The sequence below is a fragment of the Robertmurraya sp. FSL R5-0851 genome (assembly GCF_038002965.1).
GTDB classification, from domain to species: domain Bacteria; phylum Bacillota; class Bacilli; order Bacillales; family Cytobacillaceae; genus Robertmurraya_A; species Robertmurraya_A beringensis.
Genome location: NZ_JBBOOE010000001.1, coordinates 1,495,403 through 1,553,073, shown reverse-complemented (window position 1 = coordinate 1,553,073; position 57,671 = coordinate 1,495,403). Strand labels below are relative to the sequence as shown.

Annotated in this window: 56 protein-coding genes and 1 other annotated feature (2 of these 57 running past the window's edge); of the genes, 3 read left to right on the top strand and 53 right to left on the bottom strand. The window is 39.4% G+C overall.

Features of this window, described 5'->3' with window-relative positions; genetic code table 11:
* The 9 genes from fabG to MKX65_RS08030 form a co-directional block, all read right to left on the bottom strand.
* Positions 1-173: the start of a 3-oxoacyl-[acyl-carrier-protein] reductase gene (gene fabG, locus MKX65_RS08070; protein ID WP_160545624.1), read on the bottom strand. Its footprint begins 571 nt before the window's first position; only the first 173 of its 744 coding nucleotides appear in the window; the start codon lies at positions 171-173; the stop codon falls past the left edge of the window.
* The gene (gene fabD / locus MKX65_RS08065) at positions 170-1,117 is read right to left on the bottom strand and encodes an ACP S-malonyltransferase (RefSeq protein WP_340903176.1); all 948 of its coding nucleotides are present in this window, start codon (positions 1,115-1,117) and stop codon (positions 170-172) included. The genes fabG and fabD overlap by 4 nt, the downstream gene beginning before the upstream one ends.
* A 2-nt stretch (positions 1,118-1,119) precedes the next feature.
* A complete protein-coding gene (gene plsX / locus MKX65_RS08060; RefSeq protein ID WP_340903175.1) occupies positions 1,120-2,121 on the bottom strand; it encodes a phosphate acyltransferase PlsX in 1,002 nt (333 codons plus the stop codon).
* An 18-nt stretch (positions 2,122-2,139) separates the two neighbouring features.
* A complete protein-coding gene (gene fapR, locus MKX65_RS08055; RefSeq protein WP_340903174.1) occupies positions 2,140-2,703 on the bottom strand; it encodes a transcription factor FapR in 564 nt (187 codons plus the stop codon).
* Positions 2,704-2,826: 123 nt separating this feature from the next.
* The gene (recG, locus tag MKX65_RS08050) at positions 2,827-4,884 is read right to left on the bottom strand and encodes an ATP-dependent DNA helicase RecG (protein ID WP_340903173.1); all 2,058 of its coding nucleotides are present in this window, start codon (positions 4,882-4,884) and stop codon (positions 2,827-2,829) included.
* Positions 4,865-5,761 (bottom strand): L-serine ammonia-lyase, iron-sulfur-dependent, subunit alpha, encoded by an 897-nt coding sequence (gene sdaAA / locus MKX65_RS08045; RefSeq protein ID WP_340903172.1) that lies wholly within the window; start codon positions 5,759-5,761, stop codon positions 4,865-4,867. Before sdaAA ends, recG begins: the two co-directional genes overlap by 20 nt.
* A 63-nt stretch (positions 5,762-5,824) precedes the next feature.
* Complete coding sequence (gene sdaAB / locus MKX65_RS08040) at positions 5,825-6,487, bottom strand: L-serine ammonia-lyase, iron-sulfur-dependent subunit beta (protein ID WP_160545630.1); 663 nt, start codon at positions 6,485-6,487, stop codon at positions 5,825-5,827.
* 170 nt (positions 6,488-6,657) lie between these two features.
* A complete protein-coding gene (locus MKX65_RS08035) occupies positions 6,658-8,334 on the bottom strand; it encodes a DAK2 domain-containing protein (RefSeq protein ID WP_340903170.1) in 1,677 nt (558 codons plus the stop codon).
* 82 nt (positions 8,335-8,416) lie between these two features.
* A complete protein-coding gene (locus MKX65_RS08030) occupies positions 8,417-8,779 on the bottom strand; it encodes an Asp23/Gls24 family envelope stress response protein (RefSeq protein WP_119707502.1) in 363 nt (120 codons plus the stop codon).
* Between the two features lie 317 nt (positions 8,780-9,096).
* Between MKX65_RS08030 and rpmB the strand changes: the two genes are divergently transcribed.
* Positions 9,097-9,285 carry a 50S ribosomal protein L28 gene (gene rpmB, locus MKX65_RS08025; RefSeq protein WP_066053137.1) on the top strand — a complete coding sequence of 63 codons (189 nt, stop codon included), beginning with the start codon at positions 9,097-9,099 and terminating at the stop codon, positions 9,283-9,285.
* Between the two features lie 186 nt (positions 9,286-9,471).
* Here the strand turns inward: rpmB and spoVM are convergent, their stop codons facing one another.
* The 17 genes from spoVM to MKX65_RS07940 form a co-directional block, all read right to left on the bottom strand.
* Positions 9,472-9,552, bottom strand: a complete 81-nt coding sequence (gene spoVM, locus MKX65_RS08020; RefSeq protein WP_019381739.1) for a stage V sporulation protein SpoVM — start codon at positions 9,550-9,552, stop codon at positions 9,472-9,474.
* A 93-nt stretch (positions 9,553-9,645) separates the two neighbouring features.
* Positions 9,646-10,284 carry a thiamine diphosphokinase gene (locus MKX65_RS08015; protein ID WP_160545631.1) on the bottom strand — a complete coding sequence of 213 codons (639 nt, stop codon included), beginning with the start codon at positions 10,282-10,284 and terminating at the stop codon, positions 9,646-9,648.
* Between the two features lie 57 nt (positions 10,285-10,341).
* On the bottom strand, positions 10,342-10,986 hold the full coding sequence (gene rpe, locus MKX65_RS08010) for a ribulose-phosphate 3-epimerase (RefSeq protein WP_160545632.1): 645 nt from the start codon (positions 10,984-10,986) through the stop codon (positions 10,342-10,344).
* Between the two features lie 2 nt (positions 10,987-10,988).
* Positions 10,989-11,873, bottom strand: coding sequence for a ribosome small subunit-dependent GTPase A (rsgA, locus tag MKX65_RS08005; protein ID WP_340903169.1), 885 nt, complete (start codon positions 11,871-11,873; stop codon positions 10,989-10,991).
* Between the two features lie 48 nt (positions 11,874-11,921).
* Positions 11,922-13,886, bottom strand: a complete 1,965-nt coding sequence (gene pknB, locus MKX65_RS08000; RefSeq protein WP_340903168.1) for a Stk1 family PASTA domain-containing Ser/Thr kinase — start codon at positions 13,884-13,886, stop codon at positions 11,922-11,924.
* The gene (locus tag MKX65_RS07995) at positions 13,880-14,641 is read right to left on the bottom strand and encodes a Stp1/IreP family PP2C-type Ser/Thr phosphatase (protein WP_340903167.1); all 762 of its coding nucleotides are present in this window, start codon (positions 14,639-14,641) and stop codon (positions 13,880-13,882) included. The genes pknB and MKX65_RS07995 overlap by 7 nt, the downstream gene beginning before the upstream one ends.
* Positions 14,642-14,647: 6 nt before the next feature.
* The gene (gene rlmN, locus MKX65_RS07990; protein WP_160545635.1) at positions 14,648-15,733 is read right to left on the bottom strand and encodes a 23S rRNA (adenine(2503)-C(2))-methyltransferase RlmN; all 1,086 of its coding nucleotides are present in this window, start codon (positions 15,731-15,733) and stop codon (positions 14,648-14,650) included.
* Between the two features lie 4 nt (positions 15,734-15,737).
* The gene (gene rsmB / locus MKX65_RS07985) at positions 15,738-17,084 is read right to left on the bottom strand and encodes a 16S rRNA (cytosine(967)-C(5))-methyltransferase RsmB (RefSeq protein WP_160545636.1); all 1,347 of its coding nucleotides are present in this window, start codon (positions 17,082-17,084) and stop codon (positions 15,738-15,740) included.
* Positions 17,081-18,031, bottom strand: a complete 951-nt coding sequence (gene fmt / locus MKX65_RS07980) for a methionyl-tRNA formyltransferase (protein WP_340903165.1) — start codon at positions 18,029-18,031, stop codon at positions 17,081-17,083. Before fmt ends, rsmB begins: the two co-directional genes overlap by 4 nt.
* Positions 18,028-18,513: a peptide deformylase gene (gene def, locus MKX65_RS07975; RefSeq protein WP_160545638.1), complete on the bottom strand. Its 486-nt coding sequence runs from the start codon at positions 18,511-18,513 to the stop codon at positions 18,028-18,030. The genes fmt and def overlap by 4 nt, the downstream gene beginning before the upstream one ends.
* 66 nt (positions 18,514-18,579) lie before the next feature.
* Positions 18,580-20,982, bottom strand: a complete 2,403-nt coding sequence (gene priA / locus MKX65_RS07970; RefSeq protein WP_160545639.1) for a primosomal protein N' — start codon at positions 20,980-20,982, stop codon at positions 18,580-18,582.
* Entirely contained in the window at positions 20,979-22,187 is a 1,209-nt protein-coding gene (coaBC, locus tag MKX65_RS07965; protein WP_340903164.1) for a bifunctional phosphopantothenoylcysteine decarboxylase/phosphopantothenate--cysteine ligase CoaBC, read from the bottom strand. The genes priA and coaBC overlap by 4 nt, the downstream gene beginning before the upstream one ends.
* Positions 22,188-22,296: 109 nt before the next feature.
* Entirely contained in the window at positions 22,297-22,509 is a 213-nt protein-coding gene (gene rpoZ / locus MKX65_RS07960) for a DNA-directed RNA polymerase subunit omega (RefSeq protein ID WP_119707491.1), read from the bottom strand.
* Positions 22,510-22,513: 4 nt separating this feature from the next.
* Positions 22,514-23,128 carry a guanylate kinase gene (gmk, locus tag MKX65_RS07955; RefSeq protein ID WP_160545641.1) on the bottom strand — a complete coding sequence of 205 codons (615 nt, stop codon included), beginning with the start codon at positions 23,126-23,128 and terminating at the stop codon, positions 22,514-22,516.
* A gap of 10 nt (positions 23,129-23,138) precedes the next feature.
* The gene (gene remA / locus MKX65_RS07950; RefSeq protein WP_066053091.1) at positions 23,139-23,402 is read right to left on the bottom strand and encodes an extracellular matrix/biofilm regulator RemA; all 264 of its coding nucleotides are present in this window, start codon (positions 23,400-23,402) and stop codon (positions 23,139-23,141) included.
* A gap of 59 nt (positions 23,403-23,461) precedes the next feature.
* Positions 23,462-24,346 (bottom strand): YicC/YloC family endoribonuclease, encoded by an 885-nt coding sequence (locus MKX65_RS07945; RefSeq protein WP_340903161.1) that lies wholly within the window; start codon positions 24,344-24,346, stop codon positions 23,462-23,464.
* Positions 24,347-24,415: 69 nt separating this feature from the next.
* On the bottom strand, positions 24,416-27,094 hold the full coding sequence (locus MKX65_RS07940; protein WP_160545643.1) for a calcium-translocating P-type ATPase, SERCA-type: 2,679 nt from the start codon (positions 27,092-27,094) through the stop codon (positions 24,416-24,418).
* A gap of 154 nt (positions 27,095-27,248) precedes the next feature.
* Here MKX65_RS07940 and MKX65_RS07935 point away from each other — a divergent pair, with 154 nt between their 5' ends.
* The gene (locus tag MKX65_RS07935; RefSeq protein ID WP_340903158.1) at positions 27,249-28,958 is read left to right on the top strand and encodes an Rqc2 family fibronectin-binding protein; all 1,710 of its coding nucleotides are present in this window, start codon (positions 27,249-27,251) and stop codon (positions 28,956-28,958) included.
* Between the two features lie 92 nt (positions 28,959-29,050).
* Here the strand turns inward: MKX65_RS07935 and pyrE are convergent, their stop codons facing one another.
* Both pyrE and pyrF read right to left on the bottom strand, forming a co-directional pair.
* Positions 29,051-29,686, bottom strand: coding sequence for an orotate phosphoribosyltransferase (gene pyrE / locus MKX65_RS07930; protein ID WP_340903156.1), 636 nt, complete (start codon positions 29,684-29,686; stop codon positions 29,051-29,053).
* The gene (gene pyrF / locus MKX65_RS07925) at positions 29,667-30,398 is read right to left on the bottom strand and encodes an orotidine-5'-phosphate decarboxylase (protein WP_340903153.1); all 732 of its coding nucleotides are present in this window, start codon (positions 30,396-30,398) and stop codon (positions 29,667-29,669) included. Before pyrF ends, pyrE begins: the two co-directional genes overlap by 20 nt.
* Positions 30,399-30,561: 163 nt before the next feature.
* On the opposite strand from pyrF, the gene MKX65_RS07920 reads away from it, so the two are divergent.
* Entirely contained in the window at positions 30,562-32,001 is a 1,440-nt protein-coding gene (locus MKX65_RS07920; RefSeq protein WP_340903151.1) for a DDE-type integrase/transposase/recombinase, read from the top strand.
* A gap of 251 nt (positions 32,002-32,252) precedes the next feature.
* On the opposite strand, the gene MKX65_RS07915 is transcribed toward MKX65_RS07920, so the two are convergent.
* The 25 genes from MKX65_RS07915 to MKX65_RS07795 form a co-directional block, all read right to left on the bottom strand.
* Positions 32,253-33,155 (bottom strand): dihydroorotate dehydrogenase, encoded by a 903-nt coding sequence (locus tag MKX65_RS07915; RefSeq protein ID WP_340903150.1) that lies wholly within the window; start codon positions 33,153-33,155, stop codon positions 32,253-32,255.
* Entirely contained in the window at positions 33,152-33,931 is a 780-nt protein-coding gene (locus tag MKX65_RS07910) for a dihydroorotate dehydrogenase electron transfer subunit (RefSeq protein WP_340903148.1), read from the bottom strand. The genes MKX65_RS07915 and MKX65_RS07910 overlap by 4 nt, the downstream gene beginning before the upstream one ends.
* On the bottom strand, positions 33,928-37,143 hold the full coding sequence (carB, locus tag MKX65_RS07905; protein WP_340903147.1) for a carbamoyl-phosphate synthase large subunit: 3,216 nt from the start codon (positions 37,141-37,143) through the stop codon (positions 33,928-33,930). Before carB ends, MKX65_RS07910 begins: the two co-directional genes overlap by 4 nt.
* Complete coding sequence (locus MKX65_RS07900) at positions 37,122-38,225, bottom strand: carbamoyl phosphate synthase small subunit (protein WP_160545727.1); 1,104 nt, start codon at positions 38,223-38,225, stop codon at positions 37,122-37,124. The genes carB and MKX65_RS07900 overlap by 22 nt, the downstream gene beginning before the upstream one ends.
* Positions 38,222-39,508 (bottom strand): dihydroorotase, encoded by a 1,287-nt coding sequence (locus tag MKX65_RS07895; protein ID WP_340903145.1) that lies wholly within the window; start codon positions 39,506-39,508, stop codon positions 38,222-38,224. Before MKX65_RS07895 ends, MKX65_RS07900 begins: the two co-directional genes overlap by 4 nt.
* Positions 39,471-40,403: an aspartate carbamoyltransferase catalytic subunit gene (locus MKX65_RS07890; protein WP_340906182.1), complete on the bottom strand. Its 933-nt coding sequence runs from the start codon at positions 40,401-40,403 to the stop codon at positions 39,471-39,473. Before MKX65_RS07890 ends, MKX65_RS07895 begins: the two co-directional genes overlap by 38 nt.
* A gap of 156 nt (positions 40,404-40,559) precedes the next feature.
* The gene (locus MKX65_RS07885) at positions 40,560-41,861 is read right to left on the bottom strand and encodes a solute carrier family 23 protein (protein ID WP_340903143.1); all 1,302 of its coding nucleotides are present in this window, start codon (positions 41,859-41,861) and stop codon (positions 40,560-40,562) included.
* A gap of 142 nt (positions 41,862-42,003) precedes the next feature.
* Entirely contained in the window at positions 42,004-42,546 is a 543-nt protein-coding gene (pyrR, locus tag MKX65_RS07880; protein WP_160545653.1) for a bifunctional pyr operon transcriptional regulator/uracil phosphoribosyltransferase PyrR, read from the bottom strand.
* 179 nt (positions 42,547-42,725) lie between these two features.
* Positions 42,726-43,637: an RluA family pseudouridine synthase gene (locus MKX65_RS07875; protein WP_160545654.1), complete on the bottom strand. Its 912-nt coding sequence runs from the start codon at positions 43,635-43,637 to the stop codon at positions 42,726-42,728.
* Complete coding sequence (gene lspA / locus MKX65_RS07870) at positions 43,612-44,115, bottom strand: signal peptidase II (RefSeq protein WP_160545655.1); 504 nt, start codon at positions 44,113-44,115, stop codon at positions 43,612-43,614. The genes MKX65_RS07875 and lspA overlap by 26 nt, the downstream gene beginning before the upstream one ends.
* A gap of 67 nt (positions 44,116-44,182) precedes the next feature.
* Positions 44,183-44,467 (bottom strand): hypothetical protein, encoded by a 285-nt coding sequence (locus MKX65_RS07865; protein WP_160545656.1) that lies wholly within the window; start codon positions 44,465-44,467, stop codon positions 44,183-44,185.
* Positions 44,468-44,641: 174 nt separating this feature from the next.
* The gene (gene ileS, locus MKX65_RS07860) at positions 44,642-47,413 is read right to left on the bottom strand and encodes an isoleucine--tRNA ligase (RefSeq protein WP_340906179.1); all 2,772 of its coding nucleotides are present in this window, start codon (positions 47,411-47,413) and stop codon (positions 44,642-44,644) included.
* 87 nt (positions 47,414-47,500) lie between these two features.
* Positions 47,501-47,737: a binding site (T-box leader), on the bottom strand.
* Between the two features lie 46 nt (positions 47,738-47,783).
* Positions 47,784-48,305 (bottom strand): DivIVA domain-containing protein, encoded by a 522-nt coding sequence (locus MKX65_RS07855; RefSeq protein WP_160545657.1) that lies wholly within the window; start codon positions 48,303-48,305, stop codon positions 47,784-47,786.
* Between the two features lie 92 nt (positions 48,306-48,397).
* Complete coding sequence (locus tag MKX65_RS07850; RefSeq protein ID WP_160545658.1) at positions 48,398-49,171, bottom strand: YlmH family RNA-binding protein; 774 nt, start codon at positions 49,169-49,171, stop codon at positions 48,398-48,400.
* Between the two features lie 69 nt (positions 49,172-49,240).
* Positions 49,241-49,504, bottom strand: a complete 264-nt coding sequence (locus MKX65_RS07845; protein ID WP_160545659.1) for a YggT family protein — start codon at positions 49,502-49,504, stop codon at positions 49,241-49,243.
* Between the two features lie 7 nt (positions 49,505-49,511).
* Entirely contained in the window at positions 49,512-49,961 is a 450-nt protein-coding gene (locus tag MKX65_RS07840; protein ID WP_160545660.1) for a cell division protein SepF, read from the bottom strand.
* Positions 49,962-49,978: 17 nt separating this feature from the next.
* Complete coding sequence (locus tag MKX65_RS07835; RefSeq protein WP_340903136.1) at positions 49,979-50,653, bottom strand: YggS family pyridoxal phosphate-dependent enzyme; 675 nt, start codon at positions 50,651-50,653, stop codon at positions 49,979-49,981.
* Positions 50,650-51,480, bottom strand: a complete 831-nt coding sequence (gene pgeF, locus MKX65_RS07830; protein WP_340903134.1) for a peptidoglycan editing factor PgeF — start codon at positions 51,478-51,480, stop codon at positions 50,650-50,652. The genes MKX65_RS07835 and pgeF overlap by 4 nt, the downstream gene beginning before the upstream one ends.
* Before the next feature lie 75 nt (positions 51,481-51,555).
* The gene (locus MKX65_RS07825) at positions 51,556-51,828 is read right to left on the bottom strand and encodes a YlmC/YmxH family sporulation protein (RefSeq protein WP_119707466.1); all 273 of its coding nucleotides are present in this window, start codon (positions 51,826-51,828) and stop codon (positions 51,556-51,558) included.
* 100 nt (positions 51,829-51,928) lie between these two features.
* Positions 51,929-52,708: an RNA polymerase sporulation sigma factor SigG gene (sigG, locus tag MKX65_RS07820; protein WP_340903129.1), complete on the bottom strand. Its 780-nt coding sequence runs from the start codon at positions 52,706-52,708 to the stop codon at positions 51,929-51,931.
* Between the two features lie 175 nt (positions 52,709-52,883).
* A complete protein-coding gene (gene sigE / locus MKX65_RS07815) occupies positions 52,884-53,603 on the bottom strand; it encodes an RNA polymerase sporulation sigma factor SigE (protein ID WP_160545664.1) in 720 nt (239 codons plus the stop codon).
* A 44-nt stretch (positions 53,604-53,647) separates the two neighbouring features.
* Positions 53,648-54,586: a sigma-E processing peptidase SpoIIGA gene (spoIIGA, locus tag MKX65_RS07810; RefSeq protein ID WP_340903127.1), complete on the bottom strand. Its 939-nt coding sequence runs from the start codon at positions 54,584-54,586 to the stop codon at positions 53,648-53,650.
* Between the two features lie 241 nt (positions 54,587-54,827).
* On the bottom strand, positions 54,828-55,973 hold the full coding sequence (ftsZ, locus tag MKX65_RS07805; RefSeq protein WP_160545666.1) for a cell division protein FtsZ: 1,146 nt from the start codon (positions 55,971-55,973) through the stop codon (positions 54,828-54,830).
* A 49-nt stretch (positions 55,974-56,022) separates the two neighbouring features.
* Positions 56,023-57,306, bottom strand: coding sequence for a cell division protein FtsA (ftsA, locus tag MKX65_RS07800; RefSeq protein WP_340903125.1), 1,284 nt, complete (start codon positions 57,304-57,306; stop codon positions 56,023-56,025).
* Between the two features lie 130 nt (positions 57,307-57,436).
* A protein-coding gene (locus tag MKX65_RS07795; RefSeq protein ID WP_160545668.1) for a small basic family protein crosses the window boundary here: on the bottom strand, positions 57,437-57,671 show its 3' portion. It continues 116 nt past the right edge of the window; 235 of the gene's 351 nt are visible here — the last part of the coding sequence; the start codon falls outside the window, past its right edge; its stop codon occupies positions 57,437-57,439.

Genomic DNA, 57,671 nt, shown 5'->3' with positions numbered 1-57,671 from the left:
AATGCTTCTCTTCCAAGACTTTGAATTTCTTGAACCACTTCATTTGCACGAGCTTCACTTCCAGCGTAGTTAACCGCTACATTGGCTCCCGCTTTTGCTAGTTCAATAGCAATGTCTCTTCCTATTCCACGTGAAGCACCTGTAACAAGTGCCACTTTCCCTAAAAGTTTCATACGGTTCTCTCCTTTAATGCATGAATTGTTGCTAGTAGTGTTTCTTCGTCTGAAATGGAATAAGTTTGAACGGAACGATCCACTTTCTTTACTAAACCAGATAATACTTTTCCAGGACCGATTTCAACAAAAGTATCTACACCAAGTTCAATCATATGTTTCACGCTATCTTCCCATAATACAGGAGAGTATAGCTGCTCAAGCAACCGCTCCTTAATTTCCTCAGCACCTGTCATTTCTTGTGCGTTCACATTGGCGATAACAGGAACAGCCGCTTCACTAATTGAAATTTCATCCAACACTTCTCCCAAACGACCAGATGCTGGCTTCATTAACTGTGAATGAAATGGTCCACTAACTTCAAGTGGAAGAACTCGTTTTGCTCCTGCTTCCTTTGCAAGCTGGGAAGCAAGTTCCACTCCTTTTCTTGAGCCTGAAATGACAATTTGGCCAGGACAATTCATATTCGCAAGGCCTACTACGTCTCCTTCAGCCGCTGCTTTTTCTACCGCTTCTGCCAAAGTATCGCGTTCTAGGCCTAATACTGCAGCCATCGCTCCTTCTCGATTAGGAACAGCTTCTTCCATAAACTCACCACGTCTACGAACCGCATACACTCCATCCTCAAAACCAATCGCTCCAGCAGCTACCAAAGCTGTGTATTCACCTAAGCTGTGACCAGCCATATAGTCTGCTTTTATCTCAGCTTTCTTGAATTGCTCAAACAGCGCAATCGATGTAGTTAAGAGCGCAGGTTGAGTGTTCGTAGTTTTCGTTAGCTCCTCTTGTGGGCCTTCAAAAATAAGATTGGATAGAGAAAATCCTAATTTTTTGTCCGCTTGTTCAAAAACAGATTGAACTTCCACATTTGTCTCTGCAAAGGCTTTTCCCATTCCAACTGTTTGTGATCCTTGTCCAGGAAAGATAATCGCTAATTTACCCATAGTTACTCCTCTCTTGCTTCTGTGTATTTTAATATCGCGTCTTTAATCGTAGGCGCAACCTTCTTTTCGACCATGTCCCTCGTTTGTCTAATTGCATTGTAAACGGAGTTTGCATCAGATGATCCATGAGCTTTAATAACGGGTGCCTTTAGTCCGAACAATCCCGCACCACCATACTCTGAATAATCCATCTTTGCTTTTAATTGCATAAGGTCTGGCTTTAAAACAGCCGCTGCTAGCTTCGTCTTCAAAGAGCTATACAGCGTTGTCTTTAGCATTTTAAATACAGATAAAGCCGTTCCTTCAATCGTCTTTAATACCATATTGCCAGTGAATCCATCGGTGACCACAACATCTGCCACCCCATCAAGCAAATCCCTTGCTTCCACGTTTCCAATAAAGTTAACAGGCGCTTCTTTTAGAAGATCAAAAGCAAGCTTGGATAGCTCATTTCCTTTTTTCTCTTCTGTTCCAATATTCAAAAGCCCCACTCTTGGATTCTTTACCCCTCTTACGTTTTCAGCATAGATGGAACCCATGATGGCATTTTGCAATAAGTGTTCAGGCTTTGAGTCAACATTTGCACCAACATCAAGCAAAAGAAACCCTTCCCCACCAATCGTCGGTAGGGTTGGTGCTAAGGCTGGTCTTTCAATCCCTTCAATACGACCTACTACGAACAAACCAGTCGCCATTAATGCCCCTGTATTACCTGCAGAAATACATCCATCAGCCTCTCCGTCAGCAACCAACTTTGCAGCTAGAACCATGGATGAATCTTTCTTTCGTCTTACCGCTTTGACAGGCTCATCCGTGCCTAAAATGACCTCTTCCGTATGTAAAATCGATATTCTTTCGTGAGTTGTGAGATGCTCCTTAATTTTCGCTTCATCACCAACTAAACATATATGTAAATCATCAAAAGCTTGAACGGCCTTCATCGCTCCTAGAACGATCTCTTTTGGAGCATGGTCGCCTCCCATTGCATCAAGGGCCAATTTCATTGTTATTCATTCCTTATATCATTTTTTATACCGGTACATTTCAAATTCACCAGTAAATACTAGTTCATTATTCACAAAACTTTTTACTTCCACAAGAGTTCTACCTTTTTCTTCATCAATTCGTAACACTTTTGCTTTTGCAATAACTCGTTCATTTTCCTTAACTGATCTGGTAAATTGAATATTTGCCTTTGCCGTTAAAGCCAATTCATCATTGATCACTGCAACCGCTAATGAATTAGCCTGAGCAAAAACGTGGTGACCCCTTGCGATTTGGTTTCTCTTAAACACATGTTCATGCTTGACATCAAAAATAGAAATAGCCGTTTGGTCAAGCTCAATATCAATAATTTCACCAATCACTTCATCGATTGGTAAAGAACGTACTTCATCGTCGAACCGCTTTTCAGCGACATTCTTTATTCTTTCCCGTAGCTCAGGAATCGATAACTCTAACCGGTCTAACCGGATGGTTTGTACGCTAACCGTAAATTGGTAAGCAAGCTCCTCATCGGTAATAAACGGGTTTTCTTTTATTGTTTCTATTAAAAGTCGTTGACGTTCTTTTTTACTTTTTTTCATATGTAAACCACCGTCCGAAGTATTAAGACTAGGTACTAATAGTAGTATATAAAACTAAAAAGCAGATTGCAACAAACTTTTTTGGGCAATCTACTTTTTGATCAAGGTACTTCCGCTTTTTTATCAATCTAGTTTTTCATTTTCTAAGACACCAGAATCTGCAAGCTTTGAACGCAACTTCGCATATTCATCACCGTTCCAAAATTCTTCAGATTCTATTAGGACCATTGCGTCGTTTCGAGCGGTTTCTAACGCCCGGTAATCATGAACCATATCAGCTACCTTAAACTCAGGAAGGCCACTTTGCTTTCGACCAAAGAAATCTCCAGGTCCTCGAAGCTCAAGATCTTTCTCACTGACTACGAAGCCATCATTTGTTTCGGTCATTATTTTCATTCGCTCTTTCCCAACCTCTGTTTTTGGATCGGCCAGAAGTACACAATAGGATTGTTCGCTTCCTCTTCCCACTCGTCCCCGTAGCTGATGAAGCTGTGCCAAACCAAATCTTTCTGCATCATAGATGACCATCATCGTCGCATTTGGAACATTTACTCCCACTTCTACAACCGTAGTAGAAACAAGTACTTGATTTTCATTTGAACTAAATGCCTTCATCACTTCATCTTTCTCATCAGAGCTAAGTCTTCCATGCATCAAACCAACTTGATACCGATTGTGAAAATATGTTTGTAAGGCTACATGAACATCAATTGCATTTTGTACATCAAGCTTGTCCGACTCCTCAATGAGTGGACAAATCACATATGCCTGTCGTCCTTTTGCAAGCTCTTTTTCCATAAAGGAAAGAACACGATCAAGCATATCTGCCTTTGCCCAATACGTTTCAATCGCTTTACGGCCAGCAGGCATTTCATCAATGATTGACACATCCATTTCCCCGAAAACTGTAATCGCGAGTGTACGAGGAATGGGAGTCGCTGTCATAAAGAGCACATCCGGGTTCTCTCCTTTTTCACGTAAAACCCTTCTTTGCTCCACACCGAATCGATGCTGTTCATCAGTAATAACAAGGCCAAGTTTGGAAAATACAACTTCATCTTGAATTAATGCGTGTGTCCCAATTAATATATGAATTTCACCGTTTTTTAATCGTTCTAACACTTCACGACGCCTTTTTCCCTTTACCGAACTTGTTAACAGCTCGACTGATAATCCAACAGGCTCAAGTAGTCCCTTTAACGATTCCGCATGTTGTTCTGCTAAAATTTCTGTTGGTACCATTAAAGCTCCTTGATATCCGGCTGTATAACTAGAAAAGAGAGCAATAGCAGCAACAACTGTTTTTCCAGAACCTACATCTCCTTGCAGCAAACGATTCATCCGGTATGGAGATTTCAGATCCTTCAATACCTCGTTTACCACTCGCTTCTGCGCATTAGTAAGCGGGAATGGTAGATGATCAATGAATTCCTTAACCTTAACTAAGTCATAGTTTTGAGCAAGTCCCTTAGAATTCTCCCTTTCAAACTTTCGTAACGCTTGCATCTTTAACTGAAAATGTAAAAATTCTTCATACACAAATCTTCGACGAGCTTTCTTAACATCTTCTTCGTTTAGAGGATTGTGCATGGAAAGCAAGGATTCCTTCCGATTTCCCAACTTATATTTGCTTATCATTTTTTCTGGAAGGGTCTCTGTAATATCCTTTCCATACTGGGAGAATGCTAGATTAATAAATCTCCTAAGACCTTTAACCGTCACATCTCCTTTCACACTATAAACGGGAACAAACTTTTTTTCTGATTCATTTGAACCCATTTTTGCTTGAGAGGCTGTAATCATTTGACGATGCTGATCCCATTTTCCGGTGACGGTAACCATTTCATTTACTTGAAACTTATTTTTTAAATAAGCCTGATTAAAAAATACCACTTGAATTAAATATCTTTCTACTAACAAACGGATGGTTAGTCTTGACCGCTTTTTTCCATAATACATAAGAGAAGGCTCACTATGAACCTTCCCTTCTACGGTAATCCTCTCGTCATGTTTCACTTCTGTTAAGTCGCGAAGGCGATAATCTTCATAACGATATGGAAAATATTCAAGTAAATCTTCTATAGTCACTATTCTCATTTCAGCTAGAATTTGTGCTGTCTCAGCACCGATCCCTTTTACAGCTGTTACGGATTGCTTTAAATTACTGTTGTTGTTCTCCATGAACATGCGGTATTCCGAAAATTTTCGCTTCCAGTCTGCGACCTGTCGGAGTTGCCGCCAACCCTCCCTGCGCCGTTTCTTTAAGTGCGATAGGCATCGTTTGACCGATTTTATACATCGCATCAATTACTTCATCACATGGAATTCGACTAGTGATTCCTGCTAATGCCATATCCGCTGCCACCATTGCGTTTGCAGCTCCCATTGCGTTACGTTTTACACAAGGGACTTCTACTAAACCCGCAACGGGGTCACACACTAATCCTAACATATTTTTTAATGTGATCGCCATAGCTTCTGCACATTGAGCAGGAGTTCCACCAGCCATTTCTACAATAGCAGCCGCAGCCATTCCAGCTGCAGACCCAACCTCTGCTTGACAGCCTCCAGCAGCCCCAGAGATCGAAGCATTGTTGGCAACAACAAATCCAAATGCTCCCGATGTAAATAAAAAGGCTATCATCTGTTCTCTTGTAGGTTGCAGTTTATCTCTTACGGCAAATAAGGTTCCAGGAACCACACCAGCTGATCCTGCTGTAGGGGTTGCACAAATCGTCCCCATTGCCGCATTCACTTCGTTTGTAGCAACAGCCTTCGAGACGGCATCAAGGATCGTGTCTCCACATAATGACTTTCCTGACTGAATATATTTTTGAAGGAGCACGGCATCTCCACCAGTGAGACCCGAGTGGGATTTTACCCCATTTAGGCCACGTTCAACCGCTTGCTCCATCACGGTCAAATTCACATCCATCTGCTTCAGGATTTGTTTTCGTGTCCGACCGGTAACTTCCATTTCTTGCTCAATCATAATCTCTGATATTTTTTTATTTTGTGTATCAGCGAGCTCAACTAGCTCTGCGACATTGCGAAACATGATGTACACTCTCCCTGTATTCTAGTAATCTATTTTTGTAAGCGCTACCATAAAAACCCTTTGCTATTCCACGATTTTGGCAACTTTTACCACATGATCAAGAGCTTCTAATTCTTTAATAACTGAGTCGTCAATATTCTGATCCACTTCAATCGTCATTAACGCAAGCATTCCTTTTTCTTTCCTTGAAACTTCCATATGTCCGATATTTAGTTCGTGTGAAGCTAGTATATTAGAAACACTAGCAATCGCACCAAAACGGTCATTATGAACGACTAAAATGGCCGGGTGATGACCTGATAACCTTAGCTCAAAACCATTTAACTCTGTGATTTCGATTTTGCCACCGCCAATGGAGATGCCTACTAACTCTAACTCTCCTTGATCGTCACCAATGACTACTTTAGCTGTATTCGGATGATCGGGAATCGCTTCTTCCTCAATAAATGTGATTTCCATTCCGTTTGATTGTGCAATAGTAATGGACCCAATAATTCGTTCATCAAATGTATCAAAGTCTAATAGTCCGCCAATAATCGCTACATCTGTTCCATGTCCCTTATATGTTTGGGCAAAAGAGCCGTAAAGGGAAATCTTTGCCCACTTTGGTTCACGCCCAAAAAGGCTTCTTGCTACTCTTCCAATTCGTGCAGCCCCTGCTGTATGTGAGCTGGAAGGACCAATCATTACAGGGCCTATAATATCAAAAACACTTTTGTACTTCATCACTTTTCCCCCTTGTGGAGAATATTCTATTTTACTTTTAACGGTTTCCCACATTGTATTATACAATATTGTATGAAAAAAACATTGTAGTTTCTTCTATTTCCACTATATACAAAGTGGATTTTTTCAAATGAAAGGAAGCACAGCTTTGAGCCATGCTTCCATAAATATTATTCAACTGAAAAAATGAATGCATATAACGGTTGTTTTCCATCATGAATCTCGATTTCAACATCGCCGTAATTTGCTTCTACAAACTCGACTATCGCATCTACATCCGTGTCTGTTGCATCTTCACCTTTTAAGATTGTCAAAATCTCCGAGTCTTCATCAAGAAGCTGATCTAGGAGTTTCGTTGCAGAGACCACTTTATCTTTATCCTTTACAACTATTTTCCCCTCGGCAATTCCCATGAAATCATCTTTTTCAATCTCAAGACTATCGATACTTGTGTCACGCACAGCATAAGTAATTTGACCTGTTTTAACATTTTGTAGAGCTTCCGTCATGCCCGCTTTATTGCCTTCTAGGTCTGCACCTGGGTTAAAGGCGAGTAAAGCAGACATTCCTTGTGGTACAGTTTTAGAAGGGATAACAATCGCATCTTCTTCAGTTACTTCTGCTGCTTGTTCAGCTGCCATGATGATGTTTTTGTTGTTCGGCAAAATAATTACTTTTTTTGCATTCACTTCTTTAATGGCCTTAACGATATCCTCCGTACTTGGATTCATCGTTTGTCCACCCTCTATAACTGCATGTGCACCGATACTCTTAAACAATTCTGCAATGCCTGAACCCATTGAAACGGTTACAATCCCGTACTCTAGCTTTTCCTTTGGCTTTGCAGGAGCACTTGCTTTCTCATTGGAATCGGACAACAAATTCGTATGCTGCTCACGCATATTTTCTATTTTAAGGTTCACTAAGCTTCCATAGGTTTGTGCATACGTTAGCACATTTCCTGGATACTCTGCATGAATATGTACTTTGACAAGCTGGTCATCAGATATTACCAATAGTGAATCACCGTGCTGACTTAAATCTTGACGGAAGGTTTGCTCGCTAAATGGTTTAGAGTGAAGTTTCTCTTCGTCCAACTTGACCATAAATTCTGTACAATAGCCAAACTCGATGTCTTCCGTGTTCATATGGCTTTGTACACTCTTGTGATGTTCTGCATTGACTAGGTCATCCATTGAGGATGCTAGTGTAGGACCTTCAGGTAATTTTTCTCCCTTTAGTACCGCTAGGAAGCCTTCATACACAAACACAAGTCCTTGACCGCCACTATCAACCACTCCTACTTCCTTTAAAACCGGTAGAAGATCAGGTGTACGCTTTAAGGATGCCTTTGCTTCTGCAACGACTGCCTCCATAATTGTAACGATATCATCTGATTTTTTCGCTGCTTCAATTGCTTGCTTCGCAGAGTCTTTTGCAACCGTTAAAATAGTTCCTTCGACAGGCTTCATCACCGCTTTATAAGCAGTAATCACTCCTGCATCAAGAGAAGCGGCAAATTCAAATGCATTGATGCTAGCTTTTGTTTCGATTGCTTTTGAAAAGCCTCGGAAAAGCTGAGATAAAATAACGCCTGAGTTTCCTCTTGCACCCATCAGCAATCCTTTGGAAAGCGCAATACCAACCTTTCCAATATGGTCTTGAACATTATTTCTAACTTCTTTTGCTCCAGAAGTCATTGATAAGTTCATATTTGTTCCAGTATCACCATCTGGAACGGGAAACACGTTCAGTGCATCCACATATTTTGCATTAGAGGACAAGTGATTCGCTCCTTGTAACACCATTTCAGCGAAACGTTTTCCATCTAAAGATTTAATTGACACAAGTCTTTCCTCCTCACTAATGTTCGTCACTACGAACGCACTGCCCAAGGAAGCCTAAGCTTCTTCGGGCAACGCATTTTACTTACGGGTTCGTGACGCGAACACCTTGAACGTAAATATTAACTGAGTCAACGGCAAGGCCAACTGTTTTGTCTAAGGTATATTTCACTTTTGATTGTACATTATGTGCAATCTCAGAAATTTTTGTACCATAGCTAACAATTATATACATATCAATATGTACTTCATCATTTTCCTGACGAACAATTACACCTCTAGTAAAATTCTCTCTTCTTAATATTTCCGTAAGGCCATCTTTTAGTTGATGTTTTGAAGCCATTCCTACTATACCGTAGCAATCAACAGCTGCTCCTCCAGCGATTGTTGCAATTACTTCATTTGAGATATCAATTTGTCCGAAATTTGTTTTCAGTTCGATGGACATAAATGCTTCCCCCTTTGGAATTTGCTCCTTAACTACAGTCATTTTACTATAAGGACATCAAATTTAAAAGTCATATTCCCCGCACTTATAATAGAGCCCTAAGATTTTATCTATGTCAAGGAAATTTTCTTGAAACCTTTTGTTACAACTGTTGCATTCCTAATGGTTGTATGATAAATTATTAAAGTATCTTTTAATGCTTGAAAAACGGACAATCCGCTATTTTCACATTAAATAAAACTTGAAAGCAATTTTACATTGCATTTTAAAGATGAACAAATAATGCTTCACCTTTGATAGTAAGGAGGGAAATGTATATGCCACGTAAATGTGTTGTAACTGGTAAAGGAACTCGTTCAGGTAACGCACGTTCTCATGCTATGAACGCTAACAAGCGTACTTGGGGTGCTAACCTTCAAAAGGTACGTATTCTTGTAGACGGAAAGCCAAAGCGTGTTTGGGTTTCTGCAAGAGCACTTAAATCAGGTAAAGTTGAACGCGTATAATGTGTAAAGAGTATCCATTTGGATGCTCTTTTTCATTTCCTTTTAAAACTAGCCTTCCCATTAAACTTTAGAAATAGACTTTTAATTATGAACAAAAAAATACACCGATGTGATTCCTTTACATCGGTGTACATTGGTTTTTTAAGGTTGTCTTTCTTGAAAACGTGTTACACATACCACCTTGGTTTAGCCCTTTTTAAACGTACCCAGCATCGCGCGGACAATGCCGCCTAAGAATTTCGGCAATTTAATCGTGTAAAATCTCATAATGTCCCTCCTCACCATCTCACGCATGAACAAGTTTCAGAACTCTCATTATCATATTCAAAATATAAAGATAAGTACTCAATATAAGGAAGTTTAATCGCGACTCCTTATCACCATTAATATGCCTTCCGAAAAAGATATAGTACCAATATCAGAAATTAGTTCATTGCTAATACATAGAGTGGAATGAATCGGAATATGTCGAAGCGTTAATGGATACTTAAAACCAATAAGGGTTAATCCCTTCACTTCGCCATGAAAAGGAATAAAAGAAATATATTTGTACTCATCATTTCTCTCTATTATATGTGTACCTGCTTGGATTAATGAAATGATATTTTGACGGTCAATGATCTCAATCGGGACTGTATTATGAAAAGCCATCGGTTTGAAAAGCAACTGAATATTAGCAAAAAAATGATCCAGCCTTCCACCCGTAGCCCCAAAGATTCGAATTTTTTCCGGCCTTTGCTTTATCGCCCATGATATCGCAAGTTCCATATCTGTTTCATCTTTTTCTGGTGGAAACGTTTGTAATTCATCCACATGTTTTTTTATAAACGCAAGTTCTTCTTCCATCACAGAATCAAAATCACCAAAGGCTTTATCCACAAAGATTCCTTCTTTTATTAGTGTTAGGACTCCTCGATCCACACCAACCCACTCTCCACTGAATGAGTGAAGAGAAGGGATATGCTCTAGTGGACCACCTGCTAATATATTGATCTCCATTTTTGATCCTCCTTGTAATCAAGGAAAGGCTAGCTTCTAAAAAGCTAGCCTACATTCTTATCCTCTTATTTTTTCAATCGCTTTTTTTCTATCTCTTTCGTTGTATATAGCCGATCCAGCTACAAGAACATTCGCACCAGCTTCTACACATTTCCTTGCCGTTTCTTCGTTCACTCCACCATCTACTTCGATTTCTACAGATAACCCTTTTTTATCAACAAGTTCTTTTACCTGTCTTATTTTCGGTAGCACTTGCTCAATAAATTTTTGCCCTCCAAAACCAGGATTAACCGTCATCAATAGAACCATATCAATATCATCAATCACATGCTCAATGGTTTGAACAGGTGTTGCAGGATTTAGAACAACCCCCGCTTTGACTCCAAATGATTTAATATAGTGGATAGTCCGATGTAGATGCTTACAAGCTTCTACATGAACAGTAAGATAATCGGCTCCTGCATTAGCAAATGCCTCAATATACTGATCCGGATTTTCGATCATTAAATGTACATCAAGCGGAAGTTTCGTGATTGGACGAATCGCTTCTACAATCAGAGGACCAATCGTAATATTGGGAACAAAATGACCATCCATGACATCAACATGGATATAATCTGCTCCCCCTCGTTCTACATCTTTAATTTCTTCTCCCAGTTTTGAAAAATCAGCTGATAGTATGGAGGGCGCAACTTTCACCATAATTAATACCTCGGCTTTCTCTCTTTAATTTCTTGTACAAAAAGCTCATAATGCTCATATCGATACTCAGGAAGCTCTCCGTTACTCACCGCTTCCTTTACCGCACATTTTGGTTCCTTTAAGTGAAGACAGCCCCGAAACTTACAGTCTTCACTTAACTTTTCAATATCAGGGAAGCAATAGTTTAAGTCCTCCACCTCAATATCCGTGAATTCCAGTGAACTGAAACCAGGAGTATCTGCAACTAACCCTTCCCCAATTTTTATTAATTCAACATGTCTTGTTGTATGTTTTCCTCGACCGAGATGTGAGGATATATCGTTTGTCTTAAGTTCTAAATCTGGTCTGATTGCATTTAATAGCGAAGATTTTCCAACCCCAGACTGACCGGCGAATACGGATATAACTCCTTTTAAATGAGGAAGCAGCTGCTCTAACCCACCCTCGGTTTCTGATGAGGTTAAAATCACTTCATAGCCCGCGTTCGTATATTGATTACGGTATGTTTCCATCATTGCTTTTTCATCGGAACTAGTTAAATCCATCTTTGTAATACAAATAATTGGCTTGATACGGTTAAATTCAACTAAAACTAAAAAGCGGTCGAGCAACGCGGTGCTAAAATCAGGCTCAACAGCCGAAAATACTAATATCGCTTGATCGACATTAGATATCGGGGGTCTTACCAGTTCATTTTTTCGATCCTTTACTTCTAAAATATAGCCCTCAGTTTCATTTTCTGCTTGGAAAACGACTTCATCGCCTACAAGAGGGGTCACTTTATTTAAGCGAAATACCCCTCTTCCTCTGCACTGAATCACTTGATTATCATCTGTGAGAACATAATAGAACCCACTAAGTGCTTTTATAATTTTGCCTTCTGGCATACATACACTCCTTTAACAGAATGTGAACGATTAGTTCCTAAACCTATTTTAATTTGTCGGGTATGGTACCGGTTGTTCATCGATAACATCACCATCCCTTTGCACTCTGTATGCGCCCTGTTGATTAGGAGCAATAATTAACTGTATAGTCCGAGTCTCAGTTTGTGTAATTTCAAAGGTTTGTACCGGTTCTGATATATTGTGATCCATATCCTCTATATAAATTTGGACAACTTGCGGAGTCCCTTCCACTAAAGGTTCATAAGGAATGGTAATTTCCTTTTGTACGGTTTTCGGAATCGCTTCTTTTCCTTTAGAAAGGACTACGGTTACTGTAGACCCTTTTCGTAAATCTGTACCTGCAGAAGGATTTTGGGAGACAACTAATCCTTCAGCCACCGTATCGCTATATTCGCCGTCACTTGCGATCTGAATATTTAATCCAGAGGAATGTGCGTACTCTTGAATTCCTTTTTCATTATAATCTGAAAGATCCTTGAGCTTTATTAGCTGCGGCCCCTTACTAACGGTAAATTCCAGTTCCGTTTCTGCAGGAATAATTTCTTCCCCGCTAGATGGATTCTGAGAGATGATTTGTCCCACAGGGGCTGAATCATCGTAAACTTCTGTTTTTGTAATGTCTTTAAAGCCCCTTGCTTCTAATAAATCAATTACATCATCATATTGACGTCCGGTATAATCTAGCAATGTCCATTTCTCTTTACCAATACTTAAATAAAGGTCCACTTCCTGCCCTTCTTTTACCGTTTTCCCTTCCTTAGGGTTTGTTTTTATGATGAGGCCTTCCTCTACCTCTTCATCTGTAACTTCAATTGTTTCACCAATTTTTAACCCTTGCTCCTGAAGGACTTCCATAGCTTCATCTAACTCTTTACCAGATACATCAGGAACAAGCACATCTTTTGGTCCTAATAATTTTGGTAAAACCGTTACAGTTAATACGGCAAGGATAACCAATATGAGAAAGATAGATACGAGTACAATAGGCCATTTTCTCTTCTTTTTCTTCTTTTTATCTCCGTCTTTGTCAGTAGTGTGTTGAAGAACAGGATGCTCTTTACTATGTACAAGTGTCTCATCAAATGTTTGGTATTGATCCGCGGTAATGACTGGAATTGCCTTGGTAGCATCATCATCGATCGGAAGAGCAAACTTCGGCTCATCGATTCGATCAGGATCAAGTGCGGTTACTAAATCCATCTCCATATCTTCTACACTATCATATCGATGAAAAGGATCCTTTGCCGTCGCCTTCAATACAATATTTTCCACACTTTGTGGAATTTTTGGATTCCATCTTCTTAATGAAGGTGTTTCCGATTGTAAATGTTTCAAAGCAATTGAAACGGCTGATTCACCTGAAAATGGAAGCCTTCCTGTTAACAACTCAAACATGACAATTCCAAGAGAATAGATATCCGATTTACGGTTTGCCATTCCACCTCTTGCTTGTTCTGGAGATAAATAATGGACGGAGCCAAGCACTGAATTGGTTTGCGTTATACTGGTTGCACTCATTGCCATAGCAATGCCAAAATCCGTAATTTTCACATTTCCTTCGCGATCAATTAATATATTATGTGGTTTAATATCTCTGTGAACAATATGATTTTGATGAGCATGAGAAATAGCGGAGGTTAACTGCTTCATAATATTAATGGCATCAGCTACGTGTAACGATAGCTGCTGTTGTATGTATTGTTTGAGAGTTTGGCCCTCCACATACTCCATAACAATATAATAGATAGAATCTTCTTCACCAACATCGTATATACTAACAATGTTCGGATGGGCCAAGCTAGTTGCTGATTGTGCTTCTCGGTGAAAACGTCGAATAAATTCCTCGTCATTTGAAAAATCAAGTCTTAGTACCTTAACAGCCACGTCTCGATCTAAGATCATATCATGAGCAAGATAAACATTGGCCATTCCGCCGCCACCTATCATCTCAAGCACTTTGTAGCGGCCGCTTAAACGCTTCCCAATTAGCATGTATCCCCACCCCAATCATCGCCAACGTCAAATTGTAAAATGACTAAGGTAATATTGTCCTCACCACCATGCTCGTTTGCAAGGTTGATGAGAGTGGTTGCCTTTTCCTCTAATTTTTCTTCATTTTTTAATATACTATCCATTTCATCGGTTGATACTTTATTAGATAAACCATCTGAGCATAAAAGGAGAACATCTCCTTCTTCAAACATGATGGTGCGAATATCCATTTTTATATCTGGCTCCGTTCCAAGTGCACGTAAAATGACATTTTTACGTGGATGATGTTCGGCATCCTCCCTTGAAATTTGCCCCGTTCGAACAAGCTCATTCACAAGTGTATGATCTTCTGTTAACTGCTGAAAACCTGTATCATTTAAAATATAACAACGACTATCTCCAATATTCAGCACAGTCGAAAATAATGGAGTAACAATGGCAGCAACAACTGTTGTTCCCATCCCTTCACACTCGGCGTGTTGCTGTGAATGCTGGAATACTACTTGATTGATAAGTGGAATACTGTTTCTTAACCAATCCTCTGCATGAGAGGCCGTTTCGATTCCACTTGAATCCTTCCACATCTCTTCTAAATGCTTGATCGCCATGGAACTGGCGACATCGCCTGCTCGATGTCCACCCATTCCATCTGCAACCACACATAGATGCTGCCCATCCCGGTTGATAAAGATTCCCCCACTGTCCTCATTATGCTGGCGAATCCGACCTCGGTCTGTTTTAAATACCGCTTTCACCTATTGTCACCTCGTCTCTTCTTTTCGTTCCTTTGCACGAAGCTGTCCACATGCTGCATCAATATCATGACCATGCTCTCTTCGAATCGTTACGTTTACTCCGTGATTTTTTAACGTTTTTTCAAATGCAAAAATTTGATCTTTAGGTGTACGAACGTAATCTCTTTCTGGCACATAGTTTACCGGAATTAAGTTCACATGACATTTGACACCCTTAATAAGCTTCGCTAGTTCTTCCGCATGTTCTACCTGATCATTTACTCCACCAAATAACCCGTATTCAAAGCTTACTCGTCTTCCTGTCTTCTCAATATAATATCGTACCGCATCCATTAAATCAGGGAGCTTATACGCACGGTTAATAGGCATTAAACGACTGCGAATCTCTGTATTTGGTGCATGAAGTGAAATGGCAAAGTTAATTTGCATATTTTCATCGGCAAACTGATAAATCTTCGGGATAATTCCACTTGTTGATACCGTAATATGTCTAGCTCCAATATTCAGTCCCTTATCATGATTGATAATCTTCAAAAATGAAAGCATATCATCGTAGTTATCAAAAGGTTCGCCTATTCCCATAATAACGACAGAGCTTACTCTTTCATCTGTTTCATCTAAGGCTTGCTGTACCTTTACTACTTGAGCGACGATTTCCCCTGCCTCTAGATTTCTTTTCAGTCCACCTAAAGTTGATGCACAGAACGTACATCCAATTCGACAGCCAACCTGTGTAGTTACACACACCGAATTCCCATATTCATGTCTCATCAAAACTGTTTCAATGGAGTAACCATCATGTAATTCAAATAAAAACTTAATCGTCCCGTCTGATGATTGTTGTTGAATAAGTGTATTTAATGTAGTTAGTGAATAATGCTTTTCTAACGTTTCACGTAAAGTTTTTGAAAGATTAGACATGTCTTCAAAACTTGTCACTCTCTTTTTGTATAACCAATCAAAGATTTGCTCGGCACGAAATGCCTTTTCATTATGTTCAACTAACCATGCTTTTAAATCGTGTAATTCTATAGAGTAAATGGATGGCTTTTGCACGGATGTTTGTTCTTTTTCAATAGTTGTCTGTTCCATTTCTTTACACCTTCTTCCTTAAACTTGCAATATAAAATCCATCTGAACCAAAATCTTGAGGGAAAATCTGTAGCTGAAAGTCCGACATAAGCGGCTGAATCGCCTTAGGCATTCTCTCAATAACCGACGGGTCACCTTCAAAGTCCGTATGCTTCTGTAAAAACGCTGTTACTACCTCTTCATTTTCAGAGCGGTCGATTGTACATGTACTGTACACCAACGTTCCACCTGGCTTTAACAGTGGAGTAACAGAATCTAATAGCTGCAACTGAATGCTCTGAAGACGATCTAAATCTTCTTCTTTTTTTGTGTATTTCATATCTGGCTTTCTTCTCATTACACCAAGACCAGAGCACGGGGCATCAAGCAAAATCCGATCGAACGTGCTACCTTCAAACGCCTCTTGTACCCTACGGCTATCCATAGCTTTCGTTTCGATATTTTTCAGTCCAAGTCGGGCAGCATTTTCATTAATCAACTTCACTTTATGCTCGTGAAGATCTAATGAAATAACTTGTCCTGTTTCTTCTAGCTTTTCAGCGATATGAGTCGACTTTCCACCAGGAGCTGCGCACGCATCTAAAATCGTTTCATTTTGTTCGATACCTAATGCATATGCTACAAGCATAGAGCTTTCATCCTGGATCGTAATCAAGCCTTCTTTAAAACTTTCCGAATGGGCAAGATTTCCTTTTAAGCATTTAATTGCTTCAGGAACAACCACACTTTCCTCAACTTGATAGCCTTCTTCTGAAAGCCTTTTGATGCAAGCTTCTCTGTCGATTTTATTTGTATTGATTCGTGCGGTTTGCATGGGTGCAGTTAAATTGATCTCACACATCTCTTTTGCTTTATTATACCCAAATTGCTCGGTCCATCTTCTAACAAGCCAAGTAGGATGACTCGTTTCTATGGACAAACGCTCGACTTCATCCTTAATGTCATTCATATCTCTTATGCCTTCACGTTGTATAGAGCGAAGAACTCCATTAACCATCCCAGATATCCCTTTATGACCTCTCTTTTTAGCAATTTCCACGGCCTCATGAATGGCTGCACGGTCAGGAATTTTATCTAAATAAAGCATTTGATATAACGTCATTCGCAGTAGCTGCTTCACCCAGTTTTCAAGCTTTTTAGGGTTTTTAATAAAAGGCTCTAAGTAATAATCAAGAGTCATTTTTCTTTGTAATGTTCCGTAGGTTAATTCCGTTAACAATCCAATGTCCTTCGTGGCAATTTGATTCTTTTTAATCACATTGTTTAAAAGTAGATTGCTATATGATTGATTTTTTTCGATTTGCTCTAGAATGGTTACAACACTTTCTCGAACATTTGATTTTTCTGTCATTCGTTAACTCCTATACGATCTCCAACCTTTAAAAACGAACCTGCCCCTCGTAAAAATTGATCAGCTGTCATTTTCTTTTTACCAGAAGGCTGGAGCTCAGTCACTTTAATCGCTGTATCATTTCCAGTAGCAACGACAAATCCATCTTCCTCAATTGCAATTATTTCTCCTGGAACTGCCTTTTTCACTGCCTTAACTTTCGTCGCCCACCAAAGTTTCATCACTGAGTCAGAAAGATGAGTGTAAGCGACTGGCCATGGGTTCATACCCCTAATATGGTTGTAAATATCTTCGCCTGGTTTAGACCAAACAATTTTCTCTTCCTCGCGCTTTATATTATAAGCAAATGTTGCTTCTTTTTCATTTTGGGGAATTGGATCTAATTCTCCCTTAATCAGTCTTGGCAATGTGTCTAACAATAACTTAGAACCTGCCTCACTTAGCTTATCATGCAAAGAACCAACCGTATCTATTTCTGCAATTTCAACTTCTACTTGCGTCAAAATATCCCCTGCATCCAGCTTTTCAGCCATATACATGATCGTAATTCCCGTTTTCTCTTTTCCTTGTATGATGGAGTAGTGAATGGGAGCCCCACCACGTAATTCTGGTAACAGAGAAGCATGAACATTTATGCATCCGAGTGGTGGCACTTCTAAGAGTTCCTTCGGTAAAATTTGACCGAACGCCGCCGTTACGACTAAGTCAGGCTTTAAGCTCAATACTTGATCCAAGTCCTCTCTTACACGAATCTTTTCAGGTTGAAGAACAGGAATACCATGTTTTTCCGCTTCCACTTTCACAGGAGGTGGAGTGAGTACTCTTTTTCTTCCAACTGGGCGATCCGGTTGTGTCACAACACCGATCACTTCATATCCAGCTTCTATCACACTTCTTAATATGGGAACAGAAAAATCAGGAGTACCCATAAACACTATTTTTGTCATTCGCTTTCGACTCCCTCTAACTCTTCTTCAGTCAAATATCTTGTCACTTTTGATGTAAATAGGATGCCATGAAGATGATCGATTTCATGAAGAATCGCACGTGCTAAAAAGTCTTCTGCTTCGATCACAAATGCTTTTCCTTTTCGGTTTCGGGCTTTCACTTTTACAAAATATGGTCTGGTTACTTCTCCGTAAACCCCTGGAAAACTAAGACAACCTTCCGGGCCTGTTTGTTCGCCGGACACTTCTAATATTTCAGGGTTAATTAGTTCAATCGTGCCTGATTCATCGTCTATATCAACGATGGCAATCTGTCTTGCTATGCCAATTTGAGGGGCTGCAAGACCTACCCCATCGAATTCAATCATCGTATCGTACATATCGTTTAGTAGCTTTTCTAGTTTTTTATCAAATACCGTTACTCTCTCACATTCTTGTTCAAGTACCTCTGCAGGATGAGTAACTAGCTTCTTTACCGTCAAAATACTTCCTCCGATTTTTTCATATTTATCACTATTCTCTACGAAAACAACCCGCTTCATAACCAGCTACATGAGAATATAAGGATTCACGTCTGTAGAAATGGTTAACCCGGTTGTTGCAGATTCATGCTGATATTGATCAAGTACCGTTTTAATGGCACGACCTAACTGTGGCTCACGTTTGTATTTTATCAAACATTGGTACCTATATCTATTTTTGATTCGAGGAATTGGTGAAGCGACAGGTCCTAGAACAATCGCTTCTGGAGAAAGACTATTCCGAATGTATCCGGTAATCTTCTCTGTCACCGACACTACCTTCATCAAATTCTCATGGCTTACTGTGATCAGGGATATATAGTAGAAAGGTGGATAATGATGAAGCTTTCTTATTTGCATTTCCCTTTCATAATACAGATCATAGTCCTGTTGAGAGGCAAACTGAATGCTGTAATGCTCTGGTGTATAGGTTTGTACAATGACTTCCCCTGATAGCTCATGTCTTCCAGCTCTTCCACTTACCTGTGTTAGCAGCTGAAAGGTTTTCTCAGATGAACGGAAATCAGGGATATGCAGCATCGTATCAGCTGAAAGAACTCCTACGAGCGTAATCTTAGGAAAATCTAATCCTTTTGCAATCATTTGCGTTCCTAACAGAATATCTGCTTTTCCTTCACCAAAATCAGTTAACAGCTTTTCATGCGCCCCTTTTTTTGAAGTTGTATCCACATCCATCCGGATCACTCTTGCCTCTGGCAACACTTTGCCTAGTTCTTCTTCAATCTTCTGAGTACCTGTTCCAAAATAACGAATATACTCTGATTGGCATTCCGGGCATTGTGTTGGAACATGCGACTCATAACCACAATAATGACACTTCATTCGCTCGCTGAATTTATGATAGGTTAATGAAATATCACAATCTGGACAGTTCACAACATATCCGCAGTCTCTACACATCACAAAGGAGGAATGTCCTCGCTTGTTTAAAAACAATACCGTTTGCTCCTGTTTATCGAGTCTATCTTTCAATTTTTCCATTAATGCTCTTGAAAACATGGATCGATTTCCTTCACGAAGCTCTTCTCTCATATCCACAACTTCAACATGAGGCATCGGTCCACTATTCATCCGGCTCGGCAAATTTAAAAGCTCAAACACACCTTTTTTTGCACGAGCAAATGATTCAAGTGCTGGAGTAGCACTTCCTAATACAACCGGGCAGCCATATTTTTTGGCACGTTGTATCGCCACATCTCTCGCATGATATCTTGGATTTTCCTCTTGCTTATAACTTGTTTCGTGCTCTTCATCAATGATGATAATTCCAAGGTTTTCAAAGGGAGCAAAAATGGCAGACCTTGCCCCTACCACCACTTTTACTTCTTTTCTCTGGATCTTTCGCCACTCATCGTATTTTTCTCCATTAGAAAGTCCGCTGTGCATGACAGCCACTTCATCTCCAAATCTCCCTTTAAACCGTTTCACCATTTGTGGAGTTAAGGAGATTTCTGGGACGAGTACGATTGCTTCCTTTCCCTTCTCTAACACTCGTTGAATTGATTGTAAATATACTTCCGTTTTACCACTACCTGTTACCCCATACAGTAAGAACACTTGATGGAGATTTTCTTCAATGGTTTGTAAAACGGGGGAAATGGCTCTTTTCTGCTCAGAAGTTAAGGGTAAAGCCTCTGTCCGTTCAAATACACGATTCTCGTACGGATCTCGGTACACTTCTACTTCTTCTTCCCTTAAGATCCCCTTATTAACAAGACCCTTTATAGCAGAGGAAGAAGTGTTTAAAAGGTTTATTAAATTTTGCAGTGGAACGGGAGCTGGGTTAGCTAGGAAAAACTCTATAATTTCCCTTTGTTTCGTTGCCTGAATGGATAGTAGCTTGAGTGAATCAGATAGCCCCTTTTCATTCACATGTGGCATTACATACCTGCGCTTTTTCTTATTCACCCGTTCCTTTACTTCATATATAAATTCAACATGACCATTTGCGATTTCTTTTTGCAATACTCTCCATGCATCCTTTTCAATCGTATCAAAGGGAACCATTTGAGTTTTCTCGAATACTCTTTGTAGGACTGGAGGTAACAGATTCACATCGATCGTCACTCGGATTTTCTTTTCGTATTTCGCTTTAAGTGCTGCCGGTAGCATCACCTGATAGGCAGATATTCGATAACAAAGTGTTTCTTCTGATAACCAATCCCCAAGCTGTAAAAGTTCGTTATTTAATACTGGAACAATATCCATAGGAGCAATAATATCTCTAAGCTTTTCAAACTCTGAGCTAGGCTGAATGGAAATGACAAACCCTTGAATTTTCCGAGGTCCAAATGGAACAACCACCCTCATTCCTGGGGTGATGACCCCTTCTAGATGCTCTGGGATACGATAATCAAACGGTCTGTCGGTTTGCTTAGCTGGGACATCCACAATTACACTCGCAATCATTCAGCTTCCTCTTTTGGGAGGAGCTTTAAAGCCTCTAAAAGAAGGGTTTTGGCCGCTTCTTGCTTAGTCATTAATGGTAACGAGATAGATTGTCCATCGCGCTTATAAATGGTTATTTTATTTGTATCGGTCCCAAATCCAGATCCTTCTTCTGCAACATTGTTTGCCACGATCATATCAGCGTTTTTCTTCTCAAGCTTTCTCATCGCATACTCTTCCACATGATCAGTTTCCGCAGCGAAACCAACCAATACTTGGTGCTTTTTGTTTTTACCAAGCTCAAATAATATGTCCTTGGTTCTTTCTAATTCAATCCTTGCGTCGCCTTCCTGCTTTTTAATTTTTCGATCTGAAACTATTTTTGGCTTATAATCAGCAACCGCAGCCGTTTTTACCACCAAATCACTAGATTCATATTGAGCGATCGTCTCATTAAGCATGTCCTGAGCACTTTCCACATGAATTACCTTCACTCCTGGTGGTGGTTCAATGGAAACAGGTCCTGTTATGAGTGTAACCTCCGCTCCAAGATTCCTAGCTTGTTCAGCAATGGCATATCCCATTTTTCCAGACGAAAAGTTCGTAATATAACGCACAGGATCAATTTTCTCTCTTGTTGGACCTGCTGTTACAAGTACCTTTTTACTTTTTAAAGGAGCTTGCACCGGTTGGAAAAATTCGGTGATTTTCTCTACGATTGTCTCAGGCTCTTCCATTCTTCCTTTCCCCACATACCCACACGCTAAATAACCCTCTCCAGGCTCGATAAACCCATATCCATAGCTTCGTAATGTTTCTAAATTCTTTCTCACGGCAGGATGGTCATACATATGAACATTCATTGCAGGAGCAATCCAAACCGGAGCGGTTGCAGCAAGCAATGTCGTAGTGATCATATTATCAGCAATTCCGTTGGCTAGCTTGCCAATGATATTCGCTGTGGCCGGTGCAACGACGATCAAATCAGCCCAATCCGCCAAATCAATATGTGCAATCACTTTTGAATTCTTTTCATCAAACGTGTCAATATGAACATCGTTTCTTGAAAGTGCCTGAAAGGTTAAGGGGGTCACAAATTTTGAAGCCGATTCACTCAAAATCACCTTTACGTCAAGCCCAGCTTGAGTGAGCTTACTAGTTAGTGCAGCTGCTTTAAAAACCGCAATTCCTCCAGAAACACATAGTAGGATTTTCTTTCCTTTCACAGACAAAACCTCCGTTCGATAAATATCTTTCTTCCATTATGCAAGAACCTATCTGCAATTGCATCTTTAAAACAAAAAACAACCTAAATATTTAGGTTGTTCCCCGTCTTTATTCAGCTGATTCGTCTTTTACGATACGGTAAGTGAGCTTATCGGCGTGAATTTCTTCTAACGCTTTTCCAACCTGCTTATGAGAAACATACTTATCTAAGTGCAGGTTTTCTCCTTGTTGTAGCTTTCGTGCTCTTTTTGCAGCAACGGAAACTAGTGAATACTTCGAATCAATTTTTGTCATTAATGAATCAATTGATGGATATAACATAGGATTAATCTACCTCCAAAATTCTTTTGTATCTAGGTTCTACTCGCTCACGACGTAAATGCTCCGCAATGACTATTGCATTAATGCGTTCAACTGCTCTGTCAACTTGGTCGTTTTCTACAACATAATCATAGAGATGCATCATTTCTAATTCTTCTCTTGCTGCATTCATACGATTGTTGATAACATCCTCAGTTTCCGTACCTCGTGTGACAATCCGGTTTTTCAACTCTGATAAACTTGGTGGAACGAGGAAAATGAAAAGACCATCCGGAAACTTCTTCCGAACCTGTCGCGCACCTTGTACTTCAATTTCCAAGAATACGTCTTTTCCACTATCTAATGTTTGTCTAACATAATCAACTGGAGTGCCGTAGTAGTTGCCCACAAATTCAGCGTACTCTAGAAGCTTTTCCTCTTTTATCAGTTGTTCAAATTCTTCTCTAGACTTAAAGAAGTAATCAACTCCATCAACTTCCCCTTCTCTTGGAGCACGGGTAGTCATTGAAATAGAGTATTCAAAGGCGGTATCAGGCTGTGAAAATACCTCTTTCCTTACCGTTCCTTTTCCTACTCCAGAGGGTCCAGATAATACAATTAATAACCCTTTCTCCTGCATGAATCTTTTCCTACCCTTCATCAATAATATCATCTTTATCATTTAAGCGGGCTGCAACCGTTTCTGGCTGTACCGCTGAAAGAATAACATGGTCACTATCCATCACAATTACTGCGCGAGTTCTTCTTCCATATGTAGCATCTATTAACGAACCACGATCCCTAGCATCTTGAATAATTCTCTTTATCGGAGCTGATTCGGGACTAACGATTGAAATAATTCGATTTGCAGAAACGATGTTTCCAAAACCGATATTTATTAGTTTAATTGACATGATTGTCCTCCAATCATAAGAATTATTTTTACCTTCCTAAAGCTTTTCTAAACCAAGAGCTATTCAATATTTTGAATCTGCTCCTTAATCTTTTCAATAGAGCTTTTTAACTCCACCACTTCGGTAGCAATTTTTGCATCATTTGCCTTTGATCCGATTGTATTAGTCTCTCTATTCATCTCTTGGACAAGGAAATCAAGCTTTCTTCCAATAGACTCCCGATCATTGAGGAAAGTTTTAAATTGTACAACATGACTATCTAGTCTTGTAAGCTCTTCATTGATATCTGCTTTATCTGCAAAAATAGCAATTTCAGTCACGATTCTCGCTTCATCGAGCTGCTGGTCTACATATTCTTGAATTCTCTTTTTTAACCGATTTGCATATTGCTCAACTACAGTCGGCGCATATTTTCTAAGCGCTTGGACAGTCGATTGTATTTTTTCAATATGGGATAAAATATCCTGCTGCAATGCCTTTCCTTCCACTTCACGCATATTCACACAATTTTGAGCAGCATCAAGCAAAGCATCTAACACAAGCTCTTCGATACACTCGATGCCAGATTCTTGCTCTTCAATACTAAATATCTCGTCTCGATTAAGTATATCTTTTATGGAAACACCCTCTTTAATTTGAAAGCGTTCCTGAATTTCCTTTATGTTCTGAAGATAGTCCTCTATGAGACTCCAATCGACTAAGAGTTTTCGAGTGGTCAGTCCTTCACCATCAATGGTGATAAAGACCTCGATTCTTCCTCTTTTTATGTATTCATTTAGCGTCTTTTTTAGCTTATCCTCGAGGCTAGAAAGACTTCTAGGTATTCGGAAGTGATATTCAGCAAATCGGTGATTCACCGTTTTAACCTCAACAGTTACCTTGATATGTTCGTTGCTGCGGATGCTCCTACCAAAGCCTGTCATGCTTTTTACCAAAGCCAACACCCCATAACTATTTGTGTATAGAAAAAGGTAATAGAGCTTTCTCTATCACCTTTTGGATTATAACATACTTTATTTATTTTTACTTGCCAAAAATGAACCTGCTAGTAAAAAAGTTGGGATGGAAGCAAAACCAATGACTAATAACCAATCACGAAGAGCCAGTGGGACGGTATGGAAGATTGGTTGTAATGGCGGATAGTACATAACTACTAGCATTAAAGCTAATGAAGAAATGACCGCCCATACTAGATACATGTTTCCGAATGGATTTCTTGAGAAAACTGATTTTTCACTGCGGCAATCGAAAACGTGAATCAATTGAGCTAAAACAAGAGTAGCAAAAGCAACTGTTTGAGCATGGATGAGATCATTAGGGTTTTCATTATATGAAATGATAAACGCAAGCAAAGTGGAAGTTCCAATTAAAAAGCCGCGTGAGATGACCTTCCAGCCTAACCCTCTTGCAAAAACTCCTTCTTTAGGACTCCGCGGACCGCGCTTCATTACATTTTCCTCTGGTTTATCAAGACCTAACGCCATTGCTGGTAAACCATCTGTAACAAGATTGACCCAAAGAATTTGAATCGGCACTAGAGGCAGCGGGAGCGCTAGCAACATAGCGAACAGCATCACTAATATTTCACCAACATTGGAAGCAAGTAGATAACGAATGAATTTACGTATGTTCTCGTAAATATTCCTACCCTCTTTAATCGCTGCTTTTATCGTTGCAAAATTATCATCAAGAAGAACTAAGGCAGATGCTTCCTTCGCCACATCTGTACCGGTAATTCCCATTGCTACACCAATATCTGCTGCTTTAATAGCCGGCGCATCATTGACTCCATCACCAGTCATCGCAACGATGTGTCCTCTGCTTTGTAATGCTTTTACAATCTTTAACTTATGCTCTGGAGAAACACGCGCGAATACTGAAACGTCATCCACCACTTCTTCAAGATCTTCTACAGACATTTCATTAAGTGCATTACCATCTAGCACCTTACTTTTTGGTGTTAATATACCTAGCTGTTTGGCAATTGCCTTCGCCGTTATTATATGATCCCCTGTAATCATGACGGTCTTAATGCCTGCTTCTTTACATTCTTTTACTGCATGCTTCACTTCTGGTCGCGGTGGATCAATCATTCCTTGTAATCCGATAAAAGTAAGATCCTTCTCTGCTTCTCTTTCATCAAGAATGAGCGTTCCAGGCGATACCTCTCGGTAAGCAATCGCAATCGTTCGTAATGCTTGAGATGCTAACCCTTCAATGGCATCCTTTACTTTTCCCTCCATATCACGAGACATAAACTGTCGACGATTTTCCCAAAGAATTGATTCACTTTTTGAAATTAAGACGTCTGGTGCACCTTTAGTGACAATAAATTGTCTTCCGTTCGTATCCTTCACTACAACACTCATCATTTTCCGGGCTGAGTCAAACGGAAATTCTTTTACTAACTCAAACTGTTTGTGAAGTTGGTCTCTTGTAAATCCTGCTTTTAGTGCAGATACTAGAAGCGCACCTTCTGTAGGGTCTCCATCAATAACATACTCACTGCCTTTTTGAGTGATTTCTGAATGGTTACAGAGCATACCAAACATCAGCATTTGCTGAAGTGCTTTTTCTTCTTTTATGGAAACCTTATGATCTCCCCGGTAGAATTCGCCTCTAGGCTCATAACCAACTCCACCAACTTGGGAAACCTCTCCCCCGCTCCATAAATGAGTTACGGTCATTTTATTCTGTGTCAACGTTCCTGTTTTATCAGAGCAAATAACAGAGGCACAACCTAACGTTTCAACAGCAGGAAGCTTACGAACGATAGCTTTTTGCTTAATCATTCGCTGAACGCCAAGGGATAATGCAACTGTTACAATTGCAGGTAGACCTTCAGGAATCGCAGCTACCGCTAGAGATACCCCAGCTAAAAACATGGTATATAAATCATGTCCGCCAAATACCCCTGCAATCACAACTAAGACCGTTAAAAGAAGGGCTGCAGTAATTAAAATTTTCCCTAATTGCTCAAGTCTTCTTTGGAGTGGTGTTTCCATTGTTTCCGCATTTTGTAGCAGGTCAGCAATTTGGCCCATCGCTGTTTTCATTCCGGTTCCAACGACAACTCCAACACCGCTTCCCCTCGTGACCATCGTCCCCATAAAGGCCATGTTTTGCATATCACCAAGGCCAAGGTTTTCTTCTTGCAATTTGTTATCTGTTTTTTGTACAGGTAACGATTCTCCCGTTAATGCTGATTCCTCGATTTCTAAACTATTGATTTCTATTAATCTTACATCTGCCCCGATTCGGTCGCCGCTTGTAAAGCGTAAAATATCTCCTGGTACAACCTCTCTTGAGGCGGTTTTTATCCAATTCCCGTCTCTTAAAACATATACTTGTGGTGCTGATAATTCCTTTAGTGCATGAAGCGAACGTTCGGCTTTACGTTCTTGGAAAAAACCTAAAAATCCATTAATAATGACAATCGCGATGATAGCAATCGCATCTATATACTCCCCTAACAGTCCCGAAATTAACGTCGCTGCTAATAAAACAAGAACCATGAAGTCTTTGAATTGACTAAAGAATAAGATTAAAGCGGACTGCTTTTCTCCTTCTTCTAGCTCGTTGAATCCATGTTGTTTTATACGATTTACTGCATCAGCCTCAGATAAACCGACCATGTAATCAGTATTTAAGGCTTTTTCCACTTCCTTTTTTTCCATTCCATGGAATTTCATCCGGCAATCCCTTCCTCCTTTTATTTTCAACAGAGTTGTCCCAACTCACTCTAAACTAAGCTTATTCAGCCTCGTCCAAAAAAATGATATAATTATTACAAAAGTGGGCGACCGCTTTTATTGAAAGGCACTATATAGAAAAGGATGTTCTCTTATGTCATTTGACGGACTGTTTACGCGTGCTATCACTAAAGAGCTCTCTGAGGCTTTACGTGGTGGGCGTATTAATAAAATTCATCAACCATTTAAAAATGAAATCGTGCTTGTTATTCGTGCAGGGGGAAAGAATCATAAGCTTTTGCTATCTGTCCACCCAAGTTACGCGAGAGCACAATTAACCACAGAGACTTATGAAAATCCAAATGAACCACCCATGTTTTGTATGTTATTAAGAAAGCATTTAGAAGGATACATACTGGAGGATATTCACCAGGTTGGTCTTGAAAGAATGATTGTCTTAGATGTAAAAGGAAGAAACGAGCTCGGTGATCTGTCCAGCAAACAACTTATAATTGAAATCATGGGCCGTCATAGCAATATTATCTTAATTGATAAAACACGAAACATGATTTTAGATAGCATTAAGCACGTTTCCTATGCTCTTAACAGCCATCGTGCGATTCTACCTGGTCAGGAGTATAAACTTCCTCCTGCTCAAAATAAAATTAATCCTCTAGAAGCTACAGAAGAGGATGTGTTAAGGAGCTTAGACTTTAATGCAGGGAAGATGGATAAGCAGCTGGTTGAGCATTTTGCTGGTTTATCTCCATTATTAGCAAGAGAAATCGTCCATGAAGCCGGAGTTGCCAATCGCAATACCATGCCTAAAGCATTTATCCGTCACATGGAAAAAATTCATACCCATCAATATGATCCATCGATTATGAATGACCAAGGAAAAGAAATGTTTTATCTATTTCCGATGACTCATATATCAGGTGAAGTTCAGTCGTTTTCCAAGATTAGTGAAATGCTCGACCGTTTTTATTTTGGGAAAGCCGAAAGAGACCGTGTGAAGCAGCAAGGGAATGACCTGGAACGGTTGATTGTTAATGAACGGGATAAAAACAAGAAGAAAATCGATAAGCTTCAAAAAACGCTAGTAGACGCACAAAATGCGGAGGAATATCAATTATTTGGGGAGTTATTAACAGCCAATCTTTATGCAGTTGAAAGAGGAATGACATCCGTTGAGGTGATTAATTATTATGATGAGAATGCTGGAGTGGTTACCATTCCACTCGATCCTCAGAAATCACCTTCAGACAATGCGCAGCGATACTTTACAAAGTATCAAAAAGCAAAAACAGCACGTAGGATTGTACAAGAACAAATTGAAAAAGCGAACGAAGAAGTGCTGTATTTTGAGACATTAATTCAGCAAATGGAGACCGCTTCTATTAAAGATATTGAGGAAATTCGTCAAGAGTTAGTTGAAGAAGGTTATATTCGAGACCGACAAAAAAATAAATCGAAAAAACAAGTTCTTGCAAAACCTGTGCTCGATCAATATGTGTCCTCTGACGGAACAGACATCCTCGTCGGTAAAAACAATAAGCAAAACGATTATTTAACAAACAAAGTAGCTAGTCGTGACGATATTTGGCTTCATACAAAGGATATTCCTGGATCACATGTTGTTATACGAAGCAAAAACCCTAGTGATTCGGCCATACTAGAAGCAGCCAATATCGCTTCCTACTTTAGTAAAGCACGAAGCTCAAGCTCTGTTCCCGTTGACTTTACACAAGTAAGACATGTAAAGAAACCAAATGGAGCAAAACCCGGTTTCGTCATATATGACAACCAACAAACAGTTTACGTTACACCTGACGAAAACCTTATCATTCAGTTAAAAAAGTAAAAAGCACAAAAAAAGGGTGTCAGACACCCCAAATGGACAGATTTGCTGTTTTTGTCCGTCTGGGGTGGACACTCTTTTTTCTGCATTTTATTTTATGCTTTTACTACCGGTTTCCAAGCGGTTGGGTCTTGGCTCCAGCTGCGAAGACTTGCTACTGCATCCTCTTCGATACTTCCAGCAGCTAAGGCAACGTCTACTAATGTTGAGAAATCTGTTAGTGAATATGTCTTAATATTAGCTTCCTCTAACAGCTTCTTCCCTTTTTCCAGTTCATACGTAAAGATAGACACGACACCTAATACTTCACACCCTGCTTCCCTTAATGCATCAACTGCTGTAATTACACTTCCACCTGTTGAGATTAAGTCTTCCACTACTACTACCTTTTGTCCTGCAAGAACACGGCCTTCAATTTGATTTCCTTTGCCATGTCCTTTTGCTGATGAACGGACATAGCTCATCGGTAAATCAAGCAGTTCACTTACCCATGCCGCATGAGGAATTCCAGCTGTTGCTGTTCCAGCTACCATTTCTGTCTCAGGGAAGTTCTTAAGTATAAGTTCCTTTAGTCCAGCTGCAATCTCTCTTCTTGCTTCAGGAAAAGATAAAGTTAGTCTGTTATCACAATAAATAGGTGATTTAATTCCTGATGTCCAAGTAAAAGGATGATGGGGTTGTAACGAGACTGCACCGATTTCTAAAAGTGTGTTAGCTATTTTTTGTTTCATATACTTTTCCCTCCCAGGCGTTTTTGTAAAGTTGATAAGCTAGTTCCGGATCTTCGGCTCTTGTAATGGAGCGACCTACAACAATCATGGATACACCTGCGTTCCTAGCAAACTCAGGGGTAGCTACTCTCTTTTGGTCACCAACTGATTCCGAACTCATTCGAATTCCTGGTGTAACAGTTAAGAACTGTTCACCTAATTGCTCACGGATAAGCTTCACTTCATTTGAGGAGCAAACCACACCATCAAGTCCTGCATCCTTTGTAACCTTTGCGTAATGAAGAACGGATTGTTCGAGGCTCACTGAAATTAATTGTTCACCCTTCATTTGTTCCTCTGAAGTACTTGTTAGCTGTGTTACTGCGATGATATTTGGTCTTTTCGCACCTAAAGCCGTGCCAGCCTCAAGTCCTTCTAGAGCTGCCATCATCATTTCTTTTCCGCCCGCCGCATGAACATTCACTAAATCACAGCCTAGGCTAGCTAGATTTCTCATCGCACGACCCACTGTATTTGGAATATCGTGCAATTTTAAATCTAAGAAAATATCGTGACCCATTTCCTTTAGTTCTTGAACCATTGCAGGGCCTTCTTTATAAAAAAGTTCCATGCCAACTTTAACGAATAGTTGCTCGTTATTAAATTTCTTTAAAAAACCGTACACATCATTTTTATCTGGAAAATCAAGCGCGATGATAAGCGAGTTTTTCATTCTTCTTCCAGCTCCTTCCCGTACGTATTGTCAAAACTTTTATAAGAAATAGGTTATAAAATCCTATGATAGAGGGCTTTTTAAGCAAAAAAATTGCCACCCCCTGAATTCTGGAGATAATTGAGGTTACCACACACTCAATTCCCAGAAAGGAAGTGACAAGTTGTACCCTCAAATTATAACCTATTTATTAACTTTTATAAACTATCAAGAACAACTCATTCGAACATTGCTTACTTTATTGATTGGTAAAAGCATGTTCGATAAACCTACTGAACAGCCCGTAAATAAACCTTATCGAAAACTTCAAGTGGATGACCTTCCAGTCATTGAAGTTCTAGAACAGCTTGATTATCGAGTTCTTCTTAGTGAATATCAAGAGAAGAACGGGAAAGCTCTCAAACCTGTTCAAAGGCGTAAGAATGCAAAAGTTTCCGTACCTAAAGCCATGAACTGTCCAAAGTGTGGTGCTCCATCGGATTATCTTTATGCCAACAATGGAGATAAAGGTCAGTATCAATGCAAGGTGTGTACAGAACTTTTCAGTGAAAAGAACCGTTACTCTAAGGAGGCCATCCTGAAGTGTCCTCATTGTTCCAAGACTCTCGAGAAAATAAAAGAAAGAAAAGATTTTCACGTGTTTAAGTGCAAGAACAATGACTGTTTTTATTATCAAAAGAAGCTCAATGGGATGACTTCAAAAGAAAAGAAAAGGTTCAAAAAGGACCCTCAAGCATTTAAATTGAGATACATTTTCCGTCAGTTTTATATCGATTTCCAGCCGTTATCCAAGGAATCACCAGAACTGCCGGCCGTGGACTTATCAAAGATTTATGCATCCCCACATACATTAGGATTGATCCTAACCTATCATGTAAACTATGGCCTTTCGGCCCGTAAAACAGCTGCGATTATGCAGGACGTACACGGAGTGATGATTTCACATCAGACTGTATTGAACTACGAAAATAGCGTAGCTTTATTACTTAAACCTTATGTGGATCACTATCCCTATGAACTTTCAGACCAATTCTGCGGTGATGAAACGTATATCAGAGTAAACGGTCGATGGCATTATTTATTTTTCTTTTTTGACGCCGTGAAAAAGATTATTCTTTCGTATCCGGTGTCGCCTAATCGAGACACAGCAACAGCCATTCGAGCAATTGATGAGGTCTTAATCAAGATGAAAGAGATTCCAGAAAATCTGACCTTTGTGGTAGACGGGAATCCAATCTATCTTTTAGCCCAACATTTCTTCGCTCAACATGGGATTTCATTCGATGTGAAGCAGGTCATTGGATTAACCAATGAGGACCCTGTTTCGACCGAATATAGACCACTGAAACAAATAATTGAGAGACTTAACCGCACCTTTAAGGGCAATTATCGCTCCACTCATGGATTCGGCTCTGAACATGGTTCCATTTCATACGTCACCTTATTTACGGCCTACTTTAACTTTTTGCGTCCGCATGCCGCCTTAGAAGGAAAAGTGCCCGTAGTGAATCCAGAACTCAAGGGGCTTCCAACAATGCCAGCACGTTGGACAAAGCTCATTGGATTAGCACAACAATGGATAGTAGAGCAAAGACAAGCCTAACTTTTTGTTTAGCTGAGCCCTTAAGCTAATTCAGCAATCGGCGGAGCGAACTCTTGACAAACCGAACTTGCCAATGGTTTAAAATGGAAACAACCAAGGGCTTATTTGGTATGCCTTCTTTTGTTCCCTTCGCCCTTGTTAAACAATCCTCAAACCATTGGCGTGTTTGTCAAGAGCGATTGCGGCGCATCTCCATCCAGTAAATAGGAGAGAAACTAACCCTTTAGGTAGTTTTCATAAATCTTTTGACACTACCTTCCCGTACATTCTGAAATATGATCAAATCCAAGTTCATTTAATAACACTGGAAGTTGTTCAATGATTTTCGGACATACGAGTGGATCCACAAAATTAGCTGTACCAACTGCAACCGCACTCGCTCCGGCATAAAAAAATTCAATCACATCTTCTGCCGATTGAACGCCACCCATCCCAATAATAGGAATATTTACGTGCTGACTTACTTCATAAATCATTCGAATCGCAACCGGTTTAATTGCAGGACCTGAAAGTCCACCTGTATTATTAGCAAGCACAGGCTTACCTGTCTTCAAATCAAGCCTCATGCCAATTAAAGTATTAATCATGGTTAACCCGTCCGCACCGCCTGCTTCAACCGCCTTGGCCATCTCAACAATATTCGATACATTTGGTGATAACTTGACATAAACAGGTACACTGGACACTTCTTTCACTTTTTTCGTTAATTCCTTTGCCACCTCAGGAATCGTTCCAAAAGCAATACCACCTGTTTTTACATTTGGGCAAGAGATATTCAGTTCAAGAGCATGAACATTACTTACATTTGAAATCTCACGTGCAACCTCAATATAGTCCTCTTCAAGTGAGCCAGCCACATTTGCGATGATCGGTACATCAAATTGGTCTAACCAAGCAAGCTCCTCATTAATCACCTTTTTAAGGCCAGGATTTTGCAAGCCAATCGCATTTAACATCCCCGCAGTTGTCTCTGCTACCCGTGGAGTTGGATTTCCAAACCGTGGTTCTACTGTTGTTGCTTTAATCATGATGGAACCTAATGTACTTAAATCATAAAACTGACTATATTCTCTACCAAATCCAAAGCATCCTGATGCAGGCATAATTGGGTTTTTTAATTGTAAACCAGGTAGGTTCACTGCTAGTTGACTCATATAAGAACCTCCCCTCCTTTAAACACTGGCCCATCCGTACAAACCTTTTTATACGTATATCCTGTAGGATCGTCCTGTGTTCTACATACGCATGCAAAGCAAGCTCCAATTCCACAGCCCATTCGCTCTTCTAGAGAAAGATATACATTTTTCTCAGGATACGCAGCCTCTAATGCTCGTAACATCGGGGTAGGACCACATGTGTATAATGTTTCAAACGAAAGATTCTGTGCGGAGATCACATCCGTTACAAATCCCTTCTCTCCATGAGTTCCATCCACCGTTACAATATACGTTTCTCCTAATTCGGCAAATTTCTCTTCGTAAAAAACTGCATCTTTTGTTGCGAAGCCTAACACATGAATGACATTTACGCCTTTTTCTTTTAGCCTTAGAGATAATTCATATAGTGGAGGCACACCAATTCCGCCACCTACTAAAAGGGCGGTTGATCCAGATGCAGCTTCCTCTACTGGAAATCCATTTCCTAATGGCCCAAGAACGTCTACAACATCTCCGACTTTTTTCTGTCCAAGCAGCTTCGTTCCAGTTCCTTCTGCCCGGAAAATCATCGTAAACATGTTATTTACTTGGTCGATTTTTGCAATACTAATCGGTCTACGCAAAAGTGGATCTACACTATCACTAACTTTTAGATGTACAAATTGACCTGGTTCATTCATCTGTTGGACGAGCTCACCCTTAAGGGTGAGCTCAAAAATATTGTGAGCTATTTCTTGATTGGAAAGTACGATACATTCCTCATTGCGAATCATAATAGTACTGCCTCCCTGCTGTTTGCGGGACTTTTCTCCATCGCCTCAGCTGAAAAATTCATTGATTCAATTACGCGTAAAATGGCCTCTGCTGTATCTAATGAAGTTAAGCAAGGAACACCGTTTTCCACTGATTCTCTACGAATTCTAAAACCATCACGTTCTGGCTGCTTTCCTTTTGTTAATGTGTTAATCACAAATTGCGCTTGGCCGTTACGGATTACATCAACGATATCTGGGTGGCCTCCACCAATTTTCTCAACAACCTTCACTGGAATTCCTTGTTCTTGGAAGAACTTCGCTGTCCCTTCCGTTGCCATTACCCGGAACCCGATTGAGAAGAAACGCTTCGCGATCCCTAAAGCTTCTTGCTTATCTTTGTCAGCAATCGTCATAAGAACCGATCCAAATCCTTGAATTTTCATTCCTGAAGCAACTAATCCTTTGTAAAGGGCTTTTTCAAGCGTGTGGTCTTTCCCCATAACCTCACCAGTCGATTTCATTTCTGGTCCTAATGTAATATCAACTCTTCTTAGCTTAGCAAAAGAGAATACTGGTACTTTAACGAATACACCTTGCTTTTCTTCTACCAGTCCAGTCTCATAACCTTGCTCTTTCAGTGATAGGCCCAGAATCGCTTTTGTTGCCAGATTAGCCATAGGTACGTTTGTGATTTTACTTAAGAACGGCACCGTACGACTTGAACGAGGATTTACTTCCAACACATACACTTCTTCTTTTGAAACAACATATTGAATGTTGAAAAGTCCAATGATTCCTAATCCTTTAGCTAAACGAATCGTATAATCAACAAGCTTGTCTTTTACCGCTTGTGAGATGCTTTGTGGCGGGTACACTGCGATTGAGTCACCAGAGTGAACTCCTGCTCTTTCAATATGCTCCATGATCCCTGGAATAATTACTGTTTCGCCATCGCAAATCGCATCTACTTCTATTTCTTTTCCTGTTAGGTAACGGTCAATTAAAATCGGATGCTCTGGATTAATCTTTACTGCTTCCTTCATGTATTGCAATAACTCAGCTTCTTGGTATACGATTTGCATCGCTCTACCGCCAAGTACATATGATGGACGAACCAATACCGGATATCCAATTGAGTTAGCAATTACAGCAGCTTCAGCCGCTGTTCTTGCCGTTTTTCCTAACGGCTGTGGAATTCCTAGCTCTTGCAATGCAGCTTCAAAGCGGTCGCGATTTTCCGCACGGTCAAGATCATCCAAGCTCGTACCTAGAATCTTCACTCCTCTTTCTACAAGCTTTGAAGCTAGGTTAATTGCTGTTTGCCCACCGAATTGGACAACAACTCCAACTGGCTTTTCTAAATCAATAACATGCATAACATCTTCGATTGTTAAAGGCTCAAAGTAGAGCTTATCAGAGATACTGAAGTCAGTAGATACAGTTTCAGGATTATTGTTAATGATGATGGCTTCATAGCCAGCTTCTTGAATCGCCCAAACTGCATGAACCGTTGAGTAGTCAAATTCGATTCCTTGACCGATTCGGATTGGACCAGAACCAAGTACGATTACACTCTCACGGTCAGTTACAATCGATTCATTTTCATCTTCATAAGTTCCGTAGAAATAAGGAGTTTCAGACTCGAACTCTGCTGCACATGTATCAACCATTTTATAAACTGGAACAAGCCCCTTTTCTACTCTCCAATCGTAAACAGCACGCTCATTTGTTGCCCATAACTTAGCAAGGGTACTATCAGCAAATCCAAATTCCTTTGCTTCTCTCGCAATCTCCTCATCAAATGGAAGAGCTTGTAACTTTGCTTCGAACTCAACAATTTTAGCGAATTTTGAAAGGAAGAATAAATCAATCTTGCTCCAAGCATGAATCGTTTGGATCGTAACGCCACGTCTTAACGCTTCCCCGATATAGAACAAGCGCTCATCACCAGCTTTACGAATACGTTTCTCAAGCAACTCATCAGATATTTCATCTGCATCGTTTAGTGAAAAATGGAACACATTCGCTTCTAGTGAACGAATGGCTTTTAGTAATGATTCCTCAAAAGTACGACCGATCGCCATAACTTCACCAGTAGCCTTCATTTGTGTACCAAGGGTGCGGTTAGCACTTTCGAACTTATCAAACGGCCATCTTGGAATTTTTGAAACGATATAATCAAGTGCAGGTTCGAAACTTGCATAGGTTTTTCCTGTTACAGGGTTCATCATTTCATCGAGTGTTAACCCAACCGCGATTTTTGCAGCAAGCTTAGCAATCGGATATCCTGTTGCTTTTGATGCAAGAGCAGAAGATCTACTTACACGTGGATTTACCTCAATAATGTAATAATCATAGCTATCAGGATCTAATGCCAATTGGACGTTACATCCACCCTCAATCCCAAGGGCACGGATAATTTTTAATGATGTGTTTCTAAGCATTTGATACTCGCGATCGCTAAGCGTTTGACTCGGTGCCACAACGATTGAATCCCCTGTATGAACACCTACTGGATCGATGTTTTCCATATTACAAACAACGATTGCATTGTCATTAGCATCTCTCATCACTTCGTATTCAATTTCTTTGAATCCAGCGATACTTTTTTCTAATAAACATTGTGTAACCGGGCTATTTTTCAACCCACTTGTTACGGTTTCAACCAATTCCTCTTCGTTATGACAGATGCCTCCACCCGTTCCGCCAAGTGTAAACGCTGGACGAACGATGACTGGGTAACCAATTTGTGCAACGAAGTCATACGCTTCTTCAAGTGTATGAATAATTTCACTTTCAGGCACTGGCTCGCCTAAGTCATTCATTAATGTACGGAATAAATCACGATCCTCGGCTTGCTCAATGGCTGAAAGCTTAGTACCTAAAATTTCCACATTACATTCTTCAAGAACTCCAGAGTTAGCTAACTCTACTGCTAGGTTTAATCCTGTTTGTCCTCCAAGTGTTGGGACAAGTGCATCTGGACGTTCTTTTCGGATGATTGTGCTAACGAACTCCAAAGTAAGTGGCTCAATATACACAGCATCTGCCATCGTAGTATCTGTCATGATTGTTGCTGGGTTTGAGTTTACTAGGATAACACGGTATCCTTCCTCTTTTAATGCGATACACGCTTGTGTACCTGCATAATCAAATTCTGCTGCTTGTCCAATGACGATCGGACCTGATCCGATAACTAGTATGCTTTTTATATCTGTACGCTTTGGCATTCGATTGCACCTTCCCCTTTTTCTGTCTCAATCAACTGTAAAAACTGTTCGAATAAATAATTTGCATCCTCTGGTCCTGGTGATGCTTCCGGATGATACTGGACTGTAAATGCTTTTGCTTCTTTATGTTTTAATCCTTCAACCGTACCGTCATTTAAGGCGATATGTGTCACCTCTAATGAAGTTCCTTGAAGCGATTCTTCTTCAACAGTGTATCCGTGGTTTTGTGAAGTAAGAGCAACTTTTCCTGTTGCTAGATCCTTAACTGGATGGTTTGATCCTCTATGACCAAATTTCAACTTAACCGTATTTGCTCCACATGCTAAGGCAAAAAGCTGATGACCCAAACAAATTCCAAACAGAGGAACATGTCCAATAATTTCTTTAATCATTTCAATTGCTTCTGGAACATCCTTAGGGTCCCCAGGTCCATTCGATAGCATCACACCGTCTGGATTCAAACGTTTAATTTCTTCAGCTGTTGTGTTATAAGGAACAACGATTACGTCACAATCACGCTTATTTAATTCGCGTAAAATTCCATGCTTCATACCAAAGTCAACAAGAACGATTCTTCTTCCTCTACCTGGGCTTGCATAAGCAGATTTTGTGGAAACTTGCTTTACTTGATCGTTTCTAAATGGTGATTTTAATTCTTCAAGTACTTCCTCAACACTTGCATCAATTGAACAGATGGCTCCCTTTAGTGCTCCATATTGTCGAATAATTCTTGTAAGCTTTCTTGTATCTACACCTGAAATTCCAGGAATATTCTTTTCTTTTAATAATTCATCTAATGTTTTTTCATTTCTCCAGTTCGATGGAAACTCTGCCGCTTCCTTAACCACCATTCCATGAACAGAAGGAGAAATTGACTCAAAATCATCTCGATTTATTCCGTAATTTCCAACAAGCGGATACGTAAAAGTAACGATTTGTCCACAGTATGATGGGTCAGAGAGAATTTCCTGATAACCAGTCATTCCGGTGTTAAACACCACTTCTCCCATTTTTTCTGTGTCACTTCCAAAAGCTTTTCCGATAAAAACTGTCCCGTTTTCTAGTATTAATTGCCTTTTCATACTGTTACATACCCTCTTTTCCATGCGATTTTCCCAGCTGCGATTGTTACTACTGGCCATCCTTTGCACTCCCAGCCACCAAACGGAGTGTTTCTACCTTTTGATAAGAATGTATTTGGATCAATGCTTTCTTCTTTCGCAAGATCTACAAGCACTAGATCAGCGACTGCTCCAACTTCAATCTTTCCATATGGTAAATTGAAACTTTGAGCCGGCTTCACTGTTAAGAAATCTACTAACTGCTTTTCTGTTAAAATACCTTTTTCAACAAGATTTGTATATAAAAGCGGGAATGCTGTTTCTAACCCAACGATTCCAAATGGTGCAAGAGCCATTCCCTCAGCTTTTTCTTCCGCTGTATGTGGGGCATGGTCTGTGGCGATAAAATCAATCGTTCCATCAAGTAGTCCTTCAATCAATGCCTCACGATCCGTTTTTCCTCTTAACGGAGGATTCATTTTATAGTTCGTATCTAATCCTGGAATATCCTCCTCACATAATAAAAGGTGGTGAGGTGTTACTTCTGCTGTTACCTTGATGCCTGCACGCTTAGCGTCTCGTACTACGCGAACCGATTCTTTCGTACTAATATGGCACACATGATAATGACAGTTTGCTGCTTCTGCTAATAATACGTCTCTTGCAATATGAACCGATTCACATACAGAAGGAATTCCGTTCAACCCATGTTTTTTTGAAAATTCACCTTCATGGACAGATCCCTTATGAATTAACGTGTTTTCTTCGCAATGTGCTACGATTGACATATCTACACTTGCTGCAAGTTGCATTGCTTGAAGCATCATATCTGCTGATTGGACCCCTACTCCGTCATCTGTGAAGGCAAATGCACCTTCTTCTTTTAATGCTGCAAAATCAGTAAGTTCATTTCCTAGCTCTCTTATGGTAATCGAAGCATATGGCAGCACTCGAACAGCACCTGTTTCTGCAATTCGTTTATTTAAGTTTTGAAGAGTTTCGACTGAATCTGGAACCGGTCTTGTATTTGGCATAGCTGCAATCGTTGTGAAACCTCCACGAGCTGCCGCTAGTGTACCAGTAGCAATCGTTTCCTTCTTCTCTCCTCCAGGCTCACGTAAATGAACATGCAAGTCAACAAATCCAGGAGATACAAGCAATCCTGTCGCATCAATGATCTCTGCATCCTCCGCTTGAAGATCTGGACCAATCGCAGCAATCTTTTCGTCTTTTATTAAAATATCGACTGCCTCTTTTTGTCCTTTATCAGTAAGCCATTGACCATTTTTGATGAGAATTGTCATTGTTTTTTCCCCCTTCAGATTGTTGTAATGCTCTTTTTAATACTGCCATACGAACGTAGACGCCATTTTCCATTTGCTTAAAGATTCTTGAACGCTCGCATTCGACTAAGCTATCGGCGATTTCTACATCTCGGTTTACTGGCGCAGGATGCATAATAATGCTTCCTTTCTTCATTCGCTTCTCTCTTTCTACTGTTAAACCAAAAGCTTGATGATAATCAACTGTTTTCCCACCAACTTGATGTCTTTCGTGTTGAATACGAAGGAGCATAAGCACATCGACGGTTTCTGTTAATGTATCAATATCTTCATATCTTCCGTATTGTAGAAGTTCTTGGTCAATCCATTCTTTTGGTCCTGAGAACACGATTTCTGCTCCTAATCGGTGAAGAGCAACCGCATTTGACCTTGCCACACGGCTGTGTATTAGATCTCCAACAATTCCTACCTTAAGACCTTGGAAATGTTCGAATTCTTCGTAAATCGTTAATAAGTCGAGCAACGATTGAGTTGGATGATGACCGCATCCATCTCCAGCGTTAATAATTTTAACGTTCGTTTTGCCAACTAGCTGCTTGAAGTACTCGTCTTCTGTATGGCGAATGACGACCGCCTGAACTCCAATGGATTCTAAAGTTCGAACCGTATCATATAGTGTTTCACCTTTAGTGATACTGGATGAGTGTGTTTCGAATGGAATAATGTTTAAGCCCAGTCTTCTTTCAGCTATTTCAAAACTACATTTTGTTCTAGTACTCGGTTCAAAAAACAAATTTGCTACAAAGGAAGATTGATTAGGCTGCCACGCAGCACCCTCAGAAAATTTTTTCGCCTCTGCAAGGATGTCGTAAATCTCGGTAACGGAAAGCTCTGAAGTAGTAAGCAGATTCATGATCAAACACTCCTTTTGTGGTTTATGTAAAAAATAGCACCCTTGACTTTTTTGTCAGGGTGCTATGCGGTAGGCAGAAGTAGAACACACCAACTATGGTATATCCACTTCTCCTATGCACCCTTTCAAGCCTCTCTGGACTTTCTTTAAAAGGTGAAACTATGCTACTTCATTTTCCTTATCACTTTCAAACATATCTTCGGCAGCTTCCGGTCTACCTGGAAGGATTAAATTGATCAAGATCCCTAAGATAGCTGCTAATGCCATTCCATGAATTTCAAATCCTTCTGATACTTTAATAACTGCTCCTCCAATACCTACTACTAAGATTACAGAGGAAATCACAAGGTTTCGTTTGTCTCCAAAGTCGATTTTGCTATCAACTAGCATGCGTAATCCTGATGATGCGATAATTCCGAAAAGGAGGATGGATACTCCACCCATTACTGGTGTTGGAATTGAACTTATCAGTGCTGTTACTTTACCTATGAAACCAAATACTGTTGCAACAACTGCTGCTCCAAGAAGTACATATACACTGTATACTCTTGTAATGGCTAGGACTCCGATGTTTTCCCCGTATGTTGTTTTCGGAGGGCCACCGATTAAGGCAGAAATCATAGTGGCTGTTCCATCTCCCAAGATCGAGCGATGTAAGCCAGGGTTTTTAATATAATCACGACCCACCACTTTACCTAATACCAGCTGGTGACCAATATGTTCTGACAATGTTACGATGGCAACTGGCGCCATTAATAATACTAAATCAAGTGTGACTTTCACTTCATAATCAACGAATGGTACAAAGAAGTTTGGCATTTCGAACCATTTTGCCGCGGCTACTGGGGCAAAATCCACGATTCCTACGACTAACGAGTATACATATCCGATAATGATACCTGCTAAGATCGGAATCATGCTCAATGTTCCTTTTCCGTAGATGGAGAAAATAATGGTTGCTACTAATGTTACAAGTGCTGCTGAGAAATGCAGTAAGCTGTACTCTCCAGCTGGATTATTCATTGCCATACTAACTGCGGTTCCTGCTAAAGCCAATCCGATTACTATAATGATTGGTCCAACTACGATTGGTGGTAGGAGATTCATAATCCATCGGTAACCTGCTTTTTTTATAATTAGTGCAACAATTCCGTACACTAAACCAGCAATAAAGCTTCCAATCATGGCACCTGCTGGACCGCCTGCTGCTTTTGCAGCAATGATTGGTGTAATGAAAGCGAATGATGATCCTAAATAAGCAGGTACTTGCCATTTTGTTATCATAAGGAACGCGATCGTTCCCAATCCACTGGAGATAAGTGCAATCGCTGGATCAAGTCCAACTAAGAATGGTACTAATATGGTAGCTCCAAACATAGCGAATAAGTGCTGTAGGCTAAGTGTTAGCCAATGGACTGGTTTCGGTATATCGTGTACGTCTAGGATTGGTTTGTTATTCATGTATGTTTCTCTCCTCTTGGTTGTTAAAATAAAAACCCTCTTTTGCACAAGAGGGTTTAGTTGCAGGTCAAGGTATATATTTCTCCCCTCGAGTCTACATTTCCCCTTGAAAGCCTCTCTGTGCTTTTTTAAAAGGTTATATTTATTTTTCGTGGATACTTACGGTATCATGTTTGTCAACTTCTGCTAGTTGAACAACAATCTTTTCCGAACTAGAGGTTGGGATGTTTTTCCCAACATAATCAGCTCGTATGGGCAATTCCCTATGGCCTCTGTCTACAAGTACTGCCAGCTGTACAGAAGCAGGTCTACCTATATCGACTAATGCATCTAACGCAGCGCGTACAGTTCTTCCTGTGTATAATACATCGTCGACTAAGATGACAATTTTGTTAGTTATATCGTGAGGAATATCTGACCCTTTAACTAAAGGTTCCTGATCATTTGTTTTCTTTGTTAGATCGTCCCGATACAAAGTAATATCTAATTCTCCTACTGGAACCCCTGTGCCTTCAATTTCTTTAATTCTTTCAGCAAGTCGCTCAGCGAGAAATATTCCTCTTGTTCGAATTCCAATGAGAACAATTCGTTCTACACCTTTATTTTTTTCAATAATTTCGTGAGCAACCCTTGTCAATGCTCTTCTAATGGCTTGTTCGTCAAGTACGACTGCTTTTTGTGACAAGGTCTTCCCTCCTCATTTATCCATAAAAAAAACCTCTAGCCTAGTGGGTTAGAGGGGACACGAATTACGATTGTAGGCATACTTTTGCCTTACAAATTCCGTCTCCTTCTCAGCCTCACAGGACCGTCTTTAAAGGACTTATTCAACTAAAGAAATCATAAATCAGATGTAGAACTTTGTCAACGATTATTTCTCAAGAACTCGAGAAGCTCTACAAAGTACTCTGGTACAGGTGCTTCAAATTCTAAGTATTCATTGGTTCGAGGGTGATTAAAACCTAACACACCCGCATGCAGAGCTTGTCCGCCTATATCTAACGTCTTTCTTGGTCCGTATTTGGGGTCTCCTGCTAATGGAAAACCAATATACTTCATATGAACCCTGATTTGATGAGTACGTCCTGTCTCTAACTGACACTCGACAAGTGTAAAATCTTTAAAACGCTCCATTACCTGGAAATGAGTCACCGCATGCTTTCCATTATCAACAACAGTCATGCTTTGTCGATCTTTAGGGTCTCTAGCAAGAGGAGCATCAATCGTACCGTAATCATGGGGTATTACACCATGGACAATTGCTTGGTATTTTCGAGTCACTGTTTTTGCAACGAGTTGATTCACTAGGCTTTCATGTGCTAAATCATTTTTAGCAACCATCAATAAGCCGGAGGTGTCCTTATCAATTCGATGAACGATACCTGGTCGAAGAACTCCATTGATTCCCGACAGATCTTTACAATGAGCCATTAATCCATTCACAAGTGTCCCTGTAGTATGACCAGGTGCAGGGTGTACGACCATTCCTTTGGGCTTGTTTACAACTAATACATCACTATCCTCATAAAAAATCTCAAGGTCCATAGTCTCTGGAACCACATCAAGCTCCTCTGGGTCAGGAATGCTGATTTCGATTACATCTCCAACCGAACATTTATAGCTACTTTTTACTTTTTGACCGTTAACAACAACATTGCCCTCTTGCATCCATAGCTGGACTTGAGACCTCGACCATTCATTATTAACACTTGAAAGAACCTTATCTAGTCTTTCACCTTTATGCTCTTCATTAATTGTTTGTATTACTTTTTCCATTTGCTATCTCCTTAGATTGTCGCTCTTCTTGCCACATTTGTATCATTAATAAACCTACTCCAATAACTAAGGCTGAATCAGCAATATTAAAGATAGGGAAATTATAGTTAAAAATATACGTATGAATAAAGTCAACCACTTCTTTATGTACTACTCGATCATAGAAGTTACCAATTGCCCCTCCTAGCATTAATCCGAGAGCCACTCCAAGAAGCATTTTACCCTTTGCTGCCTTTTGAATATAATATACAATCCCGATAATCACAATCACAGTAATTAAGTAAAAAAACCACATTTGTCCTTGTAAAATACCCCAAGCAGCGCCTCTGTTGCGGTGGGAGGTAATATAAAACCAGTTTTCAATAACGGTTATGCTTTCTCCAAGCTCCATTCTTTTCACAACTAACCATTTGGTCCATTGATCAAGAATAATGACAATTAATGCGATTATGTAATAAAACACAAAGGAAACCTCCAAACCTTTTCTTAATATTCCCTTTGCATTTTAGCACATTCTCTATAAAAACGACAGTAAACGCTTCTGATTAAAAAAGCGGCTTACATAAATAATGTTCAAGCTTCCCACAGTCCTCCACCGTTTTTAAGGTTGGAACCATTTGAAGTAGTTCATGAGGTAATAATTCACCTGATATTTCGCATCTGCCAAACGTACCATTCTCCAATTTTTCAATGGCACTATTAATGTCTCTTAATTCTTCCTCAATAAGTGGTTTTACTAAGGGAGATCCTTTCGAATTTGATAATTGCATCATTAATTCAGTACGCGATTTCCGGAGTTCCAAATAGAGCTTTTGTTCAAATGCTTCCATTTTATTCTACCTCCGTTTTCAGATGTTTTCCGTTAGTATATCGCGATGGACACGATTCGACACGAACAACATTTAACAACGAAAACAATCATTAACGAAAGTGGAATAATTACTCATACATATTCCCGTAACAAAGAAAAAACTCCCCGGAAATCCAGAGAGTTCTTCCATTATTTATACAAGATGGCTGTAGTTTTCTTTTACTACATCCGCACAACGTGGACAAAGGGTTGGATGATCCTCTACTTTGCCAACTTCTGTTGTTACCGTCCAGCAACGTTCACAAGTTTCACCTTCAGCTTTTGATACGACAATTGCAGCTGTTTCAAGCTTTACAGCTTCTGCAGGCGCAGAATCGATATCTCCAGCTAATTCAAAACCAGACACGATAAACAATTGTTGAAGATTTTCTTTAACTGATTGTAAAAGTTCCTTTGTTTCACTAGTCGGATACAAGCTAATTTTTGCTGTTAATGACTTCCCGATTACCTTTGCATTACGTGCTTCTTCTAAAGCTTTTAGGACATCATCACGAACCTTCATAAATTTCGTCCATTTTTCTTCAAGCTGCTTGGCATTAGGAAGGTCAACATGTGAAGGCATATCAGTTAATTGAACGCTATCTTCCTCCACATTAGGAATGTATGCCCATACCTCATCAGCTGTATGAGAAAGAATCGGAGCTGATAATTTTGTTAATGCTAATAAGCTTTCATATAAAACCGTTTGGATGGCACGGCGCTCATAGTGATTCTTTGCCTCAATATATAGAACGTCCTTTGCAAAGTCAAGGTAGAATGCACTTAAGTCTAGCGTACAGAAGTTATTGATCGCATGGTAAATGCTCGCAAATTCATATTCTTCATAAGACTTTGTCACAGATTTAATTAGCTTGTTTAGCTTCACCAGCATGAACTGATCTACTTCACGAAGCTTATCAAACTCTACTTTATCAGTAGCAGGATTAAAGTCTGCTAAATTTCCTAATAAGAATCGGTATGTGTTACGGATCTTACGGTATACTTCAGCTACTTGCTTTAAGATAGCGTCAGACACACGAACATCTGATTGATAATCCACAGATGCTACCCATAAGCGTAAAATATCTGCACCTAGCTGATCCATTACCTTAGCAGGAACAACAACATTCCCAATTGATTTACTCATCTTTCTACCTTCACCATCAAGAGCGAAACCATGGCTTAGTACTCCCTTATACGGAGCCTTACCTGTTACAGCTACCCCTGTAGATAATGAAGAGTTAAACCATCCACGGTATTGGTCAGAACCTTCGAGATATAGATCCGCTGGTCTTTGTAAATCGCTTCTCTCTTCAAGAACCGCTTGGTGAGAAGAACCAGAATCAAACCAAACGTCCATAATATCCGTTTCTTTTGTAAATTTACCATTCGGGCTTGATGGATGTGTAAAGCCTTCAGGTAACAGATCTTTAGCTTCTCTTTCAAACCAAACATTTGACCCATTTTCACGGAATAACCCGGATACATGTTCAATGGTTTCATCCGTGATAATTGGTTCGCCGTCTTCCCCATAAAATACAGGAATTGGAACACCCCATACACGTTGACGAGAAATACACCAATCTCCACGGTCACGTACCATATTGAATAGACGAGTCTCTCCCCAAGCAGGAACCCACTTCGTTTCCTTAACAGCCTCCAACAAGTCTTCACGGAAATCTTTGATAGATGCGAACCACTGAGCTGTTGCACGGAAAATAACAGGCTTCTTCGTTCTCCAGTCATGCGGGTATGAGTGAGTAATAAATGTTAGTTTTAATAAAGCGCCCACTTCTTGAAGCTTTTCCGTAATCGGCTTATTGGCTGTATCATAGAAAAGTCCTTCGAAACCAACGGCTTCCTTCGTCATAACTCCTTTATCATCAACCGGACAAAGAACGTCTAAACCGTATTTTTGACCTACGTAGAAATCGTCTTCCCCGTGTCCTGGAGCCGTATGAACACACCCCGTACCTGCGTCTGTTGTGACATGTTCGCCAAGCATGACTAAAGATGTGCGTTCATATAACGGATGCTTCGCTAAAATATGTTCTAGCTCTTGGCCTTTCACCGTCTTTACTACCGTTACTTCTTCCCAACCAATTTCGTTTGTTACTGCTTCTAAAAGCTCTTCAGCCACAAGGTACTTTTTATTATTCACCTGAGCAACAACATAATTTAAAGTTGGATGAACAGAAATTCCAAGATTAGCTGGAATGGTCCATGGAGTTGTTGTCCAAATAACAATCTCCGTATCCGTATCAAGTACACCCTTACCGTCTTGGACAGGGAAACCAACATAAATAGAAGCTGACTTTTTGTCCTGATACTCAATTTCAGCTTCTGCTAGAGCCGATTCACTAGAAGGTGACCAGTATACAGGCTTCAAACCTTTATAAATATAGCCTTTCTTTGCCATTTCTCCGAAAACCTTGATTTGCTGTGCTTCATATGCTGGATCAAGAGTGATATAAGGATTCTCCCAATCTCCACGAACACCTAAACGCTTAAATTGAGTACGTTGGGAATCAATTTGACCTAAAGCATACTCTTCACAAAGCTTACGAAACTCTGCAACTGTAAGTTCCTTACGCTTAACACCTTTATTTGTTAAAGCTTGCTCGATTGGCAGCCCGTGTGTATCCCAACCGGGTACATATGGTGCGTTGTATCCACTCATTGACTTATAACGCACAATAAAGTCCTTAAGGATTTTATTTAATGCATGCCCCATGTGTATATCTCCGTTTGCGTACGGTGGCCCATCGTGAAGAACAAACATCGGACGATCCTTCGTACGATCTTGAACTCTAGAATAAATATCCATTTGGTTCCATTTTTCTTGAATATCTGGTTCACGCTTTGGCAAATTCCCTCGCATCGGGAATTCCGTCTGAGGCATCAATAACGTATCTTTATAATCCATTTGTAAACTTCCTCCTAAATCTTCCTCTTCTAGCTTCATTGTTACCCGTTTTAGTAAAAGTAAATACAAAAAAGCCCTCTCATCCCAAAAAGGGACGAGAAGGCTTATATTCCCGCGGTACCACCCTAGTAGATAGGCAAATAACCTATCCGCTCAAAAATTCGTAACGTGAATTTAAACGCCAAAGCTTACTATTCCTTCTGGTCGTTCAGCTTGGTACTCAAGGGTGATATTCAAACTTATCGCTTTTGTTAACCTCTCACCAACTGTTAACTCGCTAGAAAAAGCATTGATAAATTCTACTATCCCTGTCATCGCAACTTGCAATTTTTACTTGTTAAAAAATTATATTCGAAGAAACTGCTTTTCGTCAAGCCAATGAATCTTCTTCTTTTAAATTTGCAGATTTTAATTCTGCTGAATCAAGCTCGTATTGTAATAGATGATCCCAATCATCGTTATTCAGCATATCCAGCTGTGCTTCAATAAGCATTTTAAAACGAGTTCTAAACACTTTGGATTGCTTTTTCAGATCCTCAATTTCTAGAGCTATTTTACGAGCTTTAGAAAGGGACTCATTTACGATGCGATCCGCATTTTTCTCTGCTTCTCTGATAATTAGCTTAGCTTCTTTTTGAGCATTTCGCTTTAGCTCTTCAGCTGCTTCTTGAGCTACAACGATGGATTTATTTAAGGTTTCTTCAATATTCGAAAAATGAGTTAAACGCTCATTCATATCCTTTAATCGTTCATCAAGTTCTTTCTTTTCTCGAATAATCAATTCATAGTCCTTAATGACTTGGTCAAGGAACTCATTTACTTCATCTTCATCGTAACCACGGAATCCTTTTGTAAATTCCTTGTTATGTATGTCTAACGGTGTTAATGGCATTATAAGCCACCTCCAATTGCTTAATAGTATATACTATTCATTGTAACAGATATTCGACAAGTACTTTTAAATTCCTGCAATTTTTTTATAAATTATTGATGTTTTTCTACAACAATTCGCCATTTATCTTTCTTTGTTTTCCCATCAATGGAAGATAGTTTTGCTCTTCCGTATCCTCGTACAGATAAGACATCGTCTTCTTTACATTCAAAAGAGGGATTTTCAATGGTCATCCAATTCACTTTTACTACTCCACCTGCTATTAATGTTTGAGATTTCTGACGAGAGATATTATGAGCAGCAGCTACCATAGTGTCTAACCTTAGGGAAGAAACGGTTGTTGTGAACTCATTCCATTGTTCCTTCATTTGAATGGCTTCTTCGAGACGACGCTCTTTTAAACTTACTTTCGAACGTCCTACCGACTCAAGTTGCATCGAAATATAATCGCTAACTTCATTGGCGACAAAGAGTTGAATGATTTCCCCTTCCATAAGGATGTCTCCAAATTTCCCTCTTTTTAGTCCTAGTGACATCATGCTACCTAAAATTTGTCGATGCTCAATTGATACAAACTTATTTGGGTAAACCAGTTCATATAAGGAAATTTGGAAATCCTCTTTCTCTACAGAATAATAATCTGGATAAATGAAGGCTCTCTTTCTTTCCACCAACTCTGCTCCTCCAAAAAATTGAACCTTTACCTCCGAATTCGCTCCTATAATCATCTCGACAATCTTCTGCTCTCTCGGGTCAAGAAAATCAGTCAGTTTTGGAGCGTAATTACTTTCCACCTGCTCCTTCCAACTCATTACTTGATCGACAAAACTATGCTCTTCACGTCGGAAGTGCTGATGCAAATCCATATTAATTCAATCTCCAATCCAATATAAAGATATGAAAGTGCAAAAAAGGGGCATTTATGCCCCTTTTAGCTAAAACCAACCAAATAGCGTATACAAGCCTGTTGATGCCAATTTTAATACAAAAATACCAACAATCGGAGAAATATCAATCATTCCACCGATCGGAGGAATAATTCTTCGGAACGGCTCTAAATAAGGTTCACAAATTCTTGTTAAAAATTGACCGATAGCAGTTTCCCTTGCATTAGGAAACCAAGACATAAGAATATAAATAATCAATGCCCAAGAATAGATATCAATCACTCGAATTAATATTGATAGAAGTAAATCCATTTACGTATTACCACCTCGTATCTTCGTATTCTGTTTCTTGCATTAGCTGTGAGATATTGCCTGATACCTCCACATTGTCAGGTGTACATAAGAAAATTTCTGCACCAATCTTTTGAATATCTCCACCGATGGCATACACAGTACCACTTAAAAAATCAACAATCCGTTTCGCTTGGTCCCGTTCAATTCTGTGTAAATTCACAACAACTGCTCGACGATTTTTTAATTGATCTGCAATTTCCTGAGCTTCTGCATACACTCTTGGTTCAATTAAAACAACCTTTGAAGATTTTTGAACACTCTGTAAGCTTACCACATTCTGTTTAGGAGACACACTTTGTTGCTGTTGCTGTGGTTGTCTTTGTGTCTTTGTTGCTGGAGCCTCGTACTCCTCTTCTTCATTCTCATATTCATCATCTAGGAAAAAAAATGTTTTAAATTTTGATTTAATACTCATTCATTACACCTCCCACACTATTCGCCCACCAATGCGGTGCCGATTCGTATCATCGTAGATCCTTCTTCAATGGCAATCTCAAAATCATTAGACATTCCCATTGAAAGCTCCATACATGGAGCATATGGTAAATCCATATGTTGAATTTCAAGTTGAAGATTTTTTAACGATTGAAAGCTTTGTCTAATGATCGTATCGTCCTCAGTAAAAGGCGCCATCGTCATTAGCCCTTCTACCCTTATTTTAGGGTATTTTTCTAATTCCTTTATAAATGGTACCACCATTTCTGGAGTTAATCCATGCTTTGATTCTTCACCAGACGCATTCACCTGAACAAAACAAGAAATCGTTCTATCACCAGCTCTTGCATTAATTTCCTTTGCCAAGGATACACGATCTAATGAGTGAATATAATCCACTTTATCTATGATATTTTTTACCTTTCTTGTTTGTAGAGTTCCGATAAAATGCCAGGTAGGCTTGTCCCCTATAGTGCTCCACTTTTCAAGAAGGCCTTCATCACGATTTTCACCAAGATGTGTTACCCCACATTCTAATGCCTCTGATGCTCTTTCTGTTGTTACATATTTCGTTACAGCTATGATTTTTATTTCTTCTGGATCTCGATTGCTCCTTTGACTCGCTTCTTTTACCTTTTCCTGGAGCACACGTAGATTTTCACTTACTTTCATTCTCTCGATTGCTCCTCCTTCCAACCAATAAAACTCATCATCCGACCCGTTTTCCCCTTGTCTCTTCGGTGGGAGAAAAAATAATCGGAATCACAACTCGTACATAAATCAGTTACCTGAATATTTGATTCAATCATACCTGCTTTGATGAGAATTTGTTTATTTAACTTCTTTAAGTCTAAGTGGTATTGGTTTTCTTTGATTCGATTATATGTTTTTTTTTCGACATCTTCCACTAAATTTTCCACATATGAAATGACTTTATCATCTACAATATAACATTTTTCGCAAATGGAAGGGCCAATTACTGCAAAAATTTCCGAAACAGGAATATTTTCGTCCTTAAATACTGTTATCACACTTTTCGCGATCCCTCCAACTGTCCCTTTCCACCCCGCATGAGCAATCGCAATTGCTTCGTATTTTGGAGCAATAAAATAGAGCGGAACACAGTCAGCAAAGCATAATGTTAAAAGCAGATTTTTATCATAGGTAAAGAAAGCATCGGTATCCCTGAGCGCATTCGCGTATGAATTTGAACCAAGTCCACGATCATGTACCGAGACTTTTTTCACATGTACATCATGCGTCTGCTCGGCACCTACCCAATTAGATAAAGGGATACCAGTACTTTTTGATAAGACTTTTCGATTTAAGCAAACGTCCTGTTCCTGATCTCCAACGTGAAATCCAGTATTCAACGTTGAAAAAGAGTTCTTGCTATGGCCTCCGTTTTTCGTAGTAAAACCCGCAACAAGTCCGTTGAAACGATCTGTCCACTCTTTTATGATGAAATGAGACGTTTCTTTTAGAATAAATGGTTCCATTATATAAACCTCAATTGTTTGTTGATTTTTCTATAGTTTACCATAATTCGCAGTATACTCCCAGTGAATTCAGGCTTACTTGGCTTCTGCTTCATCATATTGTCCTTCATTAACCCCTCTGTAACGAACTAAAATAACATCCTCACCAATTTTAAGTATGTTTCTCCAAGAAATAATGATCTCCTCTTCTTTACCAAAGAAGCCTAACATCCGTCCGTTACCACTTACAATAATGGCCTCAATTTTTCCGTTTGATAGATTTATTTCTATATCACTAATATTCCCTAACTTTTTTCCATCTGCAACATTGACCACATCTTTAATTTGAAATTCTGAAATTTTCACCATCATATTTCACTCCCGACTATTCGATAATTAAATATATGAAGATGGGAGGAGTATTCATGATTGTTTTATACAAAAAAAACTACCGAGATTAGTCGGTAGTTTATGTTTGTATGTTCTTATTCATTTGTTTAATCGCAGCTTTTTCTAGTCTGGACACTTGGGCTTGTGAGATTCCTATCTCTTCAGCTACTTCCATTTGAGTTTTTCCTTGGAAGAATCGCTTTCTTAGGATGAGCTTTTCTCTATCGTTGAGTCGTCTCATTCCTTCTTTTAAAGCAATTTCTTCAATCCATTGAATATCCTTGTTACGTTCATCGCTTAATTGATCCATCACATAAATAGGATCTCCTCCGTCATTATAGATAGGTTCAAATAACGAAACGGGATCTTGAATGGCATCTAAAGCAAAAACAATTTCTTCATGAGAAACATCTAGTACTTTTGCAATTTCTTCAGCAGTTGGCTCCTTTGACGTCTCACTCATTAGTTTTTCTCGAACTTGTAATGCCTTGTAAGCAATATCCCTTAAAGAACGGGATACTCGAATCGGGTTGTTATCTCTTAAGTATCGTCGGATTTCTCCGATTATCATCGGAACAGCATAAGTAGAGAATTTCACGTTTTGACCTAGGTCAAAATTATCAATTGATTTCATCAACCCGATGCACCCTACCTGAAACAGGTCATCAACAAACTCACCACGATTGTTAAATCGCTGAATGACACTTAACACAAGGCGTAAGTTTCCATTCACGAGCTTTTCTCGGGCTGTTATATCCCCGGCTTGCATTTCTTTAAATAGTAAACGCATTTCTTCATTTTTCAAAACAGGTAACTTAGATGTATCAACACCGCAAATTTCAACTTTATTACGAGTCAATTCTTTTCCCTCCTCACAGGAGCTGTTGTACAAAAAACAGTATCTCCCCGAGAAGGAAAAATATGCACATCCAAAATGGACATGCATACTAAGAATTTCCTATAAATGTCTTTAGGACAAGGTATTACACATATTATTTTATTCTAAAAAATTTTTCTTTCTTCAAAGAAACGAACTAAACCATTTTATTAAACTCTTTCTTCAGTCTTTTAATAATCCTTTTTTCCAGTCTTGAAATATACGATTGTGATATACCAAGCATATCAGCAACGTCTTTCTGGGTTTTTTCTTCTCCCGTACCTAATCCAAAACGCAACTCCATGATTTGTTTTTCACGGTCATTCAGCTGATGTAATGCTTTTAATAAAAGCTTTTTATCAACATTTGCTTCCAGGTCTTTTGTAATAATATCTTCTTCTGTTCCTAATACATCTGACAATAACAACTCGTTACCGTCCCAATCAATATTCAATGGTTCATCAAAGGAAACTTCTGAGCGAATTTTATTATTTCTCCGTAAGTACATGAGTATTTCATTTTCAATACATCTTGATGCGTATGTAGCAAGCTTTATTTTCTTTTCAGGATTAAACGTGTTAACTGCCTTTATTAAACCGATCGTTCCGATACTAATTAAATCTTCAATATTAATTCCTGTATTTTCAAACTTTCTAGCTATATAAACAACAAGTCGTAAATTTCTCTCAATAAGGATGGACCTCGCTGCTTTATCCCCACTCGGAAGTTTTTGAAGCAACACTTCTTCTTCTTCTTTTGATAACGGAGGAGGCAATGCCTCACTTCCACCTATATAGAAGACCTCATCTGTCTTGAGTCCTAGCTTGATTAATAATTTATACCAGTAATAAGATAGTCGAAGTTTTATATTTTTCATGAGTTGTCCTCCTTCTAATTTATGTTTTTCTGAGTATAGTAATATTAACTTACCTTTACATCTGATTTCACCTTTGCGACACCTGTTACCATCTTTGGATGAACAATACACTGAAACGTATCTTCAGAGGAAAGCTGCTGGGTTGTAAAGGAAACTAATCCTTTGTCTACTTGAATTATTTTTTCTTCCATCTCTATTTGAAGTTGGTCAGGCTTAACAGCAATGATAAGCTGATGCTCTTGTCCAACTACTTTATACGGGATAATTCGGAGCTTATTTTCCCATTCAGTTGGAAGAGAGGCTTTTCCATAAATGATCTCATCCTTTTCACTTGAAAGTATCCTAATGGATTCAGGGATCGTTTCTAATTGGTTATAGACAGAGACAAACATGACAGGCATTTTAGTGAGAGGATCATAAAGTTGATTCCCACTATCCACCAGACCTTTACATGTGAATTGACTTTCTCCAATCTGAATGCGAATAGAAACCATTTGATCAAATTGTATTTTCGTCATTTCAAATTGTTCAATATTTGATCTGGAGAAATGCCATGCAATCGGAAAACCTATGAGAACAAAAAACCAGCTAATCGGATCACCAAATCCCTTTACACTTCCTATTAAAACAGAGGAGGTCAATTGGTTATCAAACTGAATGAAATAATGAACCCCAATAAGCGCTCCACCTACTAAAAAGGTAACGAAATAGAAGGTCATCGTTGTACGGATAAAGGTACGTAATCTTTTGTATCCAAAGGTAACTAGAACCATCACTAAAGAAAAGGCTAATTTCACGACAGGATGACCAGAATAATTCTGAAAAGGAGTAAAAGCCAATATAATAATGAAGGATCCTATAAGTCCTCCACAAAACAGTCTCCAAATCTTATACTCTCTTTTTACTATTATGGCAGTTAAATAAAGAAGTAACGTATCGAAAAGGAGATTTAGCAGCCAAATCACATCTAAATAAAGTGTCAAAGATTATCCTCCTTGCTCGTTTCTCCTTATTCAATCTATTATTCTGTTATGAAAAAGTATAACGTACATAGATGTTGGAAGTGTGTCACTTTATGTACATAAAAAAGAAGAGATTTTCACAAATCTCTCCGTTTTTTGTCAAAATTTCTCATCTCAGGTTGGGAAAACTGATTTTCCTCTTAAAACAAAATAAAAAGCAGAATTCTGGTCGAATTCTGCTTTTTGTATTGATAGGGTTTACCTATCGTCTTCTATTGCGATTACGTAAGAAAGTAGGTATATCTAACGTATCGTCACTGCTGTGTGAAGTATTTGAACGTACAGGTTCATTGTACTCCTCTTCACGAATGATTTCTCTTTGTGGCTTTGTAGGTGCAACAGATTGTTTTTGTTGCCCAAAACCTGGACGACTTGTTGGCTTCGGTTGAGAAATATCTTCATTAAAACCGGTCGCAATCACTGTTACTAGGATCTCATCCTTCAAGTTATCATTGATAACCGATCCAAAAATCATGTTCACTTCTTGGTCAGATGCAGAAGCAACGATATCTGCTGCTTCCTGAACTTCATATAGGCTTAAGTTTGATCCACCAGTAATGTTCATCAAGACTCCTTGTGCTCCATCAATGGACTTTTCTAGAAGCGGTGAAGAAATGGCTTTCTTTGCTGCTTCTGTTGCACGGTTTTCTCCTGCAGCTACACCAATCCCCATAAGAGCAGAGCCTTTGTTAGACATAATTGTCTTTACATCTGCAAAGTCTAAGTTGATAAGACCAGGTGTTGCAATAAGGTCCGATATACCTTGAACCCCTTGACGTAGAACATTGTCAGCCTCACGGAATGCTTCAAGCATTGGTGTACTCTTATCCACAATTTCAAGAAGACGATCATTTGGAATAACGATTAGTGTATCAACCGCTTCCTTCATGGAAGAGATGCCACCTTGAGCTTGAGTCGAACGCTTTCTACCTTCAAACGTAAACGGTCTTGTTACAACTCCGACTGTTAATGCCCCTAACTCGCGAGCGATTTGAGCAATAACGGGTGCAGCCCCTGTTCCAGTTCCGCCACCCATACCAGCTGTAACGAAAACCATATCGGCCCCAGCTAACACTTCTTCAATTTGTTCTCTACTTTCTTCAGCTGCTTTTTTCCCTACTTCAGGGTTTGCTCCTGCTCCAAGTCCACGAGTAAGCTTTCCCCCAATTTGCATTCTTGTTTCTGCCTTCGATAAATTTAATGCCTGCGCATCTGTATTTACCGCGATAAATTCGACACCTTGGACGCCATGCTCAATCATCCGATTAACAGCATTGTTTCCGCCTCCACCTACGCCGATTACTTTTATAGTTGCCAATGAATCTAAATTTGTATCAAATTCCAACATGACAAATCCTCCTAATTCGTCGATATTCCCGGTAGCGATCGATTGAATACTATTCAAAAAAGTAACCAAGGAATTTTTTCACTCGTGATGTCATTTTTTCTTCCGGCTGCTTGTCCGGCTTTGCCTTTGGTTGAGGCTGCTTTTGAACTCTCTTTTCCTTTGATTCGCCAGCAGCCGTACTGTTACCAATAGACCTACCTTGTATTTTAGCATTTTTGTAAGCGAATTTTATTAAACCGACAGCAGTCGTGTATTGCGGTTCACGTACTCCAATATAATCCGGAATGGCGATGCGAACTCGGTTTTGGAAAACCACTTGCGCTAATTCAAGAATTCCTTGAGTGTTTGCTACTCCACCTGATAAAACATAACCACCAGGTAAATCACGAATGCCCAAACGTCTAATTTCATTTTGTATAAGGTCAAAAATTTCTTCCGTTCTTGCTTCAATAATATCAGAAACTTCAAGCTGGTTAAATTGTTGATGCTGATCACTTCCGATAATCGGTACGCTAAACACTTCTTCTTCGGAAGCATGGTCATAGTATGCATGTCCATGTTTTGTTTTTATTTTCTCAGCATCTTCAGTAGATGTCCGAAGACCAATCGATATATCTTTTGTTATATGGTCTCCACCAACTGGAAGTACACTTGCTGCTCGTAAGAATCCATGTTCAAAAACACTAATTGTTGTTGATCCCCCACCAATATCAACGAGTGCCACACCTAAGTTTTTTTCATCCTTTGAGAGTGCAAAGGCACCAGAAGCAAGTGGTTGTAAAGTAATATCAAGGATTTCTAATCCAGAACGTTCTACGCATCGAAGAGTATTATGTAAAATCGTCTTAGAACCTGTAATAATCGTTCCTTCCATTTCAAGCCTTACACCTATCATTCCCCGTGGGTCATTAATTTCATCTAATCCATCAACAATAAATTGCTTCGGAATGACATCAATAATCTCACGCTCAGGTGGAATGGATATTACTTGTGCTGCATCAATTACTCTAGCAACATCCTCATTGGTAATTTCACGATTTTCACTTGATACAGCTACTACACCATGACATGGCTGTAACATCACATGATTTCCAGTTACACCAACAATTACCTTATTAATTTCCATGCCTATCATTCTCTCAGCTTGTTCGATTGCCTTTCTAATAGAATGAACGGTTTCATCTATATCAACAATGGATCCTTTTCTTAGTCCTTCGGATTTAACATTGCCAACACCAATAATATTCAAAGAGTCATTGACCATTTCTCCAATGATCACTTTTACGCTGGATGTACCGATGTCAAGACTTACATATATTTCATTGCTGTTCATTCTTTGGCACCTCCTTTAACAATTCAAAAAATTGAACAACAATTCCTATTTTTTCATACCGTATAATAATGTATCTATAAGATTATTCGGCAAATTTAATATATTCCCTTTTAAAATATACAAATTTTTTCTATTTTTCTTTATTTGTAGACCATTTTGTTAGCAGAATTCTTCGAATCACGGCTATATTTTGAAATAGTCTTACCCCAAACGCAAAAACTGCTGCTAAATACAAGTCTACACCAAGATGAACACCTAGAAAAGCTAAACTTGCAGCAAGAATAATATTAAAGAAAAAACCGGAAACAAAAACCTTTTCGTCATATATATTTTGCAGATGTGCCCTGATTCCACCGAATAAAGTA

Bases quoted from the DNA above. Each gene is read 5' to 3' on its own strand.
- rpmB (WP_066053137.1), top strand. From the start codon at position 9,097: ATGCCACGTAAATGTGTTGTAACTGGTAAAGGAACTCGTTCAGGTAAC.
- sigE (WP_160545664.1), bottom strand. From the start codon at position 53,603: ATGAAAAATATAAAACTTCGACTATCTTATTACTGGTATAAATTATTA.
- MKX65_RS08015 (WP_160545631.1), bottom strand. From the start codon at position 10,284: ATGGAGATCAATATATTAGCAGGTGGTCCACTAGAGCATATCCCTTCT.
- MKX65_RS07900 (WP_160545727.1), bottom strand. From the start codon at position 38,225: ATGAAAAGGCAATTAATACTAGAAAACGGGACAGTTTTTATCGGAAAA.
- rlmN (WP_160545635.1), bottom strand. From the start codon at position 15,733: ATGGAACAGACAACTATTGAAAAAGAACAAACATCCGTGCAAAAGCCA.
- MKX65_RS07850 (WP_160545658.1), bottom strand. From the start codon at position 49,171: ATGGATTTGCATCAGCACTTCCGACGTGAAGAGCATAGTTTTGTCGAT.
- ftsA (WP_340903125.1), bottom strand. From the start codon at position 57,306: ATGAACAGCAATGAAATATATGTAAGTCTTGACATCGGTACATCCAGC.
- ileS (WP_340906179.1), bottom strand. From the start codon at position 47,413: ATGGATTATAAAGATACGTTATTGATGCCTCAGACGGAATTCCCGATG.
- MKX65_RS07835 (WP_340903136.1), bottom strand. From the start codon at position 50,653: ATGAAAGTAAGTGAAAATCTACGTGTGCTCCAGGAAAAGGTAAAAGAA.
- pknB (WP_340903168.1), bottom strand. From the start codon at position 13,886: ATGCTAATTGGGAAGCGTTTAAGCGGCCGCTACAAAGTGCTTGAGATG.
- rpoZ (WP_119707491.1), bottom strand. From the start codon at position 22,509: ATGTTATATCCATCAATTGATTCATTAATGACAAAAATTGATTCGAAG.
- fmt (WP_340903165.1), bottom strand. From the start codon at position 18,031: ATGACAAAAATAGTGTTTATGGGTACTCCTGATTTTTCTGTTCCCATA.
- MKX65_RS07915 (WP_340903150.1), bottom strand. From the start codon at position 33,155: ATGAGTCAACTAGCAGTGAACCTACCTGGTTTACAATTAAAAAACCCA.
- MKX65_RS07935 (WP_340903158.1), top strand. From the start codon at position 27,249: ATGTCATTTGACGGACTGTTTACGCGTGCTATCACTAAAGAGCTCTCT.
- rsmB (WP_160545636.1), bottom strand. From the start codon at position 17,084: ATGACAGAAAAATCAAATGTTCGAGAAAGTGTTGTAACCATTCTAGAG.
- plsX (WP_340903175.1), bottom strand. From the start codon at position 2,121: ATGAAATTGGCCCTTGATGCAATGGGAGGCGACCATGCTCCAAAAGAG.
- MKX65_RS08030 (WP_119707502.1), bottom strand. From the start codon at position 8,779: ATGTCCATCGAACTGAAAACAAATTTCGGACAAATTGATATCTCAAAT.
- MKX65_RS07875 (WP_160545654.1), bottom strand. From the start codon at position 43,637: ATGGAAAAAGTAATACAAACAATTAATGAAGAGCATAAAGGTGAAAGA.
- rpe (WP_160545632.1), bottom strand. From the start codon at position 10,986: ATGGTGAAAGTTGCGCCCTCCATACTATCAGCTGATTTTTCAAAACTG.
- MKX65_RS07910 (WP_340903148.1), bottom strand. From the start codon at position 33,931: ATGATTCGCAATGAGGAATGTATCGTACTTTCCAATCAAGAAATAGCT.
- fabD (WP_340903176.1), bottom strand. From the start codon at position 1,117: ATGGGTAAATTAGCGATTATCTTTCCTGGACAAGGATCACAAACAGTT.
- priA (WP_160545639.1), bottom strand. From the start codon at position 20,982: ATGATTGCGAGTGTAATTGTGGATGTCCCAGCTAAGCAAACCGACAGA.
- MKX65_RS07940 (WP_160545643.1), bottom strand. From the start codon at position 27,094: ATGAAATTCCATGGAATGGAAAAAAAGGAAGTGGAAAAAGCCTTAAAT.
- MKX65_RS07865 (WP_160545656.1), bottom strand. From the start codon at position 44,467: ATGGAAGCATTTGAACAAAAGCTCTATTTGGAACTCCGGAAATCGCGT.
- pyrE (WP_340903156.1), bottom strand. From the start codon at position 29,686: ATGAAACAAAAAATAGCTAACACACTTTTAGAAATCGGTGCAGTCTCG.
- fapR (WP_340903174.1), bottom strand. From the start codon at position 2,703: ATGAAAAAAAGTAAAAAAGAACGTCAACGACTTTTAATAGAAACAATA.
- rsgA (WP_340903169.1), bottom strand. From the start codon at position 11,873: ATGCCAGAAGGCAAAATTATAAAAGCACTTAGTGGGTTCTATTATGTT.
- pyrF (WP_340903153.1), bottom strand. From the start codon at position 30,398: ATGAAAAACTCGCTTATCATCGCGCTTGATTTTCCAGATAAAAATGAT.
- MKX65_RS07895 (WP_340903145.1), bottom strand. From the start codon at position 39,508: ATGACAATTCTCATCAAAAATGGTCAATGGCTTACTGATAAAGGACAA.
- MKX65_RS07825 (WP_119707466.1), bottom strand. From the start codon at position 51,828: ATGGTGAAAATTTCAGAATTTCAAATTAAAGATGTGGTCAATGTTGCA.
- MKX65_RS07840 (WP_160545660.1), bottom strand. From the start codon at position 49,961: ATGAGTATTAAATCAAAATTTAAAACATTTTTTTTCCTAGATGATGAA.
- gmk (WP_160545641.1), bottom strand. From the start codon at position 23,128: ATGCAGGAGAAAGGGTTATTAATTGTATTATCTGGACCCTCTGGAGTA.
- MKX65_RS07845 (WP_160545659.1), bottom strand. From the start codon at position 49,504: ATGGATTTACTTCTATCAATATTAATTCGAGTGATTGATATCTATTCT.
- recG (WP_340903173.1), bottom strand. From the start codon at position 4,884: ATGGAGAACAACAACAGTAATTTAAAGCAATCCGTAACAGCTGTAAAA.
- remA (WP_066053091.1), bottom strand. From the start codon at position 23,402: ATGTCAATTAAACTAATAAATATCGGTTTTGGAAACATCGTTTCTGCA.
- spoVM (WP_019381739.1), bottom strand. From the start codon at position 9,552: ATGAGATTTTACACGATTAAATTGCCGAAATTCTTAGGCGGCATTGTC.
- ftsZ (WP_160545666.1), bottom strand. From the start codon at position 55,973: ATGTTGGAATTTGATACAAATTTAGATTCATTGGCAACTATAAAAGTA.
- sdaAA (WP_340903172.1), bottom strand. From the start codon at position 5,761: ATGTTTCGCAATGTCGCAGAGCTAGTTGAGCTCGCTGATACACAAAAT.
- MKX65_RS07855 (WP_160545657.1), bottom strand. From the start codon at position 48,305: ATGCCATTAACACCGTTAGACATACATAACAAGGAATTTACAAAAGGA.
- sdaAB (WP_160545630.1), bottom strand. From the start codon at position 6,487: ATGAAGTACAAAAGTGTTTTTGATATTATAGGCCCTGTAATGATTGGT.
- MKX65_RS07885 (WP_340903143.1), bottom strand. From the start codon at position 41,861: ATGAATAACAAACCAATCCTAGACGTACACGATATACCGAAACCAGTC.
- carB (WP_340903147.1), bottom strand. From the start codon at position 37,143: ATGCCAAAGCGTACAGATATAAAAAGCATACTAGTTATCGGATCAGGT.
- pgeF (WP_340903134.1), bottom strand. From the start codon at position 51,480: ATGGAACCATTTATTCTAAAAGAAACGTCTCATTTCATCATAAAAGAG.